Genomic DNA, 56736 nt, shown 5'->3' on the forward strand with positions numbered 1-56736 from the left:
CCGGTCTTGCGGTCCTTGAGCAGGGTGCTCACGCCGATGACGTTCTGCGGTTTGACGTTGTAGCCGTACTTCGGATCGGCAGCGACCATGCGTACCAGCTCTTCCGACGCGGCGGTCATCACATACACCTCGATGCCGTTTTCCATGAGCTTGTTGTACAGCTCAGCCTGACCGGTGAAGACTTTCGGCGGCTGGACTTCGGAGTTCTTCACCGCGTCGCCTTCGAAATAGCTGACCGGCACTGGCTTGCCGGAGGCCATCAACTCATCGACCTGGACCTTGAGTTCCTTGAGGGTAAAACCTGCAAACACCTGGGCCACCCACGGGTAGCAGACCATGTCGTCCACTTCGCAGAGGCGATAGTAGTAACTGAACAGGCTTTCCTTATGCTCGGCGGTGTCTTTGAAGGGCATAAGCTTGAGCGACGGGTCGAGGCTGTCGCGGGTGATCAGGCCCTTGTTTTCCATGTAGGGCAGCAGGGACTCTTCGAGGTCGTAGCGGTAGCTGGTGTTGTCCATGTCGAACACCGCGAAGTTACCCTTGTTGGCGTTGGCGGCGATCATTTCGTTCAGTTGCTTGGCGGCCGGGGCCGGCCAGTGTTTCAACTCGGTGGCGGCGAACGCCTGGCCGGCGAGTGCGAGGCAGAATGCGGCGGATACCAGTAGTTTCGGCGCGAGCTTCATAGGCGTTGTCTCCCTGAGTGAAAGACATCGACGCTAACAAATCCCTGTGACAGTTTTCGCCCGGTCGCGACCGCTTGCGTTCTGATTCCGCCATTGCCATGTGCCTGAGCGCCAACTACTTATTCCAAAAACGACAGACACCATTCCATATTGGTATTAAATCAATATATATCAAGCTGTTAGGCTTCCCGGTTCGCAATCGCAGGCTCACGCGATTGGCAACACTCTCAACGGAGCTTCAATGAATCTGCCCCTGATTCTCAACTTACTGGTGTTCGTGGCCCTGTTGCTGGGCCTGGCACAAACCCGTCGAACGAACTGGAGCCTCGCCAAGAAGGTCCTGTTCGCCCTGATACTCGGCGTGGCGTTCGGTACGGCCTTGCACACCATTTACGGCGATGGCAACCCGGTCCTCAAAGCCTCTATCGGCTGGTTCGATCTGGTCGGCAACGGTTATGTGCAGTTGCTGCAAATGATCGTGATCCCGCTGGTGTTCGCTTCGATCCTCAGCGCCGTGGCACGTCTGCACAACGCCGCGTCCCTGGGCAAGATCAGCTTCCTGACCATCGGCACCCTACTGTTCACCACCGCGATTGCGGCGCTGATCGGCATCGGCCTGACCAACCTGTTCGGCCTCACCGCCGAAGGCCTGGTGGCCGGCACCCAGGAAATGGCGCGCCTGCAAGTGATCCAGAACGACTACGCGGGCAAGGTCGCCGACCTGAATATCCCGCAGTTGCTGTTGTCGTTCGTGCCGCAAAACCCGTTCGCCGACCTGGCCCGCGCCAAGCCGACCTCGATCATCAGCGTGGTGATCTTCGCCGCCTTCCTCGGCGTGGCCGCGCTGCAACTGCTCAAGGATGACGTGGAAAAGGGCCAGAAAGTGCTCAACGCCATCGACACCCTGCAAGCCTGGGTGATGCGCCTGGTGCGCCTGGTGATGAAGCTCACGCCCTACGGCGTATTGGCGCTGATGACCAAGGTGGTCGCCGGCTCCAACCTGCAAGACATCATCAAGCTCGGCAGTTTTGTCGTGGTCTCGTACCTGGCGCTGGGGCTGATGTTCGTCGTGCATGGCCTGCTGCTGTCGCTGGCCGGGATCAACCCGCTGCGCTTCTTGCGCAAGGTCTGGCCGGTGCTGACGTTCGCCTTCACCAGCCGCTCCAGCGCGGCGGCGATCCCGCTGAGTATCGAAGCGCAGACCCGCCGCCTGGGCATCCCGCACGCCATCGCCGGTTTCGCCGCCTCGTTCGGCGCGACCATCGGCCAGAACGGTTGCGCCGGTCTCTACCCGGCAATGCTGGCGGTGATGGTCGCGCCGACGGTCGGCATCAACCCGTTGGACCCGCTGTGGATCGCGACCCTGGTGGCGATTGTGACCTTGAGTTCGGCGGGCGTTGCCGGCGTGGGCGGTGGGGCGACGTTTGCCGCGCTGATCGTACTGCCGGCGATGGGCTTGCCGGTGTCACTGGTGGCGCTGCTGATTTCCGTGGAGCCGCTGATCGACATGGGCCGTACCGCGTTGAACGTGAACGGTTCGATGACAGCCGGGGCGATTACCAGCCAGATCATGCAGCAGACGGATAAAGAACGGCTGAATGCGGATGAGCATGCGGAGTTGGCGCAGGCCTGATAGACCGCTATCGGGGGCAAGTCGAATCGTCGCACCGCCCCTCCCACACTTGATCGCATTCACTCGGTCAAATGTGGGAGGGGGCTTGCCCCCGATGCTTTTAGGCTTTTTCCCAGACTTCGAAGTTGTAAGCCGGCTTGTCACCTTCGGCTGGGTTCTGCAGATTGGAAACCAACTTCCACTGGTTCTCATCAAACGCCGGAAACCACGCATCCCCTTCCGGGCTCAGCGCCACCCGCGTCAGGTACAGGCGATCCGCCTGTTCCAGCCCCTGCGCATAAAGCTGCGCGCCGCCGATCAACATCAGCTCATCCACGCCCTGCTCCAGGGCCCACGCTTGCGCACGCGCCACCGCCGCTTCAAGCGACGGAAAAACTTCCGCACCTTCCAGCGCCAGGTCGGTCTGACGACTGACCACAATGTTCAAGCGCCCCGGCAGCGGTCGACCCAGGGAATCCCAGGTCTTGCGCCCCATGATGATCGGCTTGCCCAGGGTGGTGGCCTTGAAATATTTGAAATCCCCCGGCAAATGCCAGGGCATGCTGTTGTCGACGCCGATCACACGGTTTTCACCGAGGGCTGCGATCAGGCTTAGAGGGAGAGTTTTTTTCATGGCGACGAGAATACCAGAGCCACGCGAAGCGTACCCCAACCGGCTGCACAGCGGTTATGCTCCAGGCTCACTGACACAACAGGACGGCGCGTGACTGCACTGACCCCCCTGCAAACACTCTGGCTGACGGAAACCGTGCGCCTGCGCGAAGAACACGCCGGCCCGCTGGAAGATCAGCAAGCCAATCGCCTGGCCCGCACGGCCGGTGGCGACCTGCCGACGCGCATTCAACAGCGCGCCCTGCACCTGGCCGAGCGCGATGGGCTGACAACCGCCCTCATCCGCTGGCTGCAAGGTGCGCGTTTGGCCCTGATACTGCTGGCGATAGTCGCGGTGATCAGTGGTGCGGGCCTGGCCTTTGCTGCGCTGGGTAACGGCTTGACCCCGGTGAATGTGTTCTGGGCGCTGGGCAGCCTGCTCGGCTTGAACCTGATCCTGCTGATCAGTTGGGCATTGGGCCTGCTGTTTGCCGGAGAACACAGCGCCAGCCTTGGCCGGCTGTGGTTGTGGCTCAGCGAAAAATTCGCGCGTGACGCCAAAGCCGCGCAACTGGCGCCGGCGTTGCTGCTGCTATTGCAGCGCCAGAAGCTCAATCGCTGGGCCGTCGGGGTGCTGGTCAACAGCCTGTGGTTACTCGCGTTGCTCAGCGCGCTGGCGATCCTGCTGACGCTGCTCGCCACCCGGCGCTACGGTTTTGTGTGGGAAACCACCATCCTCGGCGCCGACACCTTCGTCGCCGTGACCCAAGCCCTCGGCGCCCTGCCCGCCCTGCTTGGTTTCAACGTCCCCACGGTGGAGATGATCCGCGCCAGCGGCGATTCCGCCCTGAACATCGACAGCGCCCGCCAGGCCTGGGCCGCCTGGCTGGTGGGCGTGTTGCTGGTCTACGGCCTGTTGCCGCGGTTGATTCTCGCCCTGCTGTGCCTGTGGCGCTGGAAACGCGGACGCGCCGCCCTGCGCCTGGACCTCAACCTGCCCGGCTACAGCCAACTGCGCGAACGCCTGATGCCGAGCAGCGAACGGCTTGGGGTCAACGATGCGGCACCGGAGCAGTTGCACGCCGTCAGCGGCGGCGTCAGCGAACTGCACAGCGACGGCGCTCTGGTGGTCGCCATCGAACTCGACGACCAGCACCCGTGGCCGCCGAAGCTGCCGGGCAACGTGCAGAACGCCGGCATCCTCGACAGCCGCGAATCACGCCACAAACTGCTGGAACAACTGACCCGCTTCCCGCCCGCGCGCCTGGCCATCGCCTGCGACCCGCGCCGCTCGCCCGACCGGGGCAGCCTGGCGCTGATCGCCGAACTGGCGCGCAGCGCCAGCGCCACCCGCGTGTGGCTGCTGCAAGCGCCACCCGGCCAGGCGCTGGACGCCGAGCGCCTGGGCGATTGGCACGCGGCGCTGCAACAACTGGAACTGCCCTTCGCCGATTGCGCGCCGTTGAACTGGCTGGAGAGCGGCCATGACTAAACCCCTGAAACTCGCCGTGGTCGGCCACACCAATGTCGGCAAGACCTCGCTGCTGCGCACCCTGACCCGCGATGTCGGTTTCGGCGAAGTCTCCCATCGCCCCAGCACCACGCGGCATGTCGAAGGCGCGCGCTTGTCGGTCGAGGGCGAAGCCCTGCTGGAACTCTACGACACCCCCGGCCTGGAAGACGCCATCGCCCTGCTCGACTATCTGGAGCGCCTCGATCGCCCCGGCGAACGCCTCGACGGCCCGGCACGCCTGGCGCGGTTCCTCGAAGGCAGCGAAGCCCGCCAGCGTTTCGAACAGGAAGCCAAGGTGCTGCGCCAACTGCTGGCCTCCGACGCCGGCCTGTATGTGATCGACGCCCGCGAGCCGGTGCTGGCCAAGTACCGCGACGAACTGCAAGTGCTGGCCAGTTGCGGCAAACCGTTATTGCCCGTGCTCAACTTCGTCAGCAGCAACGATCATCGCGAACCGGACTGGCGCGAAGCCCTGGCCCGCCTCGGCCTGCACGCACTGGTGCGGTTCGACAGCGTCGCGCCGCCGGAAGACGGCGAACGCCGCCTGTATGAAAGCCTCGCCCTGCTACTGGAAAACGCCCGGCCCCAACTGGAACGGCTGATCCTCGACCAGCACGCCCAACGCCAGGCCCGCCAGCAAAGTGCCGCGCGGCTGATCGCCGAACTGCTGATCGACTGCGCCGCGTGCCGGCGCAGCGTGGTCACTGAAGAGGAACCGCAAGCCATCGGCGATTTGCGCAAGGCTGTGCGCCAGCGCGAGCAGCGTTGCGTGGAAGCCTTGCTCAAGCTGTTCGGCTTCCGCCCGCAGGACGCCGCCGCCAGCGACTTGCCGCTGCTCGACGGGCGCTGGGGCGATGACCTGTTCAACCCGGAAACCCTCAAGCAACTCGGCGTGCGCGTCGGCGGCGGGATTGCCGCCGGCGCGGCCGCCGGTGCCGGGGTCGACCTGCTGGTGGGTGGGTTGACCCTTGGCGCCGCCGCGCTGGCGGGCGCCATTGCCGGTGGCGCGCTGCAAACCGCGCGCAGCTATGGCGGGCGCCTGCTGGGCAAAATCAAGGGCCAGCGCGAGCTGACCGTCGACGACAGCGTGCTGCGCCTGCTGGCCCTGCGCCAACGCCAATTGCTCAAGGCCCTGAACCTGCGCGGTCATGCGGCGATGCACAGCATCAAGGTCGACACGCCGCAGGACAAGACCTGGCGCGAAGGCAAACTGCCCGATGCCCTGCACAAGGCCCGCGCCCACCCGCAGTGGTCGTCCCTCAACCCCCACGCCAAATTGAGCCAGGCCGAGCGCCAGGAGCAGGTCGAAGCCCTGGCCGCCCGGCTCGATGAAGCGTGACCGCGCTTATTAGTGTGCGTACCACTCAAAGCCCAGAAAGGTCGTACACAACGTGCGGATCAGCTCTTTATCGGCCTTGTCCGCAATACCGTCGCGGTCGATGTCACTATTGGTAAACGATTCCAGCACCCCGTCGCCATCGCCGTCATAGGCGGCGGCCTTGTAGATCAGCGAGCCCTTGCACTGCGGCGCCGTGCGTTCTTGGAATTCCAGCTTGACCGCGTTGGGCGTGCCGGCCTTGGCGTAATGATCGACGTACAGCGTCAACGTGCGCTGCCAGTGGCTGCGCCGATTGAACCAGTTCAATTTCAAAAAGCAGTCGGCGAAAGTGTCCACCCGCTGTTTTTCCAGCCGACAAGGGCGAGTGACCGGGTTCAGATCGTCCGCCCATTGCAGGTCGACCCGGCCGTCCGCGCTCATGTCCACGGCGAAGATCTCGTGGATCAGTTCATCAGGACAGCCAGCCTGCTGCTCATAGAAGTGCAGGATGACTGTGTCCGCCCGACCGTTGCCGCTCATGTCCTGGGCCGTCACTTTTAAGTAGCGCATCAGCGTTGCTCCTTGGATTGAAGAAGCAAGCCACCTTAGTGATCCGACCTCAGGGGCTCTAGGCGGCGCATCTGCGTTTGGCGTAAGGCCAATCTACGCAACCAGTAGCCGCGCGGCCTTGGCCTTGAGTACCTGCAGATCGAGCACCGGCACCTGCGCTTGCTTGGCCTGTTCGTCCCAGTGGCGCAGACGCAGGCTGATGGCGTAGAGCGGGTCTTGCTCGAACGCCCGCGCTTCGTCAGGCGTCATTGCCCCGCCTTGATACGCCAGCGTGCGGCGGCTGGCTTCGCTCAACCGGGCGTAGTAGTCCGGCTGGCTGAATGTCAGGTAGCGCTTGGCCTCGACGTGATATTCCACCAGCCGCGCCAGGCGCTCGCTGAAACCGACGCGGCGCAGGTAATCGGCGCCCAGCCGCTCATGGCTGACCACGCCATAGCCGCCCATGTTCGCACCGCCCTGGCCGCAAAGATGGCCGATATCGTGGAAAAACGCCGCCAGCACCACTTCATCGTCGAAGCCTTCGGCCATGGCCCACTGCGCGGCCTGGGACATGTGTTCGAGCTGCGACACCGCCTCGCCGATGTAATCCGCCGTGCCGTGTTGCTCGTACAGGCCGAAAACCTCGGCAATCACCTGCTGCGGATTCATCATGCCGCCCCCCACAGTGCGCTGATATTGCGCTCGCCCAGCGCCGGCCCCACGCTCATGCCCACGCCGGTATGCATCAACGCGGCGCTGACACCGGGCGCCACGCGCAGGAACGAGAACGGCACCCGCCCGCGTGCGCCGTAGACGCCCTGCCAACGCTCGACCACCTGGACCTTGCAACCCAGGGTCTGCTCGGCCAGTTCGAGCATCCAGTCATCGACCTGCTCGGCGTTGAACGGCGACGCATCGCGGCCGTAGTCGTGGGAGTCGCCGATGATCAGTTCGCCATGGGGCGTCGGGCTGATCAGCAAGTGAATCCCGTGCTCATGCAGGTACGGTGCCTCGCGCAGGATCTGCGCCTGCACCGCCGCCGCTTCCGGCAGGTCGGCAAACGCGCCGTAATGCACGCAACTGAGGCCGGTGAGCAAGGCATGTTGCAGGTTCAGGTTGACCGCCGGCCGTGCGCGCAGCATTTGCAGGCGGCAGATATGCGGGTCGAGTTCGGCAATCGCTTCGGCCAGCAGGGTTTGGTAGTCGTGGCCCGAGCAGACCACGATCTGCGCGCCACGAAAACTGCCCGCCGTGCTGTGCAACTGGCCGGGCTCGACGTCGCGCACCAGGGTCGAAAAGTGAAACTCCACCTGCAGTTCCCCGCGCAGGTAATCGATCAACGCCGGGATCGCCTCGCGCGAATACAGCTGCTGATCGTCCTTGCCGTGCAACGCTGCGCGGTGATGACGGAATTGGCCGCCGTACAGATCCCGCAACGCCGCGCCCTGCAGCAGTTCGACGTTATAGCCATACGCCTGGGCGCGGCCGGCGCAGAAGGCTTCCAGCAGGTGTTCTTCGGCTTCGCTGCGGGCGAACAGATACGAGCCGTTGCGCTTGAGCTGCAAGCCGGCCAGCCGCGCCCATTCGCCCCAGATATCGCGGCTTTGCCGCGCCAGGTCGAGCATCGGGCCTGGCGGTTGGCCGGTGACCAGGGCCTGGCCGAAGTTGCGTACCGAGGCGCCCAACGGCGTGGCGCTGCGCTCGAACACCTTGACCTTGAGCCCGCGCTTGGCTGCTGCGTAGGCGTGGGACAGGCCGAGGATGCCGGCGCCGATGATCAATAAATCTGTCATGACATACGTAACCCTCTGTAGGAGCGAGCTTGCTCGCGAAGCACGTCAACGATAACGCAGCGCTATCAGGTAGCCCGCGTCGTCTATGGGTTCTTCGCGAGCAAGCTCGCTCCTACAGGTAGAGGTGAAATTTATTGTTTTTCCGACTTGCCGTCATAGCGCTTGCGCCATTCAGTCAGAATGCTGTCGCGGTTTTTCGAGGCCCAGGTGAAGTCGTTCTTGATCAGCCGCTGCTCGTAGTCCGCCGGCAATTCGGTCTGCGGCTTGGCGATGCCCGGCTGGGCGAGCACGGCGAAGTTGTCCTTGTACAGGTCCATCGCGGCGGTGCTGGCGGAGAAGTCGGCGAGTTTCTTCGCCGCGTCGGCGTGGGCGCTGCCTTTGATCACCGCCGTCGCTTCGATGTCCCAGCCCAGGCCTTCTTTCGGCAGGATGATGTCCAGCGGCGCGCCCTGGCGCTTCAGCTGCACGGCCGGGTATTCGAAGGAAATACCGATCGGGAATTCACCCGAAGCCGCCAGCTTGCACGGCTTGGAACCGGAGTGGACGTACTGGCCGATGTTCTGGTGCAGGTCGTCCATGTACTGCCAGCCCTGCTTCTCGCCGAAGGTCTGCAGCCAGGCGCTCACATCCAGGAAACCGGTGCCCGAGGACGCCGGGTTGGGCATCACGATCTTGCCCTTGTACTCAGGCTTGGTCAGGTCTTGCCAGCTCACCGGTTTGCTCAGGCCCTGCTTCTCGGCTTCGACGGTGTTGAAGCAGATCGTCGCGGCCCAGACGTCCATGCCGACCCACGCAGGCGGGTTGGCGGCGTCACGGTAGTGTTTGCCGATCTTGTCCAGGCCCTTGGGCGCGTAACTTTCGAGCATGCCTTGCTGGTCGAGGATCGCCAGGCTCGACGCGGCCAGGCCCCAGACCACATCGGCTTGCGGGCGGTCTTTTTCCGCGAGCAGCTTGGCGGTGATGATGCCGGTGGAGTCACGCACCCATTTGATTTCGATGTCGGGGTTGGCCTGCTCGAAGGCCTGTTTATAGGTCTTCAATTGCTCGGCTTCGAGGGCCGTGTACACGGTCAATTCAGTCTTGGCGAAGGCATTCAGGCTGAATGCAGTGAGTACGGCAGCGACCAACGCGAGGGGCTTGAACATGGCATACCTCCTTCAGGGTTATTGGCCCGGCGCGGTCTGGCGCCAGGCTTGGGAGCGGCGCAACGCGCCACGTGAGGCCCACGCCAGCAGCAGCGAGACGCCGGCCGAAGTGAACAGAATCAAAGTGGACATGGCCGCCGCGCCGCCCACATTGCCGGCGTCGTCCATGTTCAACACGGCGACGGCGGCGAGGATGGTGTCGGGGCTGTAGAGGAAGATCGCCGCCGAGACAGTGGTCATCGCCGACACAAACAGGTAGCGCACGATGTCCAGCAGCGCCGGCAGGCAGATCGGCACGGTGACGCGCAGGTAGTGGCGGTACAGCGGCGCCTTGAGCGACAGCGCGGCGGCTTCGAACTCGGCATCGAGCTGGCGCAGCGCGGTGGTGGCGGTCATCTGCGCGGTGGTCAAATAATGAGCGATGGTACACACCACCAGCAGCGTCATGGTGCCGTAGAACACATGCAGCGGGTTGCCGCTGAGGTTGAAGAAGAAGACGTAGCCCAGGCCCAGCACCAGGCCCGGCACGGCCATCGGCACGAAGCTGAGCATGCGCAGCGCCAGGTTCAGGCCTTTCTGGCCCTGGGTCTTTTCCATCAGGTACGCGCCGGTGAAGATCAGCACGCTGCCGATCAACGCCGTACACAGCGCCAGGGTCAGGCTGTTGCGGTACGCCAGCCAGCCGCCGCCGGCTGTGTCTTCGAACTGGTAGTGGTTGAGCGACAGCGACAGGTTGTAGGGCCAGAACTTCACCAGCGACGAGTACACCGCCATGCCGAACACCAGCAGCAACACCGCGCAGATCAGCAGCACGATGGCCAGGTAACAGGCATCGCGCCGCCGCGACGGGGCCGGCTGGAACACTTGGGCACGGCCGCCCATGGCATCACCCTGGCGCCGACGCAGCCAGGTATCGACGCCAAAGCTGAACAGCGCCGGCAGCAGCAACACCATGCCGATCAACGCCCCGCGCCCGAACTGTTGCTGGCCGACCACGGCCTTGTAGGCTTCCAGCGCCAGCACCTGATAATCGCCGCCGACCACCACCGGTACGCCGAAGTCGGTGATGGTCAGGGTGAACACCAGGCAAAACGCGGCGAACACCGCCTGGCGCGTGGCAGGCCAAGTGATGCTGCGAAATGCCCGGGCCGGGCTGGCACCCATGCTCGAGGCGGCATCGAACAAGCGCGCATCCGCCAGGGAAAGCGCCGACAACAGGATCATCAAGGCGTGTGGGAAGGTGTAGATCACCTCACCGAGGACAATGCCCCAGAAGCCGTAGATATTCTCCGACAACAAACCGCGCAGCAGGCCCTGGTTGCCGAACAGATAGACCAACGCGATCCCCGGCAGCATTGACGGCGCCATCAACGGCAGCAGCGACAACCCGCGCCAGAGCGCCTTGGCCGGGATCAGTGTGCGTTGCAGCGCGTAGGCAAACAGATACGCCAGCGGTACGACAATGACCGCCACGCTGAGGGAGACTTTCAGGCTATTCCCAAGCAGCCAGTGGAAGTTGGCGCTGCTGACCAGTTCCCGTGCCGCCACCAGCCCGCCGCCCTGCCCGGCTTCGCTGCTGAAGCCGCGCCAGAAGATCGCCAGCAGCGGCAACAACACTGCGATACCCAGCAGGCACAGCCACAGCCATTTGCCGCCCAGCACGAAAAGGCGGTCGCCCAACTCGGCGCGGGACACCCGGCGTGCAATGGGCAGCGTCATCAGCGCACCCATGTCAGGCAAACACCTGCAGGCTACGCGGCGGCAACGCGACCCAGATGTCCTGGGCCCCCAGGCGCGGCATGGCTTCCGGAGCCAGTTCGGCCAGCAGCGGATGACCGGGCAGTTGCGCCAGTTCAAAGCTCATGCGGCAACGGTTGCCGAGGAAGGTGATCTCGCGGACCTTGGCCGCAAACAGGTTCTCTTCATGCACCAGCGGGTTGACGCTGATCGCTTCCGGGCGGCAGAACAGGCGCCCGGAGGTGGCCGCGCCAGCATCATCGGCCAGGCGCATGTGCATCCCGCCGACCTGGGCGTGGCTCGCGCTGCTGCGGCTGAACGGCAGCCAATTGCCCTGGCCGACGAACTCCGCCACGAACGGTGTGGCCGGGCGGTCGTAGATCTCTTGGGGCGTGGCGTATTGCTCGACCTTACCGTTGTTCATCACGGCAATGCGGTCGGCCATCAACATGGCTTCGTCCTGATTGTGGGTGACCATCAGCGTGGTGACACCGAGGCGCCGTTGCAGTTGGCGCAGCTCGGTACACAGGTGCTCACGGACGCGGGCGTCGAGGGCCGACATCGGCTCATCGAGCAGCAACAGCGAGGGTGCCGGCGCCAAGGCGCGGGCCAGGGCGACCCGTTGTTGCTGGCCGCCGGAGAGTTGGCCGGGGTATTTCTTTTCGCTGCCGAGCAGGCCGACCAGTTCGAGCATCTGACCGACACGCTTGCGCACTTCATCGCGACCGCTGCCGGTGAGGCCGTAGCCGATATTCGCTTCAACGCTGAGGTTGGGGAACAGCGCGTAGGACTGGAACAAAATGCCGTAGTCCCGCGCCTGCGGCGGCAGCAGGGAAACATCCCGCTCCCCCAGGTAAAGCTCTCCACTGTCCTGGCGCTCGAGGCCGGCGATGCAGCGCAGCAGCGTGGTCTTGCCGCAACCGGACGGGCCCAGCAAGCACACCAGCTCGCCGGCGGCGACGTCCAGGGACACGTTGTCCAGCGCGGTAAAGGCGCCGAAGCGTTTCTGGATACCGCGCACCTTCATTGGCGCGCCGGGTTGGGTCAGGGCTGTGTTCATGGAGGCACCTCATCAAACAGATGAGGGCCATGCTAGGCAGGCAATGCGTCCCTGATGTGGCAGAAAGGCAAAACGTGGCGATAGTGGTATTGGTGGATTTGGGTAGGGGGGGTGCCAGGTCCGGCGCTATCGGGGGCAAGCCCCCTCCCACATTTTGACCGCATTCTCATGTTGGAACTCGGTCAAGTGTGGGAGGGGGCTTGCCCCCGATAGCGCCCTCAAGACCACCACCGGATTTCAGATCGGCGACATTTCCTGCGCCAACCCGAGAAAAGCAGCTGGCAGGCGAGCGCCTTTTCTTTCCTTGAGGCAGTAGAGATACTCAGCGATCTGCGGCGCGTTCTCGATGGTCAGCACTCGCAGTTGCGGGTCATGGGGCACTTCCTGGCGGGCGATGATGCTGATGCCGATATTGCGCAGCACCGCTTCACGAATCGACTCGCGGCTGCCGATTTCCAGCAGCGGCCCGTAACTCACGCCGGCACCCTGCAGCAGCTGTTCCGTCAGGCGTCGCGTGGTGGAGCCGGCTTCACGCATCAACAGCGTATGCCCGGCCAGCGCGGTCAACGGCACATGATCGAGCGTCGCCAACGGGTGGTTCCGATGCACCGCCAGCACCAGCGGATCGGTGCCCAGCACACGGCGAATCAGGCGCGGGTCTTCCAGCAGTTGCGAGGACGCGGCGACGTCGACGCGGTAATCATCCAGGGCTTCGAGCACCTGTTGGGAGTTGCCGATTTCCACCGACACGTCCACCTGGGGTAAACGCTCGCGAAAGGCTTTGACCAGGTCGAGGATGTAATACGGCGCCGTCGCGGCAATCCGCAATGCGCCCTGGACCTGGCCACTGTTACGCAGGAAAAACTCGATATCCGCTTCCTGCTGCAACAGCGTCTTGACCATCGGCAGCAGGCGCGCGCCTTCGTCGCTGACCGTCAGGCGGCGGCCCCCGCGATAGAACAGCTCGACGCCGTACTGGCTTTCCAGGTTGCGGATCTGCGTGGTGACGGTGGGCTGGCTCAGGCCGAGTTTTTTCGCCGCCTGGGTGATGCTGCCCAGGCGGGCGACCATAAAAAACGCCTTCAACTCGGCACTCAGCACACCACCCTCACATCATTTATTTGCGCAGCAGGCGCAGGCCATTGAACACCACCAGCAGGCTTACGCCCATGTCGGCGAACACCGCCATCCACATGGTGGCCATGCCCAGGAAGGTGACCGCAAGGAAGACCGCCTTGATCACCAGCGCCAGGGCGATGTTCTGCTTGAGGATACTCGAGGTTTGCCGCGACAACCGAATGAAAGCCGGAATCTTGCGCAAATCATCGTCCATCAAGGCCACGTCGGCAGTTTCGATGGCAGTGTCGGTGCCTGCCGCGGCCATGGCAAAACCGATCTCGGCGCGGGCCAACGCCGGGGCGTCGTTGATGCCGTCGCCAACCATGCCCACGCGCCGGCCTTGGCCGTAAAGGGCTTCGATGGCTAGCAGTTTGTCGGTGGGCAACAGGTCGCCCTGGGCCTGGTCGATGCCGACCTGGGCCGCAATCGCCTGGGCAGTGTGGGTGTTGTCGCCGGTGAGCATCAGGGTTTTGATGCCCAGCTCGTGCAACTGCTGGATCGCTTCGCGGCTGCTGTCCTTGACCGTGTCGGCCACGGCGAACAGCGCCAGCGGGCCGGATGTGTCGAGCAGCAGCACCACGGATTTGCCTTGTTTCTCCAGGGCGAAGAGTTTGTCTTCCAGCGCGGGCGAGCACAGGCCGAGTTCTTCCACCAGGCGGTGGTTGCCCAGGTGGTAGGTTGCGCCGTTGATATCACCGCGCACACCGCGACCGGTCAGGGCAGTGAAGTTATCCACAGCATGGCGCGGCAGGTTTTTATCCACAGCCGCGTTGGCGATGGCCAGCGATACCGGGTGGTCGGAACGCCCGGCGAGGGCGGCGGCCAACGCCGGCGCACTGTCTTCGACATTCGGGAACAGTGCCAGGTAGTCGGTTTGCACCGGTTTGCCGTGGGTGATAGTGCCGGTCTTGTCGAGGGCCAGGTAGTCGAGCTTGTAACCGCCCTCCAGGTACACGCCGCCCTTGATCAGGATGCCTTTGCGCGCCGCTGCGGCCAGGCCGCTGACGATGGTCACCGGGGTGGAGATCACCAAGGCGCACGGGCATGCGACCACCAGCAGCACCAGGGCGCGGTAGATCCAGTCGAACCAGACGCCAGCCATGAACAGCGGCGGGATCAGCGCCACGCCCAGGGCAAACAGGAACACCGCCGGGGTGTAGATCTTCGCAAAACGGTCGACAAAACGCTGGGTCGGCGCGCGGGCGCCCTGAGCCTGTTCCACGGCGTGGATGATCCGCGCCAGGGTCGAGTTGCTGGCGGCCGCCGTGACTGCGTATTCCAGGGAACCGGCCTGGTTGATGGTGCCGGCGAAGACTTTATCGCCCACGGTTTTTTCAATCGGCAGGCTTTCGCCGGTGATCGGCGCCTGGTCGATGGTCGACTGGCCGGCGGTGACTTCGCCGTCCAGGCCGATGCGCTCGCCGGGGCGAACCCGCACGATGGCGCCCAATTCCACACTGTTCACTTCCCGTTCGGCCCAACTGCCGTCGGCCTGGCGCACTGTGGCCCGTTCCGGGGTCATCTGCATCAAGCCGCTGATGGCATTGCGCGCGCGGTCGAGGGACTTGGCTTCGATCAATTCGGCCACGGTGAACAGGAACATCACCATCGCCGCTTCCGGCCATTGGCCGATCAGGATCGCGCCGGTCACGGCGATGCTCATCAGCGCGTTGATGTTCAGGTTGAGGTTTTTCAGGGCGATCCAGCCCTTTTTATAGGTGGTCAGGCCGCCGCTGAGGATCGAGACCAGCGCCACCAGGGCGATCACCCAGGTCGGGGCCGCGTTGGTGAAGTGGATCACTTCGGCCGCCAGGGCGCCGACGCCGGACAACGCCAACGGCCACCAGTGTTTCTTCGCCGGCGGTGCGGCAGCCGGGGTGCCCTCTTCGATCGGATCGGCCTGCATGCCCAGGGACTTGATGGCGTCGATGATCGGCGCGGTGCTCGGCAGGTCATGGGTGACACCGAGGATGCGGTTGATCAGGTTGAATTCCAACTGCTGCACACCGGCAAGCTTGCCCAGTTTGTTCTGGATCAGGGTCTGCTCGGTGGGGCAGTCCATGGCTTCGATGCGGAAGGTGCTCAGGCGCGAATCGGCGCTGGGCGCGGCGCTCAGTTGCACCAACGCCGGGGCTGGCGTGCCGGAGCAGCAGGAACCGGCGTGGCCGTGGTCATGCACCGGTGTCAGTTTTTTCGGCGCATGAGCGTGGTCATGCGCGTGATCGTGCGTGTGCGGGGTGTGATGGGAGTCGCTCATCTGGTCGCGTCCGTAAGGTGCCTGTTGCCAAGTAAAGACCCTGTAGCCACTATAGGGTCAAGCACCCATTTGGAGATTGTTGCGATGAAGATCGGCGAATTGGCCAAGCTGACCGACTGCCCGGTGGAAACCATCCGTTATTACGAGAAGGAAGGCTTGCTGCCACCACCGGCACGTACCGAGGCCAACTACCGCGTGTACACCCAGGCGCACACCGAGCGGCTGGTGTTTATCCGCAACTGCCGCAGCCTGGACATGACCCTGGAAGAAATCCGCAGCCTGCTGGGCTTACGAGACAGCCCGCAGGACCAATGCGAAAACGTGAATGCGCTGATCGACGAGCATATCCACCATGTCAAAGCACGGATCGATGGCCTGTTGGCATTGCAGGAACAGCTGATCGACCTGCGCCAGCGCTGTGGCAGCGGGCCGGAGCTGGATCAGTGCGGGATATTGCAGCGGCTGGAGGTCAGCGGCAGTGTCGCCGCCAGCGAGGCTGAGCCTTCGCATGTGGGCAGAAGCCATGGGCATTAATTCAGCCTGGTAACCGAATCAAAGTGTGGGAGGGGACTTGCTCCCTCCCACACAAGCCCACACCTTTAGACTGAGGCAGGCTTTAGATGGCGACGTCGGCTTTAATGCTTGGGTCAGCGTTGTAACCGACGATTTCGAAGTCTTCGAACTTGTAGTCATAGATCGACGCAGGCTTACGCTTGATCACCAATTCCGGCAGCTTCTTCGGCGTGCGCGCCAGTTGGGTCTGGATCTGTTCCATGTGGTTGCTGTAGGCGTGGGTGTCGCCGGTGGTGACGATGATCTCGTGGGGGATCAGGTCGCACTGCTGGGCCAGCATGTGGGTCAGCAGCGCCAGCGCGGCGGTGTTGTACGGCAGGCCGAGGAATACGTCGGAGCTGCGGATATACAACTGCATCGACAGATGGCCGTCATGCACGAACGCCTGGTACAGCAGGTGGCACGGCGGCAGGGCCTGCTTGCCGTTGCGCGCATTTTCCTGGGGGCTCTTGGTCTCGTCCGGCAGGTACTCGACGTTCCAGCCGTGGAACAGGATGCGGCGGCTGTTGGGGTTGGTCTTCAGCGTCTCGACCATGTAGTCGATCTGATTGATCGTGCCGCCGTCCTTGGTCGGCCAGGCGGTCCACTGCTCGCCGTACACCGGGCCCAGATCACCGTCTTCGGTGGCCCACTCGTCCCAGATACGCACGCCGTTCTCGTTCAGCCACTTGATGTTGGTGTTGCCGCTCAACATCCAGATCAATTCGTTGGCGATGCTTTTGAAGTGAAGCTTCTTGGTGGTCAGCAACGGGAAGCCGTCGGCCAAGTTATGCCGATACTGACGGGCAAACACAGCCTTGGTGCCGGTGCCGGTGCGGTCGCCCTTGGTCAGGCCATTGGTCACGACGTCGTTCAGTAGTTCGAGATATTGCTTCATGTCATTACCCGTATCGGTGCAGCCGAGACCTCGCAGGCCTCGGCATTCGAATTCAAAGCGCGGTGTTCTTCAACGGTTGCGGACGGTTGTACGCCCACCACAGCAGGCCCAGGCCGACGATGATCATCGGCAGACTGAGGATCTGGCCCATAGTCACCCAACCGAACGCCAGGTAGCCCAGTTGCGCATCCGGGACGCGCACGAACTCGACGACAAAACGGAAGATGCCGTAGAACAACGCGAACATACCCGACACAGCCATGGTCGGCCGTGGCTTGCGCGAGAAAATGTACAGAATGAGGAACAGTGCCACACCTTCCAGGGCGAACTGGTACAGCTGCGACGGATGGCGCGGCAATTGCGCCGGGTCGCTGAACGGCGGGAACACCATGGCCCACGGCACGTCGGTCGGCTTGCCCCACAGTTCGGCATTGATGAAGTTACCGATACGCCCGGCGCCCAGGCCGATCGGCACCAGCGGCGCAACGAAGTCCATCAGCTCGAAGAACGACTTGCCGTTGCGACGGCCAAACCACCAGGCGGCGAGCATCACGCCGATAAACCCACCGTGGAAGGCCATGCCGCCCTTCCATACCTCGAAGATCAGCGTCGGGTTGGCGATGTAGGCGGGCAAGTCGTAAAACAGCACATACCCCAGGCGTCCGCCGACGATGACCCCCATCGACAACCAGAACACCATGTCGGAGAGTTTCTCCTTGGTCCAGGTCGGGTCGAAACGGTTCAGGCGCCGGGAAGCCAGCAGCCAGGCGCCGCCGATGCCGATCAGGTACATCAACCCGTACCAGTGGATTTTCAGCGGACCGATGGCCAGGGCCACCGGGTCGATCTGCGGGTAAGGCAGCATTGCGACTCCTCGTTAAATCATTCGTTATGGCGACCGGGACCATGCCCGGGCGCGATTAAGGCTGCGTTACAGCAAGAAATTCAAACCCACGCAAAACAGCAGCCCGGCAAACAGGCGTTTGAGCAAGCGCGGCGACAAACGGTGCGCCAGGCGCGCGCCGAAGCGGGCAAACACCATGCTGGTCAGGGCAATGCCCAGCAGCGCCGGCAAATACACGAACCCTAGACTATGAGCGGGCAGCAGCGGGTCATGCCAGCCCAGAATCATGAAACTTAATGCACTGGCCAGCGCAATCGGCAGCCCGCAGGCCGACGAAGTGGCCACCGCTTGCTGCATCGGCACGCTGCGCCAGGTCAAAAACGGCACGGTCAGCGAACCGCCGCCAATCCCGAAAATCGCCGAGGCCCAGCCGATCACCGTGCCCGCCAGGGTCAGACCGAGCTTGCCCGGCACCGTTCGACTGGCCTTGGGCTTGACCTCCAGGGCCAACTGCACGGCGATGATCAGCGCGAACACGCCGATGATCTTCTGCAAGTGGGGGCCGGAAATCGCCTCGGCGGTCAGCGCGCCAAAACCGGCGCCGATCAGGATGCCCACGGTCATCCACACAAAGATCGGCCAGCGCACCGCGCCCCGTCGATGGTGCTCACGCACGGCATTGATCGAGGTGAAGATGATCGTCGCCAGGGACGTGCCCACGGCCAGGTGGGTCAGCACCTGCGGGTCGAAGCCCTGCAAGGTGAAGCTGAACACCAGCACCGGCACGATAATGATCCCGCCGCCCACGCCAAACAGCCCGGCGAGCACCCCGGCACAGGCGCCCAGCAGTAAATACAGCAGAAATTCCATGGGAGCCCCCAAACCAAGTCCGGCATGTTAACGGATGGAAGGCATGCGACCCAACTGGATACGATGGAACGCCCGCGCCAGTGTAGGTAGAGTGGCCAAACACACAAAGGGAGATCGCCTGATGTGCCTGATTGTTTTCGCCTGGCGGCCGGGCCATGCCCAACCGCTGATCGTCGCGGCCAACCGTGACGAGTTCTACGCCCGCCCCAGCCTGCCGCTGGCCCAATGGCCGGATGCGCCTGCCGTCTATGCCGGCCGCGACCAGGAAGCGGGCGGCACCTGGCTGGGGGTGAACGCCGACGGGCGATTTGCCGCCCTGACCAATATCCGCGACCCGCACCAGCCGCCGGCCCGCAAGTCGCGTGGGGAATTGGTGGCGCGGTTTCTCAGCGGTTCGCTGCCGCTTGAGCAGTATTTGGCGGAGATCAACGGCCGCGCGATTGAATATGCCGGGTTCAACCTGTTGGTGGGCACGCGGGAGGAGCTGTGGCATTACAACGCCCGCGACAGCGTGCCTACGCAGCTGCCCGCCGGGGTGTACGGCCTTTCCAATGCAGGGCTCGACACGCCATGGCCGAAATTGCTCAAGGCCAAGGCAGCGCTGGGCGAGGTACTGGAGAACCCGCAGCCGGAAACCTTGCTGGATATCTTGAGCGACCCGCAGACCGCGCCGTTTGCCGACTTGCCGGACACCGGCGTGGGCTTGGCGACCGAGAGTTTGCTATCAAGCGTATTTATCGCCAGCCCCAGTTATGGGACACGGGCGAGTACAGCGCTGATTGTGAATGCGGACGGCACGCGGCAGATGGTGGAGCGCAGTTTTGGGCCGCACGGTGGGCGGCTCGGCGAAGTCGAACTCAACCTGTAGGAGCGAGCTTGCTCGCGAAAAACGCCAACGATGACGCGCGCCCCCCTGAATGCACGCGGTACCCTCAGGTTTTTCGCGAGCAAGCTCGTGTGCTGACTGACACTCCGTAATCGGGGGCAAGTCGAGTCGTCGCACCGCCCCTCCCACATTTTTGATCGGCGCCAGGTTTTAGAGGGTCTTGGCAGAGGCCGGGTTGATCATCCGCGTCAACCCCAGGTTCTTCAGCGCCAGTTGCAGCGAGCTGTGGATAACTTGCGGGTTGTCGATGGTCATCAGCTCGGCCAGCAGTTCCTTGGCCATGCTCAGGTTGACCTGGCGCAGCAGCCACTTCACCTTCGGCAAGTTGGTGGCGTTCATCGACAGGCTGTCAAAGCCCATCGCCATCAACAGCACCGCTGCCGCCGGATCGCCGGCCATTTCCCCGCAGATGCTCACCGGCTTGCCTTCGGCATGGGCGTCGCGCACCACATGTTGCAGCGCTTGCAGCACCGCCGGGTGCAGGTAGTCGTAGAGGTCGGCCACCCGTGGGTTGTTGCGGTCCACGGCCAGCAGGTATTGGGTCAGGTCGTTGGAGCCCACCGACAGGAAGTCGACCTGCCGCGCCAGTTCCTTGGCCTGGTACACCGCCGCCGGAATTTCGATCATCACGCCGATCGGCGGCATCGGTACGTCGGCGCCTTCGTCGCGCACCTCGCCCCAGGCGCGGTGGATCAGGTGCAGGGCTTCTTCCAGCTCATGGGTGCCGGAGATCATCGGCAGCAGGATGCGCAGGTTGTTCAGGCCTTCGCTGGCCTTGAGCATGGCGCGGGTTTGTACGAGGAAAATTTCCGGGTGGTCGAGGGTGACGCGAATCCCGCGCCAGCCGAGGAAGGGGTTGTCTTCCTTGATCGGGAAATACGACAGTGACTTATCGCCGCCAATGTCCAGGCTGCGCATCGTCACCGGCAACGGATGGAAGGCGGACAGTTGCTCGCGATAAATCGCCAGTTGCTCCTTCTCGCTCGGAAAGCGCTGGTTGATCATGAACGGCACTTCGGTGCGGTACAGCCCCACCCCTTCGGCGCCGCGTTGTTGCGCGCGGGCCACATCGGCGAGCAGGCCGGTGTTGACCAGCAGCGGCACGCGATGCCCGTCGAGGGTCACGCAGGGCAGTTCGCGCAAGGCGTCGAGGCCCTGGGACAGCTGGCGTTCCTCTTCCACCACCTCGGCGTACTGCTTGCGCATCACTTCGCTGGGGTTGGTGAACACCTCGCCACGGTTGCCGTCGACGATCATTTCGATGCCGTCGACCTTGGAATACGGCAGGTCCACCAGGCCCATCACCGTCGGAATGCCCATGGCCCGGGCCAGGATCGCGACGTGGGAGTTGCCCGAACCGAGCACCGAGATCAGGCCCACCAGTTTGCCTTCCGGCACTTCGCCGAGCATGGTGGCGGTCAGTTCTTCACTGATCAGGATGGTGTTGTCGGGGTAGACCAGGTTGGTGGAACGGTCTTCCTGCAAGTAAGCGAGCAGACGGCGACCGAGGTCGCGCACATCCGAGGCGCGCTCGCGCAGGTAGGCGTCGTCCATCAATTCGAAACGGTTGACGTGATCGGAGACCACCTGGCGCAGCGCGCCCTGGGCCCACTGGCCGGTCTTGATCACGTTTTTGACTTCGCTGCCCAGCGACGCGTCATCCAGCATCATCTGGTACACCTCGAACAGCGCTCGCTCTTCGGGGCGCAGTTGGGTGGCGAGCTTGTTCGACAGGTTGCGCATGTCGGCGCGCACGCCTTCCAGGGCGGTCTTGAACAGTTTGATTTCGGCGTCGATGTCGCTGACGGTCTTGTCCGGCACCACATCGAGGTCGGCCGGCGGCAACATGACCACGGCCGTACCGACGGCCGCACCTGGCGAGCCCGGTACGCCGACGAACTTGGCTTCCTGGATGCCCTTGCCCTGGCGCCCCAGGCCGCGAATCGAGCCGGTGGCTTCGGCATGGGCGATCACCCCGGCCAATTGCGCGCTCATTGTCACGAGGAAGGCTTCTTCGCCTTCGTCGAACTGGCGGCGTTCTTTCTGCTGGATGACCAACACGCCGACAACGCGGCGGTGGTGAATGATCGGCGCGCCGAGGAACGAGGCGTAGCGCTCTTCGCCGGTTTCGGCAAAGTAGCGATAACGCGGGTGATCAGCCGCGTTTTCAAGGTTCAGGGGTTCTTCACGCGTCCCTACCAAGCCCACCAGACCTTCATTGGGCGCCATGCTGACCTTGCCGATGGAGCGCTTGTTCAAGCCCTCGGTCGCCATCAGCACAAAACGGTTGGTCTCGGGGTCCAGCAGGTAAACCGAGCAGACCTGGCTGCCCATGGCTTCCTTGACGCGCAACACAATAATCCCCAACGCCGCCTTGAGATCCTTGGCGGAGTTAACTTCCTGGACGATCTTGCGCAGCGTATTGAGCATGGCTCGGGGTCGAACTCCGTCGTCAGTCGCGCGTTAAAAGGCGCGGGGCAAGCTCTTTGAGAGCGCGACGATAAACCTCGCGCTTGAATGTCACCACCTGGCCCAACGGATACCAATAACTGACCCAACGCCAGCCATCGAACTCCGGTTTACCGGTCAAATCCATCCGCACCCGCTGCTCGTTGGAGATCAGGCGCAGGAGAAACCATTTCTGCTTCTGGCCGATACACAGCGGTTGGCTGTGGGTACGCACCAGGCGTTGCGGCAAACGATAACGCAACCAGCCACGGGTACAGGCCAAAATTTGCACATCTTCGCGCTCAAGGCCGACTTCTTCGTTCAACTCGCGGTACAAGGCGTCTTCAGGGGTTTCGTCAGGGTTGATCCCACCTTGAGGAAACTGCCAGGCATCTTGGTTGATTCGGCGAGCCCATAGGACCTGTCCGGAATCATTCGTAAGAATAATCCCGACATTAGGACGGAAACCATCGGGGTCGATCACGGCAACAACCTCGCAAACGCATGTCGTCGCATTGTTCCACAAAGGTTGTTCCAGCGGCAACGAGGCTTCTTAGCTTATGTGCAGTCTTGTGAAAAGACCGTATTCTGGACGCCTTTTTACAGACTTTTCAGCGGGTAACTGTAATGCGCCTGGCTTTATTCGACTTGGACAACACGCTTCTGGGGGGTGACAGCGATCACGCCTGGGGCGATTACCTCTGTGAACGCGGATTTCTCGACCCGGTGACCTACAAGGCACGCAACGACGAATTCTATCAGGACTACCTGGCCGGCCAGCTGGATAACGCGGCCTACCTGAATTTTTGCCTGGAAATCCTCGGCCGCACCGAAATGGCCCAATTGGAGGCATGGCACAACGACTACATGCGCGACTGCATCGAGCCGATCATGCTGCCGCAGGCATTTGAACTGCTGGCCAAGCACCGCGCCGCTGGCGACAAGCTGGTGATCATCACCGCGACCAACCGCTTCGTCACCGCGCCAATTGCCGCACGCCTGGGCGTAGACGCCCTGATCGCCACCGAATGCGAGATGGAAGACGGCCGCTACACCGGGCGCAGCACCGATGTGCCGTGCTTTCGCGAAGGCAAGGTGACGCGCCTGAACCGTTGGCTGGAAGAAACCGGGCACAGCCTGGAAGACAGCTACTTCTACAGCGATTCGATGAATGACTTGCCGCTGCTGGAGCAGGTGACGTATCCGATCGCGGTAGACCCGGACCCGAATCTGCGGGCTGAGGCTGAAAAACGCGGCTGGCCGGTGATTACGCTGCGGAGCTGATGGCCCTATCGGGGGCAAGCCCCCTCCCACATTTAACTGCATTTCAACGGATGTACGCGGTTAAATGTGGGAGGGAGCTTGCTCCCGATGCAGACAACTCGGTCCCAAGCCTTAAACCGGCTTGGCCCCCATCAACCCCGCAATCGCCACAAACCCCACCAGGCTGACCACCGCCAATGCCAAGGTGAAATTCAGGCTACCGCCCTCGCCCTTGCGCAAGCGATTGAGCCGCGCCACCAGCCAGAACCAGCACAGCGCCGCGACGGTGTAGAGCAGGCTGGAACCCAGGATCCAGGTCTGCCCCAGCGGCCAGCCGACCAGATGCACCAGCCACCAGCCGGTAAACGGCATGCTGATCAGGCAGATCCCCATCAACAACCATACGAACGCCCACGGGCGCTGCACGGTGATCGCCGGGCCGGCGCTGCGTTTGCGCCAGGCCAGCAGCGCCAGGCCGAGGCCGCTGAGCAGCAGCAACACAGTCGCCGCCATGTGGATAACTTTGAGGGTGGTCAGGGTTTCCATGTGTCGTCTTCCTTAAAGGCCGCCCCAATCAGCGTAGTCGCTCAACCGAGGAACAGTTTGTAAGCCGGGTTATCGCTTTCATCCCAGTACGGGTAGCCGATGGCTTCAAGGGCTGCCGATACCAGATGGCGCTCGTCCGCCGGGACTTGCAGGCCGGCGACCACGCGGCCGTCGGCTGCGCCGTGGTTGCGATAGTGGAACATCGAGATGTTCCAGCGCCCGCCTAATTTGTTAAGAAAGTTGAACAAGGCGCCCGGCCGCTCCGGGAATTCGAAGCGAAACACCACTTCATCGCTGACCTTCGCCGCGTGCCCGCCAACCATGTGGCGGATGTGCAACTTGGCCAGTTCGTTCTCGGTCAGGTCGAGCACCGGGAAACCCTGGCTGGTCAGGCTGGCGATCAATGCGCTGCGCGGATCGTTTTCCGGATGGGTCTGCACGCCGACGAAAATGTGCGCCTCGCGGCCGGAGTGGTAGCGATAGTTGAATTCGGTGATCTGGCGCTTGCCCACGGCCTCGCAGAACGCCTTGAAGCTGCCCGGCTTCTCGGGGATGGTCACGGCGATGATAGCTTCGCGGCCTTCACCCAGCTCGGCGCGCTCGGCCACATGGCGCAGGCGGTCGAAGTTGACGTTGGCGCCGGAGTCGATGGCCACCAGGGTTTGCCCGCTGACGCCACGGCTCTCGACGTATTTCTTGATGCCCGCCACACCCAGGGCGCCCGCTGGCTCGGTGATGGAGCGGGTGTCGTCATAGATGTCCTTGATCGCCGCACAGATTTCATCGGTGCTGACGGTGATCACTTCGTCCACATAGTCTTTGCAGATGTCGAAGGTGTACTGGCCGATCTGCGCCACCGCCACGCCATCGGCAAAAATCCCCACGGTCGGCAGCACCACGCGCTCGCCGGCGGCCATGGCAGCCTGCAGGCAGTTGGAGTCGTCCGGCTCGACGCCGATGATCTTGATCTCCGGACGCAGGTATTTCACATACGCTGCGATACCGGCGATCAGCCCGCCGCCGCCGACCGGCACGAAGATCGCGTCCAGCGGCCCAGGGTGCTGGCGCAGGATCTCCATCGCCACGGTCCCCTGCCCGGCAATGGTGTGCGGGTCGTCGTAGGGGTGAATGTAGACGTAGCCTTTTTCGTCGACCAGTTTCAGCGAGTAGGCCAGGGCTTCCGGGAACGAATCACCGTGCAGCACCACTTTGCCGCCACGGGAACGCACGCCTTCGACCTTGATTTCCGGGGTGGTCTTGGGCATCACAATAGTGGCCTTGACCCCCAGCACCTTGGCCGCCAGGGCCAGGCCCTGGGCATGGTTGCCCGCCGAAGCGGTGACCACGCCGCGCGCGCGCTCATCGGCCGTCAACTGGGTCAGCTTGTTGTACGCGCCGCGAATCTTGAACGAGAACACCGGCTGCAAGTCTTCCCGCTTGAGCAAGACCTTGTTGCCCAGCCGCTCGGAGAGCTGGCGGGCGGCCTGCAAGGGGGTTTCTATGGCAACGTCGTAAACGCGCGAGGTGAGGATCTTTTTGACGTACTGTTCAAGCATCGGCAGGCATCACTGGGCGGAGTGGGCAGGGTCGACGAGTCTAACTCAGCGTTTGGCCGGGCGACCACACGAATCCAAAGGTTTTGATGGGTTATACTCGCGCCCTCTCTACTCCCCGCCCGTTCCGGAGCCCGCATGACCCAGGATCAACTCAAACAGGCAGTGGCCCAGGCCGCTGTCGATTTAATCCTTCCTAAACTCGATGACAAGAGCATCGTCGGCGTCGGCACCGGCTCCACTGCCAACTGCTTCATCGATGCGCTGGCCAAGCACAAGGGCGCGTTCGATGGCGCCGTGGCCAGTTCCGAAGCCACCGCCGCGCGCCTCAAGGGCCATGGCATTCCGGTGTACGAGCTCAATACCGTCAGCGACCTGGAGTTCTACGTCGACGGCGCCGATGAAAGCGACGCGCACCTGAACCTGATCAAGGGCGGTGGCGCGGCCCTGACCCGCGAGAAGATCGTCGCGGCCGTGGCCAAGACCTTTATCTGCATCGCCGACGCCAGCAAACTGGTGCCGGTACTCGGCGCCTTCCCGCTGCCGGTGGAAGTGATCCCGATGGCCCGCAGCCACGTGGCCCGCGAGCTGGTGAAGCTGGGCGGCGACCCGGTGTACCGCGAAGGCGTGTTGACCGACAACGGCAACATCATCCTCGACGTGTACAACATGCAGATCACCAACCCGGTGGAGCTTGAGACGCAGATCAACGCCATCGTCGGCGTGGTCACCAACGGCCTGTTCGCCGCACGCCCGGCTGACGTGCTGCTGCTGGGCACCGCGGAAGGCGTGAAAACCCTCAAGGCCTGACGCACAACCGAATGTGGGGTCGGCGGTGTGTTCAGGCTTCTGGTTTCTTGAACACGTAGAACAGGTTCGGCTCGCTGACCAGGTACAACGTACCCGCGTCATCCATGGCGATCCCTTCGGCCTGCGGCACCCGCGCATTCAGGCCATGGCGCCCGTTAAGCAGCGACAAACTGCTTAACGGGCGACCGTCGATATCCAGCTCCAACACCAGGAACGATTCATCCGACAGCGCCAGTAAATGGCCGCTGCGTTCGTCGTATTGCAGGCTCGACAGGTCGCGCACGAACAGCCCGGCATCGCGCTTGGGGTTGTTGATGACGTGGACCGAGTAGGTTTTTTCCGGTTTGAAATGGGGAAACCCATGAACCTCATAGATCACCATCGGGTCGCGTTCCTTCGCCACGAACAGGCGCTTGCCCACCGAGTCGTAGGCAAGCCCTTCAAACCCCTTGTTGCCCCCCACATGCACACCCAGGGTCATCTGCTCCGCGTCGGTGGCGTCGAGGAACTGCGTATCGTCATCCACATGCACCTTGATCAGGCGCTGTTGGCGCTCATCGCTGATGACATAGATGTTGTCGCTGATAAATTCCACGGCCTCGGCATCTCCGAAGCCAACCAGGGGAATCCTTCGCAGGATCTTGCCAGCGAGGGACAGTTCGACCAGCTCGGCGTTTTTGTTGGTGACGGTAAACAGGCTTTTACGCACCGGGTCGTAGGTCAGCGCGGAGACGTCGTCATCCAGGCCTTCGATCACCTGGCCCTCGACGCTGACCCGGTAATCCGCCAGGCCAATGGCGCGGTCGCCAACAGGCTGGCCCCACACCTGCCAATTGAACCAGGCCCGTTCGAACAGACGAAACTGTTGTGCGACAACGCCCGCGCCCATCAAGGCGATCAGCACCAGTATGAAAAAAGCCGGTTTGGGGCGGGCAAGTCGACGCATCGGGCGGGCTCAAAGTCAAAAATGGCGAATGAATATCACGCCCGCCTGAATTTAAACTTAAACGCGCCCGGTGTGTGGCGTATGCCGCGGATAGAGAAATATCCGACGTAATCGGTTGTTATTTCTGCTTTTCGAAACGATAGAACAGGTTCGGCTCACTGACCATGTAGAGGTTGCCGTTCTCGTCCAGAGTCACGCCTTCGGCACGCGGGATCGTGTTCTTGAGGCCGTTGAAGCCGCCGAGCAAGGTCATGAAGCTGACTGGCTCGCCCTTTTCATCCAGTTCCAGCAGCAGGTGGGACTCGGCCGACAGCGCCAGCAGGTGCCCGGTGCGCGGATCGATGGCCAGCGCCGAGAGGTTGCGCATGTCGAGCTTTGTATTGGCGAGCTTTTGCTTGTCACCGACCAGGGTCTGGCTGCCGTCGCTTTTCCAGGTGAACAGCGCTGGCGGGCGTTCTTCGCCGAGCACGAACTGCTGGTTGCGCTTGTCCCAGGTGACGCCTTCAAAGGCTTTGTTCTGGTCTTTGGACGGGCCCAGGTCGTAACTCGGGAAGTCGGCCTTGTTCAACGCCGTGGTGCTGGCGTCGACCTTGACGATGGTCAGGCTGTGCTGGCGTTCATCGATCACGGCCATCAGGCCGTTTTCCATCACCGTCACACCTTCCGGGTTGTTCCAACCGTTAAGGGGCATCTTGCGCAGCACATCGCCTTGCAGGGTCAACTCGACGAGGAATGGATTTTTGCCCATGACGGAAAACAGGGTTTTCGTCTGCGGGTTGTAGGACAGGTCCGAGGCCTCGTCCTTCTCCATACCGGGCAGCAGCTTGGCGTCGATGACGGCGCGGTAATCCGGGAGCCACACGCTCGCTTGGCGTTTGGCCGGGCTTTCAAAACGTTCCACGACCCACAACACACCGCGATCGTCCCAATGCATGGCCCAGGCAACGCCATACACGATCGCCCCGACCAGAAGCAGCCAGGAATACCAGCGCAGAGCAAAACGAGAGCGTGGCTTGGGGGTGAAGGTAGGCAGGGACACGGCCATTGGGCGCTTTTTCCGGAAAGTCAGCGTTAGGTGATAGCACAGGAATAACCGGCCCGCGCGCTAGAGGCTGAAGATTATCCGGATGGGGTGTGAAAAATATGCAAACAACCGAAACGGGTGCGGGAGCTGTGGCGAGCGAGATTGTTCGCTCGCCACAGGGTTGTGCCGAAGTTAGCGAACGCTGCTTTCGAAGCGGGTCACACCGGACAGTTCCAGCACCAGCTTGTCACCGACATTCAACGGCCCAACGCCAGCGGGGGTGCCGGTGAGGATCACGTCGCCGGCCTGCAGCGAGAAGCAGCCGGCCATGTACTGGATCATCGGGATGATCGGGTTGAGCATGGCCGCGCTGTTGCCATTCTGGCGCACTTCGCCGTTGATGCTCAGGCGAATGCCGATATCGGTCAGGTCCGGGAAGGTGCTGCCGACCACGAACGGCGCGATCACCGCCGCGCCGTCGAAGGACTTGGCGATTTCCCACGGCAAGCCCTTGGCTTTCAATTCGGCCTGCTTGTCGCGCAGGGTCAGGTCCAGGGCCGGGGCGAAACCGGAGATGGCATCGAGCACTTCTTCGCGGCTGGGCTTGGTCGACAGGGGTTTGCCGATCAGCACCGCAATTTCCGCTTCGTAATGCACCGAACCACGTTCGGTGGGAATGCTGAAACCGCCTTCCAGCGCCACAACGCAGCTGCCCGGTTTGATGAACAGCAACGGTTCGGTCGGTACCGGGTTATCCAGTTCCTTGGCATGTTCGGCGTAGTTACGCCCAATACACACCACTTTACCCACCGGGAAGTGGATGTTAGTGCCGTCGACATACTTGTGCTGGTAGCTCATGGATCGACTCCTTCAGGGGCGGTTAAACAGCGAAGATCTTGCCGGGGTTCATGATCCCGTTCGGGTCAAACACCGCTTTCACGGCCTTCATGTATTCGATTTCAACCGGCGAGCGGCTGTAGGTCAGGTAGTCGCGCTTGGTCATGCCCACGCCGTGTTCGGCGGAGATCGAGCCGTTGTACTTCGCCACGGTTTCGAACACCCACTTGTTCACGGTGGCGCACTTGGCAAAGAACTCGTCCTTGCTCAGGTTTTCCGGCTTGAGGATGTTCAGGTGCAGGTTGCCGTCGCCGATATGGCCGAACCAGACAATCTCGAAGTCGGGGTAGTGTTCGCCGACGATCGCGTCAATTTCCTTCAAGAATGCCGGCACTTTCGATACCGTCACCGAAATGTCGTTCTTGTACGGCGTCCAGTGGGAAATGGTCTCGGAGATGTACTCGCGCAGTTTCCACAGGTTGTGCAGCTGGGTTTCGCTCTGGCTCATCACGCCGTCCAGCACCCAGCCCTGCTCGACGCAGTGCTCGAAGGTTTCCAGGGCGTGGTTGGCGACTTCTTCGGTGGTGGCTTCGAATTCCAGCAGTGCGTAGAACGGGCACTCGGTCTCGAACGGCGCCGGCACGTCACCACGGCCGAGGACTTTGGCCAGGGCCTTGTCAGAGAAAAACTCGAAAGCGGTCAGGTCCAGCTTGCTCTGGAATGCGTGCAACACCGGCATGATCGCGTCGAAGTCGGTGGTGCCGAGCACCATCGCGGTGAGGTTTTTCGGCGCACGGTCCAGGCGCATGGTGGCTTCCACCACAAAACCCAGGGTGCCTTCGGCGCCGATGAACAGCTGGCGCATGTCGTAGCCGGTGGCGTTCTTGATCAGGTCGCGGTTCAGTTCCAGCACGTCGCCTTTGCCGGTGACGACCTTCATGCCGGCGACCCAGTTACGGGTCATGCCGTAGCGAATGACCTTGATCCCGCCGGCATTGGTGCCGATATTGCCGCCAATCTGGCTCGAACCGGACGAAGCGAAGTCCACCGGGTAGTACAGGCCGTGCTCTTCGGCGACGTTCTGCAATTGCTTGGTGACCACGCCCGGCTGGCACTTGGCGGTGCGGTCGGTGAGGTTCACCTCGAGGATCTGGTTCATATAGTCGAACGAGACGACCACTTCACCATTGGCCGCAACGGCGGCAGCCGACAGGCCGGTACGCCCACCGGACGGCACCAGCGCGACCTTGTGCTCATTGGCCCAGCGCACGATGGCCTGCACCTGTTCAACCGTCTTGGGGAATACGATGGCAGTCGGGGCCGGGGCGAAGTGCTTGGTCCAATCCTTGCCGTAAGCCTCCAGGGAGTCGGCGTCGGTCAGCACTTTGCCGGGCTCAACCAGGGTCTTTAGCTCATCAATCAGGGCAGGATGGGTCATCGACAGAACTCTCGAACAATTCATGGTCATCCTGAGAACGCTTCACGTCGCAGGAATAGGTGTTTAGCGGGGCGCGTATGCTAGCATACCGCCCCCGTAGGACAGAGCCCAAGGGCGTTCTGCGGTGACGGCTTTCCTGCCGTCCGGGTCAGCTCTGTGCCCTGATTTACCAATACGTTTCTGTTTGACGAGTGGCTGTTGTCGTCAGGCAAGGCGCCGCGACGACTCATAGCTCTGGCTATGGGGAGGAGCGGCAACGCAGCATGACGGCAACAGACGCCGTCAAACGGGAACAGTATTGGTGAATCAGGACACATCCGGCGATCCGATTCCCTGCCATTTTTCTCCGGGATACAGGTTTACGCAGATGAGCAAGACTTCTCTCGATAAGAGCAAGATCAAGTTCCTTCTTCTGGAAGGCGTCCACCCATCGGCTGTCGAAGTTCTGAAAGCCGCCGGGTATACCAGCATTGAGTACATCACCAGTTCTCTGCCGGAAGCCCAGCTCAAGGAAAAGATCGCCGACGCGCACTTCATCGGCATTCGCTCCCGCACTCAGCTGACCGAAGAGGTCTTCGATCACGCCAAGAAACTCGTGGCGGTCGGCTGCTTCTGCATCGGCACCAACCAGGTCGACCTTAACGCAGCGCGCGAGCGCGGCATCGCGGTGTTCAACGCACCGTACTCCAACACCCGTTCCGTCGCGGAGCTGGTGCTGGCCGAGGCCATCCTGCTGCTGCGCGGCATTCCGGAGAAGAATGCCTCCTGCCACCGTGGCGGCTGGATCAAGAGCGCAGCCAACTCCTTCGAAATCCGCGGCAAGAAGCTGGGGATCATCGGTTACGGTTCGATCGGCACTCAACTGTCGGTCCTGGCCGAAAGCCTGGGCATGCAGGTGTTCTTCTACGACACCCTGACCAAGCTGCCACTGGGTAACGCCACGCAAGTGTCGAGCCTGACCGAGCTGCTGGGCATGTCCGACATCGTCACCCTGCACGTGCCGGAAACCGCTGAGACCCAGTGGATGATCGGCGAGAAGGAAATCCGCGCGATCAAGAAAGGCGGCATCCTGATCAACGCCGCCCGCGGCACCGTGGTCGAGTTGGACGCCCTGGCCGACGCGATCAAGGACAAGCACCTGATCGGCGCCGCCATCGACGTGTTCCCGGTGGAGCCACGCTCCAACGACGACATCTTCGAAAGCCCGCTGCGTGGCCTGGACAACGTGATCCTGACCCCGCACATCGGCGGCTCCACCGCTGAAGCCCAGGCCAACATTGGCCTGGAAGTCTCGGAAAAACTGGTCAAGTACAGCGACAACGGTACGTCGGTGTCCTCGGTCAACTTCCCGGAAGTGGCCCTGCCGGCTCACCCTGGCAAGCACCGTCTGCTGCACATCCACCAGAACATCCCGGGTGTGATGATGGAGATCAACAAGGTCTTCGCGGAAAACGGCATCAACATTTCCGGTCAGTTCCTGCAGACCAACGAGAAGGTCGGCTACGTGGTGATCGACGTCGACGCCGAGTACTCGGACCTGGCGCAACAGAAGCTGCAACACATCAACGGCACGATTCGTTGCCGCGTGTTGTTCTAACGCTTCAAACGCCCTACGAAAAATGGGAGGCCCGCAGGGGTCTCCCATTTTTTTGTCTGAACAAATCTTACTTGACGTTAACCGTGATCACTTTCGACGCTACAGTCGGGTTGAACTGCATGTGCAGTTTATCGCCGGCGACCAGTTGCAAGGTGTGCTTGCCAGGGGTCAGGGTCAGCTCGGTTTCGGTCTGGGCCTTGCCGAAGTGGATTACGCTGTCGGTGGCCGGGATCGGCACGCTGGCGTCGGGCAGCGCCTTCTGGTCGACCAGCAGGTGATGGTGGCCGGTGCCTGGGGTCTGGTCGGTGGCCGGGGCCAGTTTCAGACCTTCCATGCCGAACTTGACGGTGAAGGTTTTATCGACGGTGGAGCCGTCTTTCGGCGAAACGATAAACACTTTGGCATTTTCAGGTGGCGCGCTGCGAGGGATGCCGTCTGCGGCGGTCACCAACATCGAAGCACCCAATAGTACGCCGGCAATCGTTACACGAGACAAAAGGGCTTTCATTCGCTTCTCCACTTTTCTATGAAATTTGTAGGGTTATGACAACTTAGCGACTAATTGCTGTCCAAGGCACTCAACACCATAACAAAGCGATGCTGAACCGCGCCTCGCACATTCGAATTATTTAGGAGTGACCATGCGCTTTTCGCCTGGCCTGTTACTGCTGCTTCCTCTGATGAGCCCCTTGGCTCACGCCGAATTGATCGATGATGTGTTTGACCGCGGTGAACTGCGCATCGCCCTCGAGGCCAATACCCCGCCCTTCAACTTCAAGGACGGCGAGAAACTCACCGGTTTTGAAGTGGAACTCGGTGAACAACTGGCCAAAGAGATGGATGTGCGCCCCTCGTTCATCACCACCGACGACAGCGACATGCTGCCCGGCGTGGCAAGCGGCAAGTACGACGTGGCCATCAACCATATCGCTATGACTGCCGAGTTGCAGGATCAGTTCGATTTCAGTGAGCCTTATCGCGACAAGCCGGCGCTGGCCATTCCGTTCCAGAAGGGCAACCCGGCGTTCAAGGCGAGCCTGGACAATGCGCTGCAACGGGTGAAAGCCGATGGCCGGTTGAAGGCGCTGGGGCAGAAGTGGCTCGAAAGCGACACGGCGGAAGTCAAAGCACAGTAAATCAAAATGTGGGAGGGCTTGGGAGACGGGCCAGGGCTTGCGCCGCCTCAAGCAACTCCAACTCACTGAACACCAGCACCCCATGGCGCTTGAGCAGCGCCGCCGTGACACCCTCGCCGCTCACCTTCACACCGCTGAAAGTGCCGTCATAGGTCAGCACATTGCCACAGGACGGGCTATTGGCCTTGAGCACGGTGATACGGATATTGTGGCGCTGCACCAGCGCCAACGCCTGGCGGGCGCCGTCGAGGAAGGCGGCGCTGAAGTCCTCGCCCGCGGCGGTCAGCACCTGGGCGCGGCCCTCCCACACGTCGATACCCTGCCCGCCCGGAATCTCGGCGGAAGGTCTGGGCGTGGGCAAACCGCCCGCCACTTCCGGGCAGATCGCAACCACGCGGCCTTCGGCCTGCCATGCCGCCAGTTGATCGAACGGCCCGCTGGCGCCGCCGTCATAGCGCACTTTGTGCCCGAGCAGGCAGCGGCTGACGAGAATTTTTTCCATGCTTAAAACGGCTCGTTACCGCGCCGGCGAAACCAGCCGGTCAGCGACAGGCGCTCGCGGGTAGCAGGCAGCACTTCGTGGGGCACTTCGCCGGACAGGAACACCACCAGGCAACCTCCGCTGGGCACCACGTCGAGTTCGACGCCGTCCTTGAGGTACATGCGCAACTGGCCGCCGTGTTCCGGCAGCCACTCGTCGTTCAAGTAGATCACCGCCGAGACCGTGCGCCGGTCGTCGTCGCGAAACCGGTCCAGGTGCCTGAGGTAAAACGCCCCCGGCGGGTACATCGCGAAATGGCTTTCGAAATCTTCCAGGCCGAGGAACAAGCTGCGGTTTATCGCCAGGCGCAGGCTGTCCATCACCGTCATATAGCGGTCGCAGACGACGGCGTCGCCCTCCTCCAGCCACTGGATATGGTCGCCACGAATACCCTCGCGAATCTCCTGGGCCGGCCCGCGCCCGACCGCCGCCGGGGCCAGCTCACCTTCAGCCGCACGTTTACGGCACTCAGCCGCCAGTTCCAGGGTCAGAGCCTGGGGCAGGAAGCCGTTTTGCTGCGACCAGCCCTTTTCGGCCAGGTCGTCGACAATGCGTTGCAGCAATGGGTGATCGTGGGATATTTGCATGGCGCGCATAGTATCCATACGCCTGTGAATCCGACAGAGCCGCTGAGCGTCTGAACGCACTTTAGTCAGGTGACTGATAGGACTTCTCGACAAATCCTACGCCCGACACGGACAATAGTGGCCGACTGACAGGAGTCCATATGCGTCGTTTGTTTTTTTCCTTGCTGATGTTCTGCGTTTTGCCCGCTTGGGCAGACGGCCATGACCAGTTGTACAAGGTCGCCGGCTGGGCCGAACAACGCGCGCATTTCAATGACGCCCTCAGTGCCGCCCAGCAACGCTACCGCAACAGCCTGCCGCCAGCGGTGTACCAGGCGCTGGTCGACAACAGCAACAAGCGCTTCGCCGCCCAGGCCGTGGACCGGCGCGCCGAAGCCCAACTGCGCAAGCACCTGGCGGACCCGGCACCGGCCCTGGCGTTTTTCCAGTCGCCGCTGGGGCGCAAGATTGTCGCTGCCGAACTGCTGGCCACCCGCCGCGACCAGCTGGCAAAAAATGCCCAAGGCCTGCCGCACATCGAAGCCGACGCCACCCGCAGCCTGATCATCGGCCACCTGGCCCAGGCCCTGCCCGCCCGCGAAGCCGGCGCCGAAGTCAGCTTGGCGATCGCCGGCGTGGCGGCCGACAGCTTGAGCCAGATGATCCCCGGCCTGTTGGGCGGCGGCCAGGCCCAGGGCATGCTGGATGGACAACGCGAACGGCTGATGCAACAGATCGGCAATGACCTGAACAACACGTTGCTGTACGTCTATCGGGACTTGTCCGACCCGGAACTGGAAGAATTCGCTACGTTTGCCGAGTCGCCGCAGGGGAAGGCGTATTACCAGGCGGCGCTTGCGGCCGTGCGCGCAGGGCTGGCGGTCGGTCAAAGCACCTCAAGCCTGGCGCAGTAGGAAATGTGGGAGGGGGCTTGCCCCCGATAGCGGTGGGTCAGTATCAGATGTGCTGACTGACACCCTGCTATCGGGGGCAAGCCCCCTCCCACATTTGCACCGCGTTATTTCAGGTGGTCGGTGAGGTACTTGAAGTATTCCTGGCGAATCTCCGGGATCTCATTGGCCAGATGATGCCGGCCGCGCTTGAGCATCAACACCTCAGGCTGATCGAACTTGCTCCGCAGCACCTGCAGGTTGTGCTGCCAATCCACCGTCATATCCTCTTCGCCCTGCACAATCAGCGGCCGCCGCGGGCTGCGCGGTGCGGCTTCGATTTGCCTGATCCAGCGCGCCAGTGCCCCGACCCAGGCCGTCGGCAATTGGCGCGGCTGCAAGGGGTCGGCTTCGAGGAACGGCTTGAAGGCCGGGTCATTGGTGTTTTCGCTGAACCGTCGGGCGATGCCTTTGACGAACGGCCGCAGCAGGTAATAGCTGACCTGCGACCAGCCCCACCCACGCGGACGCACCAAGGGTGAAAGCAGAAAAGTCTTACCCTGGGCCGGGCTGTCGGCGCCATGGTTGAGCAAGTGATCCACCACCACCGCACCGCCGGTGCTTTGCCCGAACAGGTGCCAGGGCCGTGGCAGGTGCAGCGCTTCGGCCTGGGCGAACAGCGCCTGCACCACGTCCTGGTACACCGCAAAATCATCGATACTGGCCCGCGCGCCGCTGGACAAGCCATGGCCCGGCAGGTCGCAGGCGATCACCACGAAACCCTGGTCCAGCGCCCAGTCGACGACGTGGCGGTACAGCCCCATATGATCGTAGAACCCGTGGAACATGAACATCGTCGCCACCGGCACCGGCGGCCACCACACCTGGGCGACCACCGCGAACCCATCGACCTCGAACCGGCCAAGACGGCTCACCGCCGGCACCTGGCGCGCGCGCAGGTCCAGCCCATAGAAGCGCTGATAGACCCGCGCCTCGGCGCTGAGCGGCTGCGCATCCACCAGGGGCCGCAAGCTGTCGCGCAGGTGATCGGGGTCAAAGGTGACGGGCATAAGAGGTTCCAGACTTGGGGCTTCACGCGCTGCGCAGAGGAATATCGAGCTGCGATATTCATCTGTCGGGGCAAGCATGGCAAGCTACGCGTCCTTCGAGGATTGATCTGAATGCGACAGCCCTACCGCACCACCCTGTTCGCCAGCCTGCTGCTGATCCTCTGCGCCGGCGTGTTATGGGCGGCGTATGACTGGTTCCAAGGCCGCTACCTGCGTGCCTTCAGCGAACACACGGCGGTGTTTTCCGGCGACGCCCTGCGCCTGCCCGACGACCTCGCCGGCCCCGGCCCGATCCGCCTCGTGCATTTCTGGGACCCGGCCTGCCCGTGCAACGTCGGCAACCAGCAGCACCTCGGCGAATTGATCGAGCACTACGCGCCCCAGGGCGTCGAGTTCTACGCCCTGCAGAAACCCGGCAGCCACGGCCAGTTGCCCGACAACCTGCGCCAGATGAAAATCCTCAGCAGCCTGCCCGGCGCCGATCAGATACCCGCGACCCCGGCCGTGGCGATCTGGGACCGCAGCGGCAAGCTCGCGTATTTCGGGCCCTACAGCGAAGGGCTGACGTGCAACGCCAGCAACAGCTTTATCGAGCCGATCCTCAAGGCCCTTGCAGCAGGCCGCGCAGTGAATGCCACTCACACCCTGGCGGTGGGCTGCTATTGTTCGTGGCCAACCGGTTCGTAGCCCGTCGCCCCACTCTTGGTAAGGAATGTTCATGAAGCGCCTCTTGCAGGTTCTCGCGGTGCTGCTGGCGCTGGTCGCCGTCGGTGCCGGCTGGTACGTCTACAGCAAGCAACCCACCCGCCAGGGCGCCGTGACGCTGGCGAACCTGCAAGGTTCGGTCACGGTGCGCTACGACGAGCGTGGCGTGCCGCATATCCGTGCCGAGAACGAGACCGACCTGTACCGCGCCCTGGGCTACGTGCATGCCCAGGACCGGCTGTTCCAGATGGAAATCATGCGACGCCTGGCGCGCGGCGAATTGGCCGAAGTGCTCGGCCCCAAGCTGCTGGACACCGACAAACTGTTCCGCAGCCTGCGCATTCGCGAGCGCTCCGCCACTTATGTGGCGCAGTTGGACCACGAGTCGGCGCACTGGAAGGCCCTGCAAGCCTATCTGGACGGGATCAACCAGTATCAGGACAACCACGCCAGCCCGATGGAGTTCGATGTGCTGGGCATCCCCAAGCGGCCGTTTACCGCCGAGGACACCATCAGCGTCGCCGGGTATATGGCCTACAGCTTTGCTGCGGCGTTTCGTACCGAACCATTGCTGACCTATGTACGCGACCAGTTGGGCAGCGATTACCTGAACGTGTTCGACCTCGCCTGGCAACCCAAGGGCGCGCTCAACCTGGCCGCCAGCGACTGGCAAAACCTCGGCGCCATCGCGGCCCTGAGTGAACAGGCCCTGGCCGACAACGGCTTGCCGCAGTTCGAAGGCAGCAACGCCTGGGCGATCAGCGGCAGCCGCACCCAGAGCGGCAAGCCGTTGCTGGCGGGTGACCCGCATATCCGCTTCTCGGTGCCGTCGGTGTGGTACGAGGCGCAGCTGTCGGCGCCGGGCTTTGAGTTGTACGGCTATCACAACGCGCTGGTGCCGGTGGCGTTCCTGGGGCACAACCTGGATTTCGGCTGGAGCCTGACCATGTTCCAGAACGACGACCTCGACCTGATCGCCGAGCAGGTCAATCCGGACAACGCCAACCAGGTCTGGTACCACGGCCAATGGGTCGACATGACCCGCAGCGAGCAACAGATCGCGGTCAAGGGCCAGGCACCGGTCACCTTGACCCTGCGCCAATCGCCCCACGGCCCGATCATCAATGACGTGCTCGGCGAGAACGCCGGCAAGACGCCGATCGCGATGTGGTGGGCGTTCCTCGACACCCAGAACCCGATCCTCGAAGGGTTCTACCAGCTCAACCGCGCCGACACCCTGGCCAAGGCCCGTGCCGCGGCGGCCAAGGTGTCGGCGCCGGGGCTGAACATTGTGTGGGCGAATGCCCAGGGCGATATCGGCTGGTGGGCGGCGGCGCAGTTGACGATCCGCCCGGCCGGCGTCAACCCCGGGTTTATCCTCGACGGCAGCACGGCCCAGGCCGACAAGCTGGGCTTCTACCCGTTCAGCGCCAACCCCCAGGAAGAAAACCCGGCGCGTGGCTATGTGGTGTCGGCCAATGCACAGCCGGTGTCGCCCAGCGGCATGGAGATCCCCGGCTATTACAACCTGGCCGACCGTGGCCAGCAGTTGAACGCGCAGTTGAGCGACAAGCGCGTGAAGTGGGACGTGAACAACAGCCAGGCCCTGCAACTGGGCACCACCACCGCCTTCGGCCCGCGCCTGCTGGCACCGCTGTTGCCGGTGCTGCGCGAGGTGGTCAAAGACCCGGCGCAGTTGCAGCTGGTGGAGCAACTGGCGGCCTGGAAAGGCGATTATCCGCTGGACTCCACCAGCGCCACGCTGTTCAACCAGTTCCTGTTCAACCTGGCTGACGCGGCCTTCCACCCGAAACTCGGCGACGCCATGTTCAAGACCCTGCTCAGCACGCGGGTGATCGATGCGGCGTTGCCCCGCCTGGCCGCGAGCCCGGATTCGCCCTGGTGGAACGGCAAGCGTGCCGACACCGTCAAGCTCGCCTGGGACAACAGCCTCGCGCACCTCAAGGCGACCTTCGGCGATGACCCGGGCCAATGGCAGTGGGGCAAGGCCCATACGCTGACCCACGGCCACCCGCTGGGTTCGCAGAAACCGCTGGACCGGCTCGTCAACGTCGGCCCCTTCCCCGCGCCGGGCAGCCACGAAGTGCCGAACAACCAGTCAGCCAATATCGGCCCGGCACCATGGCCGGTGACCTACGGCCCGTCGACCCGGCGCCTGATCGACTTCGCCGACGTGCCCCACGCGCTGACCATCAACCCGGTAGGGCAAAGCGGTGTGCCGTTCGACAAGCACTATGGGGACCAGGCGGAAACGTATATCGAGGGCGGCTATGAGCAGGCGCATTTCAGCGACGAGGAAATCACGGCCAATACGCGCGGTACGCTGAAGCTGCTGCCAGCCCGCTGACCGCCTGGAACGCGGTCAAAATGTGGGAGGGGGCTTGTATCTGCGGTGTTGCCCCTACACCGGCGCGGCGAAGTTGAGCCGGAACTGTTGCGGCGTCACCCCCAGTCGGCGGTTGAACACGCTGCGCATGTGCTGGGCATCGCGAAACCCGCATTGATAGGCCACGGTCTTGAGCGGTGCGCGGCTGCTTTCGAGCATCACCCGCGCCGCATCCACCCGCGCCCGCTCGACGAACTCCGCCGGGGTGATCCGCGCTTCACGGGCGAACACCCGGGAGAAGTTGCGCGCACTCATATTGGCCGCGTTGGCCAGGTCCGCGATGGTCAGGTCGCCGGTCAGGTTCGCCAGCACATACACCTGCACCAGCGCCACCGCCGAGGTGGTTTCGGCGTGGGGCGTGAGGAACGGGCTGAACTGCGACTGCCCGCCCGCACGCTGGGTGAACACCACCAAGCGCTTGGCCACGCTCAACGCCACTTCCGGCCCGTGATCCTGGGCCAGCAGGTACAGCGACAGGTCGATCCCCGCCGTGACCCCGGCTGAGGTGTAGAGGTTGCCGTCCTGCATATAGAGACGGTCGGCCTCGACCCGGGCGCTGGGGCACAACCGCGCCAGGTCGGCGGCATCGCCCCAATGGGTGGTGACGGTTTTCCCGTCGAGCAGGCCGGCGCGGGCCAGTATGAAGGCGCCGTTGCAAATCGAACCGAAGCGCTGCGCCCGCGCCGCGGCCCCGCGCAGCCAATCATCGAAGTGCGCGCCGAAATCCTCGAAAGGCAGCTGCGGCCCGCCGGCGACCAGAAGCAGGTCATAGGCTTGCAACGCTTCGCGGTAATGCCGATGGGCCTGCAACGACAGGCCGTTGGAACAGGCCATATTGCCGTGGTCCAGGCCGATCACGTCCAACTGGTACTGGTCGTCGGGCGACAGGAAACGGTTCGCTTCGCAGAACACATCCAGCGGGCCGGTCACGTCCAGTGACTGGACGCCGGGGAAAATCAGAATGCCGACGGTCTTGCTCATGAACAGGCACACCTTTACCTAACCGGATAAACACAGAACCCTTGTGGGAGGGGGCAAACGCCCTTCCACCTTTGGATTTTCGCAGGCTTCAAGGGCGATATCGCCAGCTACACCCTAGCCGACTTTCACTTGGCACGATGTAGCAGCACATTGGCCGACATCGCACCCTCGCTGCGATAGCCCCTTCCCCGGCGCGCGACCAGACTGGCTGCCTCGGCGCCACCCCGGCGCTTTCTTGCGGAGAACGACCATGAGCACCAGCATCGCCGGCATCAAGATCCCGGACAGCGCCCTGGCCAGGGCCACCACCGACTACATCCGCGATATCGAATCCGACCTGCTCTACCACCACTCGCGCCGGGTGTTTCTGTTCGGCGCGTTGAGCGGTGAGCGCAAGCAACTGACCTATAACCCGGAGCTGCTCTACGTCGGCGCGATGTTCCATGACCTCGGCCTGGTCGAAGGCCATCGCAGCGACGACCAGCGTTTCGAAGTCGACGGTGCCAACGCGGCGGCGGACTTCCTCAAGCCGCATGGGCTGAGCGATGACGACATCGAACAGGTGTGGCTGTCCATCGCACTGCACACCACGCCGGGCGTGCCACAGCATCTGCGGCCGACCGTGGCGCTGGTCACCGCCGGCGTCGAGATGGACGTGCTGGGCATGGACTACGCCGCATTTACCCCCGTGCAGCGCGAAGCCGTGGTGCATGCACATCCACGCGGTGAAGGGTTCAAGGAATGCATCATCTGCGCGTTCGCCGACGGCTTGCGCCATCGCCCGCTGACCACGTTCGGCAACGTGAAGACCGATGTGCTGGTGGATCAGGAGCCGGGGTTCAAGCCGATGAACTTTGTCGAGGTGATTCGCCAGTCGCCGTGGACGGCCTGATCAACCTGGAATGCGGTCAAAATGTGGGAGGGGGCTTGCCCCCGATGGCGGTGGATCAGTCACAGCTTCAGTGACTGACACTCTGCTATCGGGGGCAAGCCCCCTCCCACATTTGCACCGTGTCGGCCGTTAGACCGGCGCAGGCGCCCGACGCTTGTCCGGCTGCTGCCAGCCATCGGCGGCCGCTTCTTCGATCGCTTGCTGGATCGCCTTCTTGCGCATCTCTTCGGCACGTCGGCTGAAGAACCACACCAGGAAAGTCACCAACGACACCGCCAGCAGAATCAGGCTGGCCACCGCGTTGATCTCCGGTTTGACCCCCAGGCGCACCGCCGAGAAGACTTCCATCGGCAACGTGGTCGAACCCGGGCCCGACACGAAGCTGGCGAGTACCAGGTCATCGAGGGACAGCGCGAAGGACATCATCCCACCCGCCGCCAACGACGGCGCGATCATCGGGATGGTGATCAGGAAGAACACCTTCCACGGCCGCGCGCCCAGGTCCATCGCCGCTTCTTCGATCGACAGGTCCAGCTCACGCAAGCGCGCCGACACCACCACCGCCACATACGCCGCGCAGAACGTGGTGTGGGCGATCCAGATGGTGACGATGCCACGTTCCTGGGGCCAACCGATCATCTGCGCCATCGCCACGAACAGCAGCAACAGCGACAGACCGGTGATCACCTCGGGCATGACCAACGGCGCGGTCACCAGGCCGCCGAACAGCGTGCGGCCCTTGAACTGGCTGATGCGCGTCAGCACGAACGCCGCCAATGTACCCAGCGCCACGGCCGCGACGGCCGTGTAGCAGGCGATTTCCAGGGAACGCGCCACCGAGCCCATCAACTGGGTGTTGTCCAGCAGGCCCACGTACCACTTGATCGACCAACCGCCCCACACCGTCACCAGCTTGGATTCGTTGAACGAGTAGATCACCAGGATCAGCATCGGCAGGTAGATGAACAACAACCCCGCCACCAGCATGAAGCTTGAGAAACTGACGCGCTTCATATCTTGCCCTCCATCTCTTTGGCTTGGCTGCGGTTGAACAGGATGATCGGCACGATCAGGATCGCCAGCATCACCACCGCCAGGGCAGAAGCCACCGGCCAGTCACGGTTGTTGAAGAATTCTTGCCACAACACTTTACCGATCATCAGGGTTTCCGGGCCGCCGAGCAGTTCCGGGATCACGAACTCGCCCACCACCGGGATGAAGACCAGCATGCAACCGGCGATGATGCCGTTCTTGGACAGCGGCACGGTGATCTTCCAGAAGCTGTTGAAGGTGCTCGAACCCAGGTCCGAGGCAGCTTCCAGCAGGCTCTGGTCGTGTTTCACCAGGTTGGCGTACAGCGGCAGGATCATGAACGGCAGGTACGAATAGACCACGCCGATATACACCGCGATGTTGGTGTTGAGGATCTGCAGCGGCTCGTTGATCAGCCCGATGGACATCAGGAAGCTGTTGAGCAAGCCGTTGTTGCTGAGGATGCCCATCCATGCGTACACGCGGATCAGGATCGCGGTCCAGGTCGGCATCATGATCAGCAGCACGAGGACGGTCTGCATCTCTTTGCGCGCACTGGCAATCGCATAGGCCATCGGGTAGCCGATCACCAGGCACAGCAGGGTGCTGAAGAACGCCATCTTCAGCGAGCCCAGGTACGCGGCGATGTACAACTCATCGTCGCCGAGCATCGCGTAGTTGGCCAGGTTCAGCACCAGTTGCAGCTTCTGCTCAACGAAGGTGTAGATCTCGGTGTAAGGCGGGATCGCCACGTCGGCTTCGGCAAAGCTGATCTTCAGGACGATGAAGAACGGCAGCATGAAGAACAGGAACAGCCAGAGGAAAGGGATCCCGATGACCACATGCCGGCCACCGGGGGTTATTCGTTGCAGCTGGCGCTTGAATTTTTTCATGTTCATGAGCGAAGTACCACGCCGCTGTCGTCTTCCCACCACACGTACACCTGATCACCCCAGGTTGGGCGCTGGCCACGGCGTTCGGCGTTGGCGACGAAGGATTGCACGAGCTTGCCGCTCGGCAACTCGACGTAGAACACCGAGTGGCCGCCGAGGTAGGCGATGTCGTGGACCTTGCCGCTGGACCAGTTGTGCTCGCAGGTCGGCATTTGAGTGGTGACCAGCAGTTTTTCCGGGCGGATGGCGTAGGTCACTGACTTGTCTTCCACCGAAGTGGCGATGCCGTAGCCAACGTAGATGTCGCGGTCCAGGTCCGGGCACTTGAGCACTGCGTGGCCCTCAGCGTCGTCGACCACCTGGGTGTCGAAGATGTTGACGTTGCCGATGAACTCGCACACCAGGCGGCTGGTCGGCGTCTCGTAGATGTCGACCGGGCTGCCGATCTGCGCGATCCAGCCCAGGTGCATGATCGCGATGCGCTCGGCCATGGTCATGGCCTCTTCCTGGTCGTGGGTCACCATCACGCAGGTCACGCCGACGCGCTCGATGATTTCCACCAGTTCCAGCTGCATCTGCGAACGCAGTTTCTTGTCCAGCGCCCCCATCGGTTCATCGAGCAGCAGCAGTTTCGGGCGCTTGGCCAGGGAACGGGCCAGGGCCACACGCTGGCGCTGGCCACCGGACAACTGGTGTGGCTTGCGCTTGGCGTACTGGCTCATCTGCACCAGCTTGAGCATCTCGGCCACGCGGGCGTCGACTTCGGCCTTGGGGATCTTGTCCTGTTGCAGGCCAAACGCGATGTTCTGCGCCACGGTCATGTGCGGGAACAGCGCGTAGGACTGGAACATCATGTTGATCGGCCGCTCGTAGGGCGGCATGTCGGTGATGTCCACACCGTCGAGGTAGATGCGACCCTCGGTTGGGCGCTCGAAACCTGCGAGCATGCGCAACAAGGTGGATTTGCCCGAACCCGAACCGCCGAGCAAGGCGAAGATCTCGCCTTTCTTGATTTCCAGGGACACATCGTCCACGGCAATCGTCTCGTCGAACTTCTTCGTGACCCGGTCGATTTTGACCAGCACCTTTTTCGGTGTCTGGTCGCCCTCGAGGGCTTTCTTATAGGCGCCGGAGGCAACTGCCATTTACGAAACTCCCAAAAAAAAGAGTGCAGTTCGCCCGACGCGGGCGAACCCAGGATAGTTTGAGCCTTACTTGCCCGTCTTGACCTTGGTCCAGCTACGGGTCATTAAACGCTGCACTTTCGGGGGTAGCTCGAAGTTGACAAATGTCCGGTCGAGAACCGCCTGCGGTGGGTAAACCGCTTCGTCGGTGCGTATCGATTGCTCCATCAGTGCGTCCGCCCCTGGGTTAGGGTTGGCATAACCGACGTAATCACTGACCTGAGCGATAACCTCAGGTTGCAGTAAATAGTTGATGAAGGCGTGGGCTTCTTTAACGTTGGTCGCGTCCTTGGGGATCGCCAGCACGTCGAACCACAGGTTGCCGCCTTCTTTCGGAATCGCGTAGGCGATGTGCACGCCCTTGCCCGCCTCGGCTGCGCGGGCCTTGGCCTGGAACACATCGCCGGAGAACCCGGCCGCCACGCAGATGTTGCCGTTGGCCAGGTCGGAGATGTATTTGGAAGAATGGAAGTAGGTCACATAAGGCCGCACTTTCAGCAGTTTCGCTTCGGCCTTCTTGTAGTCTTCGGGGTTCTCGCTGTTGGGGTTCAGGCCCATGTAGTTGAGCACCGCCGGCAGCATTTCATCTGCCGAGTCCATGAAGGACACGCCGCACGTCGCGAGCTTCTTCATGTTTTCCGGCTCGAACAGCACGGCCCAGGAGTCGATCTTGTCGACGCCCAGCACTTCTTTGACTTTATCGACGTTGTAACCGATGCCGTTGGTGCCCCACAGGTACGGCACGGCGTATTGGTTGCCCGGGTCGTTCTTTTCCAGGCGCTTGAGCAGCGCCGGGTCGAGGTTGGCGTAGTGAGTCAGCAACGACTTGTCGAGCTTCTGGAACGCCCCGGCCTTGATCTGTTTGCCAAGGAAGTGATTGGACGGCACCACCACGTCGTAACCGGTACGTCCGGCCAGCAACTTGCCTTCCAGGGTTTCGTTGGAATCAAACACGTCATACACAGGCTTGATACCGGAGGCCTTTTCAAAGTTGGCCAGGGTGTCGGGGCCGATGTAGTCCGACCAGTTATAAACATGCACAGTCGATGCGGCCTGCACGCTGACAGCCAGCGTGATACCTGCACCTACCAGCAAGGCTTGGCGAAATAAAGAAAATGGCAAGTGGAGGTCCTCTTAAATAGTTGGGCCCAAAGTTGTTGCCCGGCAACAAAACCGGCGCGCAACTTACCCTCGATAAACCGATCCGGCAAAACTTTCTGTCATTTAATTACTGTACGGCTGCCGCTCTTTGTAGGAGCGAGCTTGCTCGCGAAGAACTCACAGGCAACGCGGGCGACCAGAGGCGCTGCGTTATCGTTGACGATTTTCGCGAGCAAGCTCGCTCCTACAGGTTTCCTCGCTTATTTGCCCGATTTGATTTTGGTCCAGCTACGGGTCATTTCACGCTGAGTCGCCGCCGGCAAGTCGGCAATGGCATACAGCTTGGCTTGCACGTCCGCTGGCGGGTAGATGCCTGGGTCGCTGGTGATGTCTTTGTCGACCAATGCGGTGGCTTTCTCGTTACCGTTCGGGAAACGCACGCTGTTGGTGATCGCAGCCATGACTTTCGGCTCGAGCAGGTAGTTCATGAACTTGTAGGCCGCTTCGACGTTTTCGGCATCTTTAGGGATGGCGACCATGTCATAGAAACTGCCGGCGCCTTCCTTCGGAATGTCATACGCCACTTTGACCTTGCCACCGGCTTCAGCCGCGCGGGATTTGGCCTGCTGGATGTCACCCGAGTAACCCACGGCTACGCAGATGTTGCCGTTGGCCAGGTCGGAGATGTACTTGGACGAGTGGAAGTAGCCGATCGAAGGACGGATCTTCAGGAACAGGTCTTCAGCTTGCTTGAGGTCGGCTTTCTTCTGGCTGTCGGTCGGCAGGCCCAGGTAATGCAGCGCGATCGGCAGCATTTCGGTTGGCGAATCGAGGAAGCTCACACCGCAGCTCTTGAGCTTGGCGATGTTTTCCGGCTTGAGCAGGATGTCCCACGAATCGATCTTGTCGACGCCCAGCGCGGCCTTGACCTTCTCCGGGTTGTAACCGATGCCGATCGAACCCCACATGTACGGGAAAGCGTGCTTGTTGTCCGGGTCGCTGACCGACACGGCCTTGAGCAGCGACGTGTTCAGGTTTTCGTAGTTGGACAGCTTGGACTTGTCCAGCTCCTGGTAGACGCCGGCCTTGATCTGCTTGGCGAGGAAGTTGTTCGACGGTACGACGATGTCGTAACCGGACTTGCCTGCCAGCAACTTGGCTTCAAGGGTCTCGTTGCTGTCGAATACGTCGTACACCACTTTGATGCCCGACTCTTTTTCAAAGTTGGCGATGGTGTCCGGAGCAATGTAGTCGGACCAGTTATAGACGTGCAGCACTTTATCGTCTGCCTGGGCCGCGCCCGCCATTGCGCCCATCAGGGACAACGCGAGGAGGGTCTTGCCAGCGTTCTTCAAACCTAATGCCTTCATTTGGTGATGCTCCAATTTTCTTTTTTGGGCCGCAGCATGCTTCATCGATACACAGCTGTTCGGCAGCCCGTCGAAGGGCAGCAAAACAGGACAACAGTCTGGCAACTTAGGGGGCCGGCTTTCAACTAACCCCCCACTTTTATAACTGCCCGAACGCAGCACCCGAGAGTCACTGCGTTCTGAGCCTAGCACTTAGCCCTGCAATGCCGCCAAAGTCAGGTCCAGGCAATGACGAGCCTTGGTCACCAGCTCGTCGATTTCGGTCTTGCTGATCACCAGCGGCGGCGAAATGATCATGGTGTCACCCACGGCGCGCATGATCAGGCCATTCTCGAAGCAGAAGGTTCGGCAGATCATGCCAACACCGCGGCCTTCGTAACGCTTGCGCGTCGCTTTGTCCTGAACCAGTTCAATCGCACCGAGCATGCCGACACCACGCACTTCACCCACCAACGGATGATCAGCCAGCTCCCTCAGACGTTTCTGCAAATACGGTGCCGTTTCATCATGCACACGCTTAATAATTTGTTCATCGCGCATGATGCGGATGTTTTCCAGAGCGACCGCCGCGGCCACCGGGTGACCGGAGTAGGTGAAGCCGTGGTTGAAATCGCCGCCTTCATTCAGCACCGCCACCACCTCGTCGCGCACGATCAGGCCACCCATCGGGATGTAGCCCGAGGTCAGGCCCTTGGCGATGGTCATCATGTCCGGCTTGAGGTCGTAGAAATCGCTGCCGAACCACTCGCCGGTACGGCCGAAACCGCAGATCACCTCGTCGGCGACGAACAGGATGTCGTACTTGGCGAGGATTTCCTTGATGCGCGGCCAGTAGCTGTCCGGCGGCACGATCACGCCACCGGCGCCCTGGATCGGCTCGGCAATGAAGGCGCCGACGTTGTCCACGCCCAGTTCCAGAATCTTCGCCTCCAGCTGGTTGGCGGCCCACACACCGAACTCTTCGGGGCTCATGTCGCCGCCTTCGCCAAACCAGTACGGCTGGGCGATGTGGACGATGCCCGGGATCGGCAGATCGCCCTGCTCATGCATATAAGTCATGCCGCCGAGGCTGGCGCCGGCCACGGTGGAGCCGTGGTAGCCATTCTTGCGGCTGATGATGATTTTCTTGTTCGGCTGGCCCTTGATCGCCCAATAGTGGCGGACCATGCGCAACATGGTGTCGTTGCCTTCGGAGCCGGAACCGGTGAAGAACACGTGGTTCATGCCGGCCGGTGCAACGTCGGAGATCGCCTTGGCCAGTTCCAGTACCGGCGGGTGGGCGGTCTGGAAGAACAGGTTGTAGTACGGCAGTTCTTTCATCTGCTTGGCGGCGGCGTCAGCCAGTTCATCGCGACCGTAACCGATCGCCACGCACCACAGGCCGGCCATGCCGTCGAGGATCTTGTTGCCTTCGCTGTCCCACAAGTAAACGCCGTGGGCTTTAGTAATGATCCGTGGGCCTTTCTCTTTCAACTGCTTGAAGTCGCTGAACGGCGCCAGGTGGTGATCACTGCTCAAGGCTTGCCATTCACGGGTTTGCGGGTTGTTGCTGGACATACCAATCTCCTAGACTTTTCAGTGGAGGGCGCGCCGTTCAACGGGCGCGCCCGGCGCATCAGACGGCGAAGAGCAGGAACTCCCGCTCCCACGAACTGATCACGCGCTTGAAGTTTTCATGCTCGGCCCGCTTGACCGCGACGTAGCCAGTGATGAATTTGTGACCCAGGTATTTCTCGATGGTCTTGCTGTTTTCCATACGTTCCAGGGCGTCTTCGATGGTCAACGGCAGGCGCAGGTTGCGCCGCTCGTAACCACGGCCGACGACCGGCGCGCTTGGGTTGTGCCCTTCGACCATGCCGATGTAGCCGCACAACAGGCTGGCGGCGATCGCCAGGTACGGGTTGGCGTCTGCGCCCGGCAGGCGGTTTTCCACGCGACGGTTCTGCGGGCCGGCATCCGGTACGCGCAGGCCGACGGTGCGGTTTTCTTCGCCCCACTCCACGTTCACCGGCGCCGAAGTGTCCGGCAGGAAGCGGCGGAACGAGTTCACGTTGGGGGCAAACAGCGGCAGCAATTCGGGGATGAATTTCTGCAGGCCACCAATGTGGTTGAGGAACAGTTGGCTCATGGTCCCGTCTTCATTGGAGAAGACGTTCTTGCCGGTGGCGATGTCGATGATGCTCTGGTGCAGGTGCATCGCGCTGCCGGGCTCGCCGGTCATCGGCTTGGCCATGAAGGTGGCGGCCACGTCGTGCTTGAGCGCGGCTTCACGCATGGTGCGCTTGAACACCAGGATCTGGTCGGCCAGGGACAGCGCGTCGCCGTGACGGAAGTTGATTTCCATCTGCGCCGTGCCGTCCTCGTGGATCAGGGTGTCGAGGTCCAGCTCCTGCAGTTCGCACCAGTCGTAGACGTCCTCGAACAGCGGGTCGAATTCGTTGGCCGCTTCTATAGAGAACGACTGCCGACCGGTTTCCGGGCGCCCGGAACGGCCGATCGGCGGTTGCAGCGGGAAGTCCGGGTCTTCGCAGCGCTTGGTCAGGTAGAACTCCATCTCCGGCGCCACGATCGGCTGCCAGCCTTTGTCGGCGTAGAGCTTGAGGACTTTCTTGAGCACGTTGCGCGGCGACAGCTCGATCGGGTTGCCTTGCTTGTCGTAGGTGTCGTGGATCACCTGGGCGGTAGGCTCGATGGCCCACGGCACCAGGAACACCGCGTTCTGGTCGGGGCGGCAGATCATGTCGATGTCGGCCGGGTCGAGCAATTCGTAATAGATGTCGTCTTCGACATAGTCGCCGGTCACGGTCTGCAACAGAACGCTCTCGGGCAGGCGCATGCCTTTCTCGGCGATGAACTTGTTGGTCGGCGAGATCTTGCCCCGGGTGATACCGGTGAGGTCGCCAATCATGCATTCGACTTCTGTGATCTTGTGGTCTTTCAACCAATCGGTGAGCTGGTCGAGGTTGTTACTCATAAATGCCTCTGGGCTGGGTTTCCTGACGTTCATTAAAGGTCAGGCGTCGGTTGACGCATCGGCGTCGCTGGTTCATCAGAGTGGGAGCTTAACCGCCATTTGGGGTGCCGTTGCACTCCTAAAGCAAAAGGCTTGCCTCCCGTGCAGGATAATGAGCGGCAACCGCAAAAAAGGCAGGACCGGCGTCATGAAAAGGGTGAGTACAAGAAAATGAACGGGGCACGCGAACAGCGTCCTGGCCGTCAAGAATAATGGCCGGATCGAAGGGGCTTATCGGGGATGGAATCATCAATGGGAATGCGCGTTCGCAACATTCGACACGGATCTGAAAAGCATGCAGACCGACCTGTTTCGCGCAGGTGGTGATGCCGATTAACGGCAGGCCAGACATGAAGCACCCCGGTATTATTGCTGTTATGGGTTTAAATCGAGCTTAGCCTTGTTCATTTTTTTACACAACACCCCCGTAAAAAATACAACACGGCCCGCTCAAGCCTGCTAGTCCCAAGCCGGGCAACCGAGCAAAACCGCCCCAAAAAGCCCCAAAAAAGCCCTCATGGCGCTTTTTTGGGGCAAAAAAGGCCTCGCTTGACTTCGGCATGCCGTTCGGGTTGACTGAAACCTGAAAAGATCAATGATTGATATTTTTAACAACAAAGGTGTTGCATCATGTCGGTACCCCCGCGTGCCGTTCAGCTTAACGAAGCGAACGCGTTCCTTAAGGATCATCCTGAGGTTCTGTACGTAGACCTTCTAATTGCGGATATGAATGGTGTGGTGCGCGGTAAGCGCATCGAACGCACCAGCCTCCACAAGGTTTACGAGAAAGGCATTAACTTGCCTGCCTCTTTATTTGCCCTGGATATCAACGGCTCAACGGTGGAAAGCACCGGCCTGGGCCTGGACATCGGTGATGCTGACCGAATCTGTTATCCAATCCCCGACACCCTGTGCAATGAACCTTGGCAAAAGCGCCCGACCGCGCAACTGCTGATGACCATGCACGAAATTGAAGGTGAACCTTTCTTCGCCGATCCGCGCGAAGTACTGCGTCAGGTTGTAAGCAAATTCGACGACCTCGGTCTGACTATCTGCGCTGCCTTCGAGCTTGAGTTCTACCTGATCGACCAGGAGAACGTGAACGGCCGCCCACAACCGCCCCGCTCGCCGATCTCCGGCAAACGCCCGCACTCGACACAGGTCTACCTGATCGACGACCTCGACGAATATGTCGACTGCCTCCAGGACATCCTGGAAGGTGCCAAAGAGCAAGGCATCCCGGCTGATGCCATCGTCAAGGAAAGTGCCCCGGCGCAGTTCGAAGTGAACCTGCACCACGTGGCCGACCCGATCAAGGCCTGCGACTACGCGGTACTGCTCAAGCGCCTGATCAAGAACATCGCCTACGACCATGAGATGGACACCACCTTCATGGCCAAGCCTTACCCAGGCCAGGCAGGCAACGGTTTGCACGTACACATTTCGATCCTGGACAAGGACGGCAAGAACATCTTTGCCAGCGAGGATCCCGAGCAGAACGCCGCATTGCGTCACGCGATCGGCGGTGTGCTGGAGACCCTACCCGCCCAAATGGCGTTCCTGTGCCCCAACGTCAACTCCTACCGTCGTTTCGGCGCACAGTTCTACGTGCCGAACTCGCCGTGCTGGGGCCTGGACAACCGCACCGTGGCGATCCGCGTGCCGACCGGCGCGGCCGACTCCGTGCGTATCGAACACCGCGTGGCCGGTGCCGATGCCAACCCCTACCTGCTGATGGCTTCGGTCCTGGCGGGCGTACACCACGGCCTGACCAACAAGATCGAACCGGGCGCGCCAGTGGAAGGCAACAGCTACGAGCAGAACGAACAAAGCCTGCCGAACAACCTGCGCGATGCCCTGCGCGAGTTGGACGACAGCGAGGTGATGGCCAAGTACATCGATCCTAAATACATCGATATCTTCGTCGCCTGTAAGGAAAGTGAGCTGGAAGAGTTCGAACACTCCATCTCCGACCTTGAGTACAACTGGTACCTGCATACCGTGTAAGCGCTGGTTGCACTGAAAAAACGTCGCAGGCCTTTGGTCTGTGGCGTTTTTTTATGGGTTGCTTTTGGTAGACCGAGTTGGCCGCCATCGGGAGCAAGCTCCCTCCCACATTTGAACGAGTTTTCCTGAAGAAACCGGTTCGAGTGTGAGAGGGAGCTTGCTCCCGATGGCGGCCTGGCAGACAACACCGGCTCCTGCTCATACAATGCCCGCTGCCTTGTAGGAGACTTCCATGACCACCCGCCCCGCCGCCCCTCGCAAACCCCGCGCCCGCAGCCAGGCCCGGATCGACGCGATCCTCGACGCCGCCCGCACGTTGCTGGCGTCCGAAGGTGTGGCTGGTTTGTCGATCTACAGCGTGGCCGAGCGCGCACAGATTCCGCCATCGTCGGTGTACCACTTTTTCGCCAGCGTGCCGGCGCTGCTGGAAGCGTTGACCGCCGACGTCCATGCGGCATTCCGCGCCGCAATCCAGGCGCCCATCGCGCATGATTCACTCAAGTATTGGCGCGACCTGTCTTACATCGTCGAACAGCGCATGCTCACCATCTACAGCAACGACGCCGCCGCCCGCCAGCTGATCCTGACCCAGCACGGGCTGACCGAAGTGAATCAGGCCGACCGCCAGCACGATCTGGAGTTGGGTGACTTGATGCTGGCCGTATTCAACCGGCATTTCGAAGTGCCAACCCTGCCCGCCGATGTGGACGTGTTCGCGCTGGCGCTGGAATTGAGTGATCGCGTGTATGCGCGTTCGGTGCATCAGCATGGGCTGATCACGCCGCGCATGGCCGAGGAAGGCATGCGCGTGTTCGATGCGTATGTGGGGCTTTATCTGCCGGCGTATTTGCCCAAGCGGGGCGCCACTGTCTGATGGATGTGTTGTCTGGCAGGGCCTCATCGGGAGCAAGCTCCCTCCCACATGTGACCGAGTTTTCCTGAAGAAACCGGTTCGAATGTGGGAGGGAGCTTGCTCCCACATGTGATCGAGTTTTCCTGAAGAAACCGGTTCGAATGTGGGAGGGAGCTTGCTCCCGATAGCGCCCTCAAGTGATCACAACTTGGCGATCGACACCTCGGTGGATTTGACGAAGGCAATCACCTCGCTGCCGATCACCAGCTCCAACTCCTTGACCGAACGGGTGGTGATCACCGACGTCACGATCCCGGACGCGGTCTGCACGTCGATTTCCGAGAGCACGTCGCCTTCGACGATTTCCTTGACGGTGCCTTTGAACTGGTTACGCACGTTGATGGCTTTGATAGTCATGTCGTTTTTCCTTCATGGGACAAGTGAGTTATTGCGCCCACCGCAATTGCGTAGGCAACGGTGAAACGGGTTCGGGTTCCGGCGGGGTGCCGGGCAGCGACAGCACACGGTTGAGCACCTGCGCTTCGAGCGCGGCCAGGCGATGCGAGCCTCGGGCGCGTGGACGCGGCAGGTCGACAATCAGGTCGAGGCCGATTTCGCCGTCTTCGATCAGGATCACCCGGTCGGCAATGGCCACGGCTTCGCTGACGTCGTGGGTTACCAGCAACACGGTGAAACCATGCTTCTGCCAGAGGCTTTCGATCAGTTGCTGCATCTCGATGCGGGTCAACGCATCCAGCGCGCCCAACGGCTCATCGAGCAACAACAGACGCGGCTGATGAATCAACGCACGCGCCAGGGCCACACGCTGCTTCTGGCCACCGGACAAGGCCGCCGGCCACTCATTCGCACGCTCGGCCAGGCCGACTGCTTCGAGCGCTTCCAGCGCCTTGGGACGCCAGTTGCCCTTGAGGCCGAGGCCGACGTTGTCGATGATCTTTTTCCACGGCAGCAGACGCGCTTCCTGGAACATCAACCGCGTGTCTTCGATCGCCGCGCCAAGCGGCGCGGAGCCGGCCAGCAGCTCACCGCTGCTGGCCTTGTCGAGGCCGGCGAGCAGGCGCAGCAAGGTACTTTTACCGCAGCCACTGCGGCCGACCACGGCAACGAACTGGCCCGCCGGAATATGCAGGTCGATGCCCTTGAGCACTTCCCGCGCGCCAAAGGCCTTGCGCAATTTGCGCACCGCCAGGGGAATCCCCTTCAGCAGGCGCGGAGGTTGTTGAGCGGTCATGCCGCACCTCCTTTATTCACTTGATAAGCCGGATGCCAGCGCAGCCACACACGCTCCAGGCCGCGCGCTGCGAGGTCGGCCAGCTTGCCGAGAATCGCGTACATGACGATGGCCAGCACCACCACGTCGGTTTGCAGGAATTCACGGGCGTTCATCGCCAGGTAACCGATACCGGAACTGGCCGAAATGGTTTCCGCCACGATCAGCGTCAGCCACATGAAGCCCAGGGCAAAACGCACGCCCACCAGGATCGACGGCAGCGCGCCCGGCAGGATCACCTGGCGGAACAGGCTGAAGCCGGACAAGCCGTAGCTGCGCGCCATTTCCACCAGCGCCGGGTCGACGTTGCGGATGCCGTGGTAGGTGTTGAGGTAGATCGGGAACAGCGTGCCGAGGGCGACCAGGAAAATCTTCGCGGTCTCGTCAATGCCGAACCACAGGATCACCAGCGGGATCAACGCCAGGTGCGGCACGTTGCGGATCATCTGCACCGAGCTGTCCAGCAGGCGCTCGCCCCACGTCGACAGGCCGGTGATAAAGCCCAGGGCCAGACCGATGCTGCCACCGATCACAAAACCCAGGCCCGCGCGCCAGCCGCTGATGGCCAGGTGCGTCCAGATTTCACCGCTGCGTACCAGGTTGACCCCGGCCTCGATCACCGCGCTCGGCGCCGGCAGAATCCGCGTCGACAACCACCCCGCCGACACCGACAACTGCCACACCGCCAACAGCAACACCGGCAGCACCCAAGGCGCCACGCGATGGCTCAGTTTTTCCACATTCATGGCGCCACCTCAGCTCTGTGACGCCGCTTTGGGAAGGATGTCGTTGGCGACCATCTCGCCGAACGGGCTCACGTAGCCGGCACTTTTCGGCAACTCGGGGCGTTCGATATCCAGGTGCGGGAACAGCAACTCGGCGACGCGATACGATTCTTCCAGGTGTGGATAACCGGAGAAGATAAAGGTGTCGATGCCCAGCGCCGCGTATTCCTTGACCCGCGCCGCAACCGTCGGGCCATCGCCCACCAGCGCGGTGCCGGCCCCGCCGCGCACCAGGCCGACGCCGGCCCACAGGTTGGGGCTGACTTCGAGGTTGTCGCGGCTGCCGCCATGCAAGGCCGCCATGCGCTGCTGGCCGACCGAATCAAAGCGCGCCAGCGAGGCCTGGGCGCGGGCGATGGTGTCGTCGTCCAGGTGCGAGATCAGTTTGTCGGCGGCTTTCCAGGCTTCATCGTTGGTTTCGCGCACGATCACATGCAGACGAATACCGAAGCGCACCGTGCGCCCGAGTTTCGCGGCCTTGGCCCGCACCTGTTCGATTTTTTCCGCAACCGCGGCCGGTGGCTCGCCCCAGGTCAGCACCATGTCCACCTGTTCGGCCGCCAGGTCCTGCGCGGCTTCGGAAGAGCCGCCGAAGTACAGCGGCGGACGCGGTTGCTGGATCGGCGGGTAAAGCAGTTTGGCGCCTTTGACGCTGATGTGTTCGCCGTCGTAATCCACGGTTTCGCCTTCCAGCACACGACGCCAGATGCGGGTGAACTCCACCGAGGCCTGGTAGCGTTCTTCGTGGCTGAGGAACAGACCGTCGCCGGCCAATTCTTCCGGGTCACCGCCGGTCACCAGGTTGAACAGCGCACGGCCGCCGGACAGGCGATCGAGGGTCGCGGCCTGACGCGCGGCCACCGTCGGCGAAATGATCCCGGGGCGCAGCGCGACCAGGAACTTCAGACGCTGGGTCACCGGGATCAGCGAAGCGGCCACCAGCCACGAGTCTTCGCAGGAACGCCCGGTGGGGATCAGCACCCCGCCGAAGCCAAGGCGGTCGGCCGCCTGGGCCACTTGCTGCAGATAACCGTGGTCGACGGCGCGAGCGCCTTCGGCGGTGCCAAGGTAATGACCGTCGCCGTGGGTAGGCAGGAACCAGAAAATAGTGAGGCTCATGGAGTTGTCTCCTGAAGAAGTCGGATTACGGCGCGTTGGCCACGGCGGCAGGTGGAGTCCAGATCACGTCCTTGATGCTCAAGGGTTTGGGGATCAATTTGAGTTGGTAGAAGCTGTCGGCAATCTTCTGCTGCGCGGCTACCACCGCCGGGGTCAGGAACAGCGCGCCATAGCCCTGGCGTTTCACCGAGGTCAGGGTGATGTCAGCCGGCAGGCCGAGCAGCGGCGCGACCTGTTCGGTGACTTGCTGCGGGTTGGCCTTGGACCACTCGCCCACCGCGCGCACTTCTTCCACCAGCGCCTTGATCACTTCGGGGTGTTTTTCGGCGTAGGGCCTGGTGGCCAGGTAGAACTGGTGGTTGTCGGCAATCCCGCTGCCGTCACGCAAGGTGCGGGCTTGCAGTTGTTTCTCGGCGGCGGCCTGGTACGGGTCCCAGATGACCCAGGCGTCTACGCTGCCACGCTCGAACGCGGCACGCGCATCGGCGGGCGGCAGGAACACGGTCTGCACATCGGTGTATTTCAGGCCGGCATCTTCCAGGGCCCGCACCAGCAGGTAGTGAACGTTGGAGCCCTTGTTGAGCACGACTTTCTTGCCCTTGAGCTCGGCCACCGATTTGATCGGCGAGTCTTTCGGCACCAGGATCGCTTCACTGGTCGGCGCCGGCGGTTCGTAGGCCACGTAGAGCAGATCGGCACCGGCGGCCTGGGCGAATACCGGCGGGGTTTCGCCAGTGACGCCGAAGTCGATCGAGCCGACATTCAGGCCTTCGAGCAATTGCGGGCCGCCCGGGAACTCGGTCCACTGCACCTGCACACCGTCGGCGGCCAGGCGCTTTTCCAGGGTGCCCTTGGCCTTGAGCAGCACCAGGGTGCCGTATTTCTGATAGCCGATCCGCAGGGTTTCGGCAGCGTGGGCTTGAACAATGGCGCCGAAGGACACAGCCGCAGCAAACAGTGCGACCAGACCACGACGCAAGATGACAGTGA

General features: G+C 62.2%; 53 protein-coding genes and 1 pseudogene (2 of these 54 running past the window's edge). 15 read left to right on the plus strand and 39 right to left on the minus strand.

The genetic code is table 11. The features are described 5' to 3' along the window. Positions 1 to 683 carry the 5' portion of an HAD family hydrolase gene (locus TU80_RS05125; protein ID WP_046381742.1) on the minus strand. It extends 379 nt beyond the left edge of the window, so 683 of the gene's 1062 nt are visible here — the first part of the coding sequence; its start codon is at positions 681 to 683; its stop codon lies off the left edge, out of view. Between the two features lie 241 nt (positions 684 to 924). Here TU80_RS05125 and TU80_RS05130 point away from each other — a divergent pair, with 241 nt between their 5' ends. Further along, positions 925 to 2316 (plus strand): L-cystine transporter, encoded by a 1392-nt coding sequence (locus TU80_RS05130; RefSeq protein ID WP_057003963.1) that lies wholly within the window; start codon positions 925 to 927, stop codon positions 2314 to 2316. A 100-nt stretch (positions 2317 to 2416) separates the two neighbouring features. Here the strand turns inward: TU80_RS05130 and TU80_RS05135 are convergent, their stop codons facing one another. Then, positions 2417 to 2929, minus strand: coding sequence for a dihydrofolate reductase (locus tag TU80_RS05135; protein ID WP_046381740.1), 513 nt, complete (start codon positions 2927 to 2929; stop codon positions 2417 to 2419). A 90-nt stretch (positions 2930 to 3019) separates the two neighbouring features. On the opposite strand from TU80_RS05135, the gene TU80_RS05140 reads away from it, so the two are divergent. Both TU80_RS05140 and TU80_RS05145 read left to right on the plus strand, forming a co-directional pair. After that, complete coding sequence (locus TU80_RS05140) at positions 3020 to 4399, plus strand: DUF2868 domain-containing protein (RefSeq protein ID WP_057003964.1); 1380 nt, start codon at positions 3020 to 3022, stop codon at positions 4397 to 4399. After that, positions 4392 to 5759 (plus strand): DUF3482 domain-containing protein, encoded by a 1368-nt coding sequence (locus TU80_RS05145; protein ID WP_017845042.1) that lies wholly within the window; start codon positions 4392 to 4394, stop codon positions 5757 to 5759. The genes TU80_RS05140 and TU80_RS05145 overlap by 8 nt, the downstream gene beginning before the upstream one ends. 9 nt (positions 5760 to 5768) lie before the next feature. On the opposite strand, the gene TU80_RS05150 is transcribed toward TU80_RS05145, so the two are convergent. The 8 genes and pseudogenes from TU80_RS05150 to TU80_RS05185 form a co-directional block, all read right to left on the minus strand. Beyond that, positions 5769 to 6308 carry a hypothetical protein gene (locus tag TU80_RS05150; RefSeq protein ID WP_057003965.1) on the minus strand — a complete coding sequence of 180 codons (540 nt, stop codon included), beginning with the start codon at positions 6306 to 6308 and terminating at the stop codon, positions 5769 to 5771. A 93-nt stretch (positions 6309 to 6401) separates the two neighbouring features. Next, complete coding sequence (locus TU80_RS05155) at positions 6402 to 6956, minus strand: phosphonate degradation HD-domain oxygenase (RefSeq protein WP_026139794.1); 555 nt, start codon at positions 6954 to 6956, stop codon at positions 6402 to 6404. Continuing rightward, positions 6956 to 8086, minus strand: a pseudogene (locus TU80_RS05160) (TIGR03364 family FAD-dependent oxidoreductase); the annotation flags it as partial. The gene TU80_RS05155 and the pseudogene TU80_RS05160, both read right to left, overlap by 1 nt. A 125-nt stretch (positions 8087 to 8211) precedes the next feature. Continuing rightward, complete coding sequence (locus TU80_RS05165; protein ID WP_046381735.1) at positions 8212 to 9225, minus strand: putative 2-aminoethylphosphonate ABC transporter substrate-binding protein; 1014 nt, start codon at positions 9223 to 9225, stop codon at positions 8212 to 8214. Between the two features lie 18 nt (positions 9226 to 9243). Further along, positions 9244 to 10956 carry a putative 2-aminoethylphosphonate ABC transporter permease subunit gene (locus tag TU80_RS05170; RefSeq protein WP_046381734.1) on the minus strand — a complete coding sequence of 571 codons (1713 nt, stop codon included), beginning with the start codon at positions 10954 to 10956 and terminating at the stop codon, positions 9244 to 9246. Between the two features lies 1 nt (position 10957). Then, entirely contained in the window at positions 10958 to 12022 is a 1065-nt protein-coding gene (locus TU80_RS05175; protein ID WP_046381733.1) for a putative 2-aminoethylphosphonate ABC transporter ATP-binding protein, read from the minus strand. A 237-nt stretch (positions 12023 to 12259) separates the two neighbouring features. Next, a complete protein-coding gene (locus TU80_RS05180) occupies positions 12260 to 13123 on the minus strand; it encodes a LysR family transcriptional regulator (protein ID WP_057003967.1) in 864 nt (287 codons plus the stop codon). Positions 13124 to 13139: 16 nt separating this feature from the next. Then, positions 13140 to 15398, minus strand: coding sequence for a heavy metal translocating P-type ATPase (locus TU80_RS05185; RefSeq protein WP_057003968.1), 2259 nt, complete (start codon positions 15396 to 15398; stop codon positions 13140 to 13142). A gap of 84 nt (positions 15399 to 15482) precedes the next feature. Here TU80_RS05185 and cadR point away from each other — a divergent pair, with 84 nt between their 5' ends. After that, entirely contained in the window at positions 15483 to 15932 is a 450-nt protein-coding gene (gene cadR / locus TU80_RS05190; protein WP_017845051.1) for a Cd(II)/Pb(II)-responsive transcriptional regulator, read from the plus strand. Between the two features lie 82 nt (positions 15933 to 16014). On the opposite strand, the gene TU80_RS05195 is transcribed toward cadR, so the two are convergent. The 3 genes from TU80_RS05195 to TU80_RS05205 form a co-directional block, all read right to left on the minus strand. After that, a complete protein-coding gene (locus TU80_RS05195; RefSeq protein ID WP_057003969.1) occupies positions 16015 to 16848 on the minus strand; it encodes a thymidylate synthase in 834 nt (277 codons plus the stop codon). 52 nt (positions 16849 to 16900) lie between these two features. After that, complete coding sequence (lgt, locus tag TU80_RS05200; protein WP_057003970.1) at positions 16901 to 17713, minus strand: prolipoprotein diacylglyceryl transferase; 813 nt, start codon at positions 17711 to 17713, stop codon at positions 16901 to 16903. A 66-nt stretch (positions 17714 to 17779) separates the two neighbouring features. Further along, entirely contained in the window at positions 17780 to 18562 is a 783-nt protein-coding gene (locus tag TU80_RS05205; RefSeq protein WP_017845054.1) for a sulfite exporter TauE/SafE family protein, read from the minus strand. A 121-nt stretch (positions 18563 to 18683) separates the two neighbouring features. Between TU80_RS05205 and TU80_RS05210 the strand changes: the two genes are divergently transcribed. Beyond that, entirely contained in the window at positions 18684 to 19430 is a 747-nt protein-coding gene (locus tag TU80_RS05210) for an NRDE family protein (protein WP_057003971.1), read from the plus strand. Positions 19431 to 19598: 168 nt separating this feature from the next. Here the strand turns inward: TU80_RS05210 and ptsP are convergent, their stop codons facing one another. Together ptsP and TU80_RS05220 are read right to left on the minus strand one after the other, a co-directional pair. Beyond that, positions 19599 to 21878 (minus strand): phosphoenolpyruvate--protein phosphotransferase, encoded by a 2280-nt coding sequence (ptsP, locus tag TU80_RS05215; RefSeq protein ID WP_017845056.1) that lies wholly within the window; start codon positions 21876 to 21878, stop codon positions 19599 to 19601. Positions 21879 to 21900: 22 nt separating this feature from the next. Continuing rightward, positions 21901 to 22380 carry an RNA pyrophosphohydrolase gene (locus TU80_RS05220; protein WP_026139795.1) on the minus strand — a complete coding sequence of 160 codons (480 nt, stop codon included), beginning with the start codon at positions 22378 to 22380 and terminating at the stop codon, positions 21901 to 21903. Between the two features lie 143 nt (positions 22381 to 22523). Here TU80_RS05220 and TU80_RS05225 point away from each other — a divergent pair, with 143 nt between their 5' ends. Further along, positions 22524 to 23180: a histidinol-phosphatase gene (locus TU80_RS05225; protein WP_046381729.1), complete on the plus strand. Its 657-nt coding sequence runs from the start codon at positions 22524 to 22526 to the stop codon at positions 23178 to 23180. A 111-nt stretch (positions 23181 to 23291) separates the two neighbouring features. Here the strand turns inward: TU80_RS05225 and TU80_RS05230 are convergent, their stop codons facing one another. Next, positions 23292 to 23705, minus strand: a complete 414-nt coding sequence (locus tag TU80_RS05230) for a DUF2269 family protein (RefSeq protein ID WP_017845059.1) — start codon at positions 23703 to 23705, stop codon at positions 23292 to 23294. A gap of 41 nt (positions 23706 to 23746) precedes the next feature. Then, positions 23747 to 25261 (minus strand): threonine ammonia-lyase, biosynthetic, encoded by a 1515-nt coding sequence (ilvA, locus tag TU80_RS05235; protein ID WP_046381728.1) that lies wholly within the window; start codon positions 25259 to 25261, stop codon positions 23747 to 23749. 135 nt (positions 25262 to 25396) lie between these two features. Between ilvA and rpiA the strand changes: the two genes are divergently transcribed. Further along, positions 25397 to 26068 carry a ribose-5-phosphate isomerase RpiA gene (gene rpiA, locus TU80_RS05240; protein WP_017845061.1) on the plus strand — a complete coding sequence of 224 codons (672 nt, stop codon included), beginning with the start codon at positions 25397 to 25399 and terminating at the stop codon, positions 26066 to 26068. Positions 26069 to 26099: 31 nt separating this feature from the next. Here rpiA and TU80_RS05245 read toward each other — a convergent pair whose 3' ends face one another. From TU80_RS05245 to TU80_RS05260, 4 genes are all read right to left on the minus strand, one after another. Next, entirely contained in the window at positions 26100 to 27014 is a 915-nt protein-coding gene (locus TU80_RS05245; protein WP_057003972.1) for an SdiA-regulated domain-containing protein, read from the minus strand. A gap of 118 nt (positions 27015 to 27132) precedes the next feature. Further along, a complete protein-coding gene (locus TU80_RS05250; RefSeq protein ID WP_057003973.1) occupies positions 27133 to 28059 on the minus strand; it encodes an SdiA-regulated domain-containing protein in 927 nt (308 codons plus the stop codon). A 171-nt stretch (positions 28060 to 28230) separates the two neighbouring features. Beyond that, positions 28231 to 28896 (minus strand): fumarylacetoacetate hydrolase family protein, encoded by a 666-nt coding sequence (locus TU80_RS05255; protein ID WP_017845064.1) that lies wholly within the window; start codon positions 28894 to 28896, stop codon positions 28231 to 28233. Between the two features lie 22 nt (positions 28897 to 28918). Next, positions 28919 to 30313 (minus strand): FAD-binding oxidoreductase, encoded by a 1395-nt coding sequence (locus TU80_RS05260; RefSeq protein ID WP_046381725.1) that lies wholly within the window; start codon positions 30311 to 30313, stop codon positions 28919 to 28921. Positions 30314 to 30680: 367 nt separating this feature from the next. Here TU80_RS05260 and serA point away from each other — a divergent pair, with 367 nt between their 5' ends. Next, positions 30681 to 31910, plus strand: a complete 1230-nt coding sequence (gene serA, locus TU80_RS05265; RefSeq protein WP_017845066.1) for a phosphoglycerate dehydrogenase — start codon at positions 30681 to 30683, stop codon at positions 31908 to 31910. Positions 31911 to 31977: 67 nt separating this feature from the next. Here serA and TU80_RS05270 read toward each other — a convergent pair whose 3' ends face one another. Next, a complete protein-coding gene (locus TU80_RS05270; RefSeq protein ID WP_057003974.1) occupies positions 31978 to 32418 on the minus strand; it encodes a DUF4399 domain-containing protein in 441 nt (146 codons plus the stop codon). Between the two features lie 133 nt (positions 32419 to 32551). On the opposite strand from TU80_RS05270, the gene TU80_RS05275 reads away from it, so the two are divergent. Beyond that, positions 32552 to 33046 (plus strand): transporter substrate-binding domain-containing protein, encoded by a 495-nt coding sequence (locus TU80_RS05275; protein WP_046381723.1) that lies wholly within the window; start codon positions 32552 to 32554, stop codon positions 33044 to 33046. Between the two features lies 1 nt (position 33047). Here the strand turns inward: TU80_RS05275 and TU80_RS05280 are convergent, their stop codons facing one another. Both TU80_RS05280 and TU80_RS05285 read right to left on the minus strand, forming a co-directional pair. Then, entirely contained in the window at positions 33048 to 33548 is a 501-nt protein-coding gene (locus TU80_RS05280) for a 2-thiouracil desulfurase family protein (protein ID WP_057003975.1), read from the minus strand. Between the two features lie 2 nt (positions 33549 to 33550). After that, the gene (locus TU80_RS05285; RefSeq protein ID WP_057003976.1) at positions 33551 to 34183 is read right to left on the minus strand and encodes a 2OG-Fe(II) oxygenase; all 633 of its coding nucleotides are present in this window, start codon (positions 34181 to 34183) and stop codon (positions 33551 to 33553) included. A gap of 131 nt (positions 34184 to 34314) precedes the next feature. On the opposite strand from TU80_RS05285, the gene TU80_RS05290 reads away from it, so the two are divergent. Then, the gene (locus TU80_RS05290) at positions 34315 to 35067 is read left to right on the plus strand and encodes a DUF2059 domain-containing protein (RefSeq protein ID WP_017845071.1); all 753 of its coding nucleotides are present in this window, start codon (positions 34315 to 34317) and stop codon (positions 35065 to 35067) included. 104 nt (positions 35068 to 35171) lie between these two features. On the opposite strand, the gene bipL is transcribed toward TU80_RS05290, so the two are convergent. Then, entirely contained in the window at positions 35172 to 36113 is a 942-nt protein-coding gene (gene bipL, locus TU80_RS05295; protein WP_057003977.1) for a phospholipase BipL, read from the minus strand. 111 nt (positions 36114 to 36224) lie between these two features. Here bipL and TU80_RS05300 point away from each other — a divergent pair, with 111 nt between their 5' ends. Together TU80_RS05300 and TU80_RS05305 are read left to right on the plus strand one after the other, a co-directional pair. After that, positions 36225 to 36800, plus strand: coding sequence for a DUF6436 domain-containing protein (locus TU80_RS05300; protein ID WP_046381720.1), 576 nt, complete (start codon positions 36225 to 36227; stop codon positions 36798 to 36800). Positions 36801 to 36831: 31 nt separating this feature from the next. Next, positions 36832 to 39186, plus strand: coding sequence for a penicillin acylase family protein (locus TU80_RS05305; RefSeq protein ID WP_057003978.1), 2355 nt, complete (start codon positions 36832 to 36834; stop codon positions 39184 to 39186). A 54-nt stretch (positions 39187 to 39240) separates the two neighbouring features. Here TU80_RS05305 and TU80_RS05310 read toward each other — a convergent pair whose 3' ends face one another. Next, complete coding sequence (locus tag TU80_RS05310) at positions 39241 to 40206, minus strand: GlxA family transcriptional regulator (RefSeq protein WP_057003979.1); 966 nt, start codon at positions 40204 to 40206, stop codon at positions 39241 to 39243. Positions 40207 to 40456: 250 nt separating this feature from the next. Between TU80_RS05310 and TU80_RS05315 the strand changes: the two genes are divergently transcribed. Continuing rightward, positions 40457 to 41098, plus strand: a complete 642-nt coding sequence (locus tag TU80_RS05315; RefSeq protein WP_057003980.1) for an HD domain-containing protein — start codon at positions 40457 to 40459, stop codon at positions 41096 to 41098. Between the two features lie 129 nt (positions 41099 to 41227). On the opposite strand, the gene TU80_RS05320 is transcribed toward TU80_RS05315, so the two are convergent. The 8 genes from TU80_RS05320 to TU80_RS32595 all read right to left on the minus strand — a co-directional run bounded on the left by TU80_RS05320 (position 41228) and on the right by TU80_RS32595 (position 50043). After that, on the minus strand, positions 41228 to 42112 hold the full coding sequence (locus TU80_RS05320) for an ABC transporter permease subunit (RefSeq protein ID WP_015886412.1): 885 nt from the start codon (positions 42110 to 42112) through the stop codon (positions 41228 to 41230). Next, positions 42109 to 43029, minus strand: a complete 921-nt coding sequence (locus TU80_RS05325) for an ABC transporter permease subunit (RefSeq protein WP_046381716.1) — start codon at positions 43027 to 43029, stop codon at positions 42109 to 42111. The genes TU80_RS05320 and TU80_RS05325 overlap by 4 nt, the downstream gene beginning before the upstream one ends. After that, entirely contained in the window at positions 43026 to 44168 is a 1143-nt protein-coding gene (locus tag TU80_RS05330; protein ID WP_017845078.1) for an ABC transporter ATP-binding protein, read from the minus strand. The genes TU80_RS05325 and TU80_RS05330 overlap by 4 nt, the downstream gene beginning before the upstream one ends. 66 nt (positions 44169 to 44234) lie before the next feature. Beyond that, positions 44235 to 45329, minus strand: a complete 1095-nt coding sequence (locus TU80_RS05335) for a polyamine ABC transporter substrate-binding protein (protein ID WP_057003981.1) — start codon at positions 45327 to 45329, stop codon at positions 44235 to 44237. A gap of 239 nt (positions 45330 to 45568) precedes the next feature. Further along, entirely contained in the window at positions 45569 to 46663 is a 1095-nt protein-coding gene (locus TU80_RS05340; RefSeq protein WP_046385153.1) for a polyamine ABC transporter substrate-binding protein, read from the minus strand. Between the two features lie 207 nt (positions 46664 to 46870). Further along, positions 46871 to 48235: an aspartate aminotransferase family protein gene (locus TU80_RS05345; RefSeq protein WP_017845081.1), complete on the minus strand. Its 1365-nt coding sequence runs from the start codon at positions 48233 to 48235 to the stop codon at positions 46871 to 46873. 58 nt (positions 48236 to 48293) lie between these two features. Further along, the gene (locus TU80_RS05350) at positions 48294 to 49652 is read right to left on the minus strand and encodes a glutamine synthetase family protein (RefSeq protein WP_017845082.1); all 1359 of its coding nucleotides are present in this window, start codon (positions 49650 to 49652) and stop codon (positions 48294 to 48296) included. 118 nt (positions 49653 to 49770) lie between these two features. Next, positions 49771 to 50043 (minus strand): glutamine amidotransferase, encoded by a 273-nt coding sequence (locus TU80_RS32595; RefSeq protein WP_126585162.1) that lies wholly within the window; start codon positions 50041 to 50043, stop codon positions 49771 to 49773. Between the two features lie 278 nt (positions 50044 to 50321). Between TU80_RS32595 and TU80_RS05355 the strand changes: the two genes are divergently transcribed. Continuing rightward, on the plus strand, positions 50322 to 51698 hold the full coding sequence (locus TU80_RS05355) for a glutamine synthetase family protein (RefSeq protein ID WP_026139798.1): 1377 nt from the start codon (positions 50322 to 50324) through the stop codon (positions 51696 to 51698). Between the two features lie 232 nt (positions 51699 to 51930). After that, positions 51931 to 52572 carry a TetR/AcrR family transcriptional regulator gene (locus TU80_RS05360; protein ID WP_057003982.1) on the plus strand — a complete coding sequence of 214 codons (642 nt, stop codon included), beginning with the start codon at positions 51931 to 51933 and terminating at the stop codon, positions 52570 to 52572. Between the two features lie 180 nt (positions 52573 to 52752). On the opposite strand, the gene TU80_RS05365 is transcribed toward TU80_RS05360, so the two are convergent. The 5 genes in view from TU80_RS05365 to TU80_RS05385 are tightly spaced (at most 28 nt apart) and all read right to left on the minus strand, a layout consistent with a single transcriptional unit that may run on beyond the window. Next, entirely contained in the window at positions 52753 to 52968 is a 216-nt protein-coding gene (locus TU80_RS05365; RefSeq protein ID WP_017845085.1) for a TOBE domain-containing protein, read from the minus strand. A 28-nt stretch (positions 52969 to 52996) separates the two neighbouring features. Then, positions 52997 to 53803 (minus strand): aliphatic sulfonates ABC transporter ATP-binding protein, encoded by an 807-nt coding sequence (gene ssuB, locus TU80_RS05370; RefSeq protein WP_046381714.1) that lies wholly within the window; start codon positions 53801 to 53803, stop codon positions 52997 to 52999. Next, positions 53800 to 54588 carry an aliphatic sulfonate ABC transporter permease SsuC gene (gene ssuC / locus TU80_RS05375; protein ID WP_046381713.1) on the minus strand — a complete coding sequence of 263 codons (789 nt, stop codon included), beginning with the start codon at positions 54586 to 54588 and terminating at the stop codon, positions 53800 to 53802. Before ssuC ends, ssuB begins: the two co-directional genes overlap by 4 nt. A gap of 9 nt (positions 54589 to 54597) precedes the next feature. Beyond that, the gene (gene ssuD / locus TU80_RS05380; protein WP_057003983.1) at positions 54598 to 55746 is read right to left on the minus strand and encodes an FMNH2-dependent alkanesulfonate monooxygenase; all 1149 of its coding nucleotides are present in this window, start codon (positions 55744 to 55746) and stop codon (positions 54598 to 54600) included. A 25-nt stretch (positions 55747 to 55771) separates the two neighbouring features. Then, a protein-coding gene (locus tag TU80_RS05385; protein ID WP_046381711.1) for a sulfonate ABC transporter substrate-binding protein crosses the window boundary here: on the minus strand, positions 55772 to 56736 show its 3' portion. Its footprint extends 4 nt past the window's final position; 965 of the gene's 969 nt are visible here — the last part of the coding sequence; the start codon falls outside the window, past its right edge — the gene reads right to left on this strand; its stop codon occupies positions 55772 to 55774.

The sequence above is a fragment of the Pseudomonas veronii genome (assembly GCF_001439695.1).
Lineage (GTDB): Bacteria > Pseudomonadota > Gammaproteobacteria > Pseudomonadales > Pseudomonadaceae > Aquipseudomonas > Aquipseudomonas veronii.

Coding starts and splice junctions, on each gene's coding strand:
- TU80_RS05130 (WP_057003963.1), top strand. CDS start 925: ATGAATCTGCCCCTGATTCTCAACTTACTGGTGTTCGTGGCCCTGTTG.
- TU80_RS05135 (WP_046381740.1), bottom strand. CDS start 2,929: ATGAAAAAAACTCTCCCTCTAAGCCTGATCGCAGCCCTCGGTGAAAAC.
- TU80_RS05145 (WP_017845042.1), top strand. CDS start 4,392: ATGACTAAACCCCTGAAACTCGCCGTGGTCGGCCACACCAATGTCGGC.
- TU80_RS05150 (WP_057003965.1), bottom strand. CDS start 6,308: ATGCGCTACTTAAAAGTGACGGCCCAGGACATGAGCGGCAACGGTCGG.
- TU80_RS05155 (WP_026139794.1), bottom strand. CDS start 6,956: ATGAATCCGCAGCAGGTGATTGCCGAGGTTTTCGGCCTGTACGAGCAA.
- TU80_RS05165 (WP_046381735.1), bottom strand. CDS start 9,225: ATGTTCAAGCCCCTCGCGTTGGTCGCTGCCGTACTCACTGCATTCAGC.
- TU80_RS05170 (WP_046381734.1), bottom strand. CDS start 10,956: ATGGGTGCGCTGATGACGCTGCCCATTGCACGCCGGGTGTCCCGCGCC.
- TU80_RS05175 (WP_046381733.1), bottom strand. CDS start 12,022: ATGAACACAGCCCTGACCCAACCCGGCGCGCCAATGAAGGTGCGCGGT.
- TU80_RS05185 (WP_057003968.1), bottom strand. CDS start 15,398: ATGAGCGACTCCCATCACACCCCGCACACGCACGATCACGCGCATGAC.
- cadR (WP_017845051.1), top strand. CDS start 15,483: ATGAAGATCGGCGAATTGGCCAAGCTGACCGACTGCCCGGTGGAAACC.
- TU80_RS05195 (WP_057003969.1), bottom strand. CDS start 16,848: ATGAAGCAATATCTCGAACTACTGAACGACGTCGTGACCAATGGCCTG.
- lgt (WP_057003970.1), bottom strand. CDS start 17,713: ATGCTGCCTTACCCGCAGATCGACCCGGTGGCCCTGGCCATCGGTCCG.
- TU80_RS05205 (WP_017845054.1), bottom strand. CDS start 18,562: ATGGAATTTCTGCTGTATTTACTGCTGGGCGCCTGTGCCGGGGTGCTC.
- TU80_RS05210 (WP_057003971.1), top strand. CDS start 18,684: ATGTGCCTGATTGTTTTCGCCTGGCGGCCGGGCCATGCCCAACCGCTG.
- ptsP (WP_017845056.1), bottom strand. CDS start 21,878: ATGCTCAATACGCTGCGCAAGATCGTCCAGGAAGTTAACTCCGCCAAG.
- TU80_RS05225 (WP_046381729.1), top strand. CDS start 22,524: ATGCGCCTGGCTTTATTCGACTTGGACAACACGCTTCTGGGGGGTGAC.
- TU80_RS05230 (WP_017845059.1), bottom strand. CDS start 23,705: ATGGAAACCCTGACCACCCTCAAAGTTATCCACATGGCGGCGACTGTG.
- ilvA (WP_046381728.1), bottom strand. CDS start 25,261: ATGCTTGAACAGTACGTCAAAAAGATCCTCACCTCGCGCGTTTACGAC.
- rpiA (WP_017845061.1), top strand. CDS start 25,397: ATGACCCAGGATCAACTCAAACAGGCAGTGGCCCAGGCCGCTGTCGAT.
- TU80_RS05245 (WP_057003972.1), bottom strand. CDS start 27,014: ATGCGTCGACTTGCCCGCCCCAAACCGGCTTTTTTCATACTGGTGCTG.
- TU80_RS05250 (WP_057003973.1), bottom strand. CDS start 28,059: ATGGCCGTGTCCCTGCCTACCTTCACCCCCAAGCCACGCTCTCGTTTT.
- TU80_RS05255 (WP_017845064.1), bottom strand. CDS start 28,896: ATGAGCTACCAGCACAAGTATGTCGACGGCACTAACATCCACTTCCCG.
- TU80_RS05260 (WP_046381725.1), bottom strand. CDS start 30,313: ATGACCCATCCTGCCCTGATTGATGAGCTAAAGACCCTGGTTGAGCCC.
- serA (WP_017845066.1), top strand. CDS start 30,681: ATGAGCAAGACTTCTCTCGATAAGAGCAAGATCAAGTTCCTTCTTCTG.
- TU80_RS05270 (WP_057003974.1), bottom strand. CDS start 32,418: ATGAAAGCCCTTTTGTCTCGTGTAACGATTGCCGGCGTACTATTGGGT.
- TU80_RS05275 (WP_046381723.1), top strand. CDS start 32,552: ATGCGCTTTTCGCCTGGCCTGTTACTGCTGCTTCCTCTGATGAGCCCC.
- TU80_RS05280 (WP_057003975.1), bottom strand. CDS start 33,548: ATGGAAAAAATTCTCGTCAGCCGCTGCCTGCTCGGGCACAAAGTGCGC.
- TU80_RS05285 (WP_057003976.1), bottom strand. CDS start 34,183: ATGCGCGCCATGCAAATATCCCACGATCACCCATTGCTGCAACGCATT.
- TU80_RS05290 (WP_017845071.1), top strand. CDS start 34,315: ATGCGTCGTTTGTTTTTTTCCTTGCTGATGTTCTGCGTTTTGCCCGCT.
- bipL (WP_057003977.1), bottom strand. CDS start 36,113: ATGCCCGTCACCTTTGACCCCGATCACCTGCGCGACAGCTTGCGGCCC.
- TU80_RS05300 (WP_046381720.1), top strand. CDS start 36,225: ATGCGACAGCCCTACCGCACCACCCTGTTCGCCAGCCTGCTGCTGATC.
- TU80_RS05305 (WP_057003978.1), top strand. CDS start 36,832: ATGAAGCGCCTCTTGCAGGTTCTCGCGGTGCTGCTGGCGCTGGTCGCC.
- TU80_RS05310 (WP_057003979.1), bottom strand. CDS start 40,206: ATGAGCAAGACCGTCGGCATTCTGATTTTCCCCGGCGTCCAGTCACTG.
- TU80_RS05315 (WP_057003980.1), top strand. CDS start 40,457: ATGAGCACCAGCATCGCCGGCATCAAGATCCCGGACAGCGCCCTGGCC.
- TU80_RS05320 (WP_015886412.1), bottom strand. CDS start 42,112: ATGAAGCGCGTCAGTTTCTCAAGCTTCATGCTGGTGGCGGGGTTGTTG.
- TU80_RS05325 (WP_046381716.1), bottom strand. CDS start 43,029: ATGAACATGAAAAAATTCAAGCGCCAGCTGCAACGAATAACCCCCGGT.
- TU80_RS05330 (WP_017845078.1), bottom strand. CDS start 44,168: ATGGCAGTTGCCTCCGGCGCCTATAAGAAAGCCCTCGAGGGCGACCAG.
- TU80_RS05345 (WP_017845081.1), bottom strand. CDS start 48,235: ATGTCCAGCAACAACCCGCAAACCCGTGAATGGCAAGCCTTGAGCAGT.
- TU80_RS05350 (WP_017845082.1), bottom strand. CDS start 49,652: ATGAGTAACAACCTCGACCAGCTCACCGATTGGTTGAAAGACCACAAG.
- TU80_RS32595 (WP_126585162.1), bottom strand. CDS start 50,043: ATGTCTGGCCTGCCGTTAATCGGCATCACCACCTGCGCGAAACAGGTC.
- TU80_RS05355 (WP_026139798.1), top strand. CDS start 50,322: ATGTCGGTACCCCCGCGTGCCGTTCAGCTTAACGAAGCGAACGCGTTC.
- TU80_RS05360 (WP_057003982.1), top strand. CDS start 51,931: ATGACCACCCGCCCCGCCGCCCCTCGCAAACCCCGCGCCCGCAGCCAG.
- TU80_RS05365 (WP_017845085.1), bottom strand. CDS start 52,968: ATGACTATCAAAGCCATCAACGTGCGTAACCAGTTCAAAGGCACCGTC.
- ssuB (WP_046381714.1), bottom strand. CDS start 53,803: ATGACCGCTCAACAACCTCCGCGCCTGCTGAAGGGGATTCCCCTGGCG.
- ssuC (WP_046381713.1), bottom strand. CDS start 54,588: ATGAATGTGGAAAAACTGAGCCATCGCGTGGCGCCTTGGGTGCTGCCG.
- ssuD (WP_057003983.1), bottom strand. CDS start 55,746: ATGAGCCTCACTATTTTCTGGTTCCTGCCTACCCACGGCGACGGTCAT.